The following is a 44,715-nucleotide window of genomic DNA, read 5'->3' as shown; positions in this document are numbered from 1 at the left end:
GCCCCCCCAGCTGCCCGCCGCCCGGCGCCGCACCGCGGTGATCGCCGCCGGCCTCGGCATCGCGGTGGCCGGCGCCGGCCTGGCGCTGGCCCTGTCGCCGTCCTCGGACAAGCCGAACCTCGACCAGGCGCTGCCCGCGCCGTCCGGCACCCTCGACTCGGCGCCCCCGGACGACGGGCTGCCCGAGCCGACGGCGACCGCGAGCGCCTCCACCACCAAGAAGTCCTCGGCCTCCCCGACCCACGCCGGCAGCGGCCGGGCCAGCGCCAGCCGGGCACCCGCGGCCGCGCTCAGCCCGGCCGGGTCGGCCCCGGCGAGCGCCAGCGCCGCACCGCCGGTGGCGCCCAGCCCCTCGGCGGCCGACCGGGTGCTCAAGCCGGGCGACTCGGGCCCCGACGTCCGGGCGATGCAGCAGATGCTGATCACCGTCTCCTGCGGCGACCTCAACGTCTGGTTCGCCACCGGCACCTTCGACTCCTGGACGCAGTGGATCCTGAGCGAGTTCCAGCGGGACGCCCGGATCAAGGGCGACGAGCGCAACAACACCCAGTACGGCCCCAAGACGCGCGCCGCGCTGGAGAAGGCCTCGGCCGACCCCAACTGCTGACCGGCGGCCCGTCCGCAGGTGTCAGGCGGGCACCAGGCCCCGGCCGACCAGTTCGAGCACCAGCACCACCGCGGCGGACTCCACGGCGAGCAGCGCCACCAGGACGAACAGCTGCACCGCGCCGGCCTGCACCGGCCCGGCACCGCCGAGCAGCATGCCGACGAAGGCCCCCGGCAGCGTGACCAGGCCCACCGTGCGGGTCTGGTCCAGCACCGGGACGAGCGCGGTGGCGGCGGCCGTCCGGCAGATCTCCAGCCGGGCGTCGCGGTCCTCGAAGCCGAGCGCCAGCGCCGCCTCGACCTCGCCGCGCCGGGTGCGCAGTTCGTCCAGCGCCCGCCGGCCGGCCAGCGAGGTGGCGGTGAGCCCGCCGCCGATCAGGATGCCGGCGACCGGGATCAGGGCGATGCCCTTGTGCGGCAGCAGCCCGGAGGCGAGCAGCAGCACCAGCACCGGCAGCACCCCGGCGCCGATCGGCAGGGCGGCCCATGCCCAGCCCGGGCCGGTGGTCATCCGCCGGCCCGCCGTGCGCACCGCCACCCCGAACATCAGCAGCACGAACAGCGCGGACGTCCCGAGCGAGCCGACCACCCAGGAGATCACCAGCGCGACCGCGCCGAGCTGCACCACGGCGCGCAGGCCCGCCCGCAGCACGGCGTGCCCGTGGCCGAGCCGCCCCCGGCCGGCCACCGCGACCGCCGCGGCGAGCAGCAGCGCGATCTCGACGCCCAGCAGCCAGGTGACCGGCAGCAGCTGTCCGGCCGGTGCGGCCACCGGTCAGATCCAGCTGGTGAACCACATCCGGTCCTGCCAGTCCGACATGGGGATCACCTCCGCCGTGTACAGCGGGTAGAAGTACGCGAAGCAGCCGACCACGGCGAAGACCACCAGCCCGGCGCCGGCCGCCCCCCAGATCCGGCGCCGCCGGCTGCAGCCCGCCGGGCCGAGCATCGCGCCGAGCATCTGGGCGACCGCCAGGCACAGGAACGGCACCAGGATCACCATGTAGAAGGAGAAGATCGTCCGCTCCTGGTAGCCGAACCAGGGCAGGTAGATCCCGGCGACGCCAGCCAGGATCGCGCCGGAGCGCCAGTCCCGCCGGAACGCCCAGCGCCACAGCGCGTACGCGAGGGCGAAGCAGGCGGCCCACCACAGCAGCGGGGTGCCGAGCGCGAGGATCTGCGAGGCGCAGCCGCCGTTCGCCGTGCAGCCGCCCTGCCCGTCGGTGAGCTGCTGCCAGTACATCGACACCGGGCGGCCCTGGACGAGCCAGCTCCACGGGTTGGACTGGTAGGTGTGCGGCGAGGTGAGGCCGGTGTTGAAGTCGTACATCTGGGCGTGGAAGTGCCACCAGCCGCGCAGTGCGGACGGCACCCAGGTCATCGGCACCCGGGGCAGCGGGACGTCCACCACCGGGGTGCGCGGCATCGACAGCCCGGCCCGGTGGTCGGCCCAGTGCCGGTCGAAGCCGCCGTCGCTCGCGAACCAGCCGGACCAGGAGGCGACGTAGACCAGTACCGCGGCGCCGACGGTGGAGAGCAGGCCGGGCAGCAGGTCGCGGCGGAGCAGGCTGCGGGTCGGTCGGCGGGCGCCGGCCCAGCGGCGGCCGGCGCGGTCCCAGAGCAGGGTCAGCACGGTGAACACCAGCAGGATCTGCAGGCCGTTCCACTTCACCGCGGTCGCGCAGCCGAGCAGGACGCCTGCGCCGATCCGCCAGGGCCGCAGGCCGAGGCGGACCTCGTCGGCGGCCCGGCCGCCCTCGGCGAGGGCCGCGGCGAGCACCTGCCGGGTGCGGTCGCGGTCGACGAGCAGGCAGCCGAAGGCGCCGAGCACGAAGAACATCGACACGCCGTCCAGCAGGCCGACCCGGCTCATCACGAAGTGCAGGCCGTCGACCGCCATCAGCAGGGCCGCGGTGCAGCCGAGCAGCGTGGAGGAGAAGAGCCGCCGGCCGATCCGGGCGAGCATCAGCACCGAGAGGGTGCCGAGCAGCGCGACCATCACCCGCCAGCCGAAGGGGTGCAGGCCGAACACCCACTCGCCGAGCGCGATGACCCACTTGCCGAGCGGCGGGTGGGCGATGAACGCGGGTTCGGCGGTCAGCGGGATCTTCTGCGGGGAGGAGATGATCTCCCGGTTGGCGAGGTCCGGCCAGACGCCCTCGTAGCCCTGGTGCAGCAGCGACCAGGCGTCCTTGGGGTAGTAGGTCTCGTCGAAGACGAAGGCGTCCGGCTTCGCGAGGTTCCAGAAGCGCAGCAGTCCGGCGAACAGCGCGACGGCGATCGGGCCGAGCCAGTCGGCGTGCCGCACGATCCACGGCAGCGGGCCGCGCCGGACGGCCGGCGGCCGGGCCGCGACGGGGAGGCCGGTGGCCGGTGCATGCTCGGTGACTGCCGGATGCGCCATGGTCTGCCGCCGCTCCTCGCTCGGTGTCGCGGCGGCCGCGGCGGTCGCGGGCTGACGGGTCGCAGGCCCGGACTGGCGCTATGTCGCCTTTGTCGGAGAGATCCTAGCCCGGCCGCGCGGCACCTCCGTCCACCGCACCCCGCGGTTTGACCCTCGACCTGGTCGAGGGGGCAGAGTCGGCGGTGTGGACAGCGGACTTCACAGCATCGGCGAGACCGCCCGGCTGAGCGGACTCAGCATCAGCGCCCTGCGCTTCTACGACGGCGCGGGCGTGTTCGGCCCGGCCCGGGTCGACCCGCAGACCGGCTACCGCTGGTACGCGCCGGAGCAGCTCGCCGACGCCCGGCTGATCGCCCGGCTGCGGCGGGTCGGCATGCCGCTCGCGGACGTCTCGCGGGTGCTGGCCGGCCGTCCCGGCGAGGCCCGGGCCGCCCTGGACGCGCACCTGCGCCGTCTGGAGGAGGGCCTGGCGGACGCCCGCCGCGAGCTGTCCACCGTCCGACACCTGCTGGAACTGAGGGAGAACCCCGTGCAGAGCACCCGTCTGACCCTGCCCGCCGCCGAGCTCGCGGCCGCCCTGGACGCCGTCCGCTTCGCGGTCGGCCCCGACGGCTCGCTCCCGCAGGTCGCGGGGGTGCTGTTCGAGACCGACGGGGCGGTGCTGCGGCTGGTGGCCACCGACCGCTACCGGCTGGCGGTCTCGGAGGCCGCCCCGGGCACCGTCGAGGGGCCGTCCGTCGCGGTGCTCGCGCCGACCGCGTTCGTGGACGCGCTGCGCGGACTGCTCGCCGGGGCGGGCGACGGCACGGCCGAGCTGACGGTGGCCGGGGGCGTGCTGGCCGCCGCGGCCGGCGGCCGCGAGGTGACCGGCAGCCCGGTGCCCGCCGACTTCCCCGACTACCGCCCGATGCTGCGCCCGGAGCCGGTCCGGCGGGTGGAGATCGCCGCGGCCGCCCTGATCGAAGGGCTCGGCGCCGGGCCCGTCCGCACCGTGCGCCGGGACCAGGACGGCGTGGACTTCCCGGTCTCGGAGCTCACCGTCTCCGCGGACGGCGCCCTCACGGTCGGCGGCGCCGAGGAGGGGGACGGGCTGTGCGTCCGGGTCAACCGGGACTTCCTGCTGGAGGCGGTCGGTGCGGGTGCCCGCGGCCAGCTCGTGCTGGAGCTCGGCGGCCCGGTCGCCCCGCTCGCCGTCCGCTTCCCGGACCGCGCGGGCACCTTCTCGCTGCTGATGCCCACCGCGCCCTGACGGTCCGCGGCCGGTCGGGGCGTCCGACAGGTTCCGGTACGCGGCCGTTGGGCCGAATCGCACGTGGTGCGCCGAATCTGTGGAGACCACGGCAATGTGATCGGGCATATGCCGATCGCTCTCTACGGTGGTTGCGCCGCCCGCGGCACCCGGTCCACCGTCCGGGCCCGCGCGGGGGACCACGACGACCAGGAGTCCTGCATGGCCGCTCACCATCCGTCAGCCGCTCCCCCGTCCGGCGTGCCGTCCGGGGGCGGCCTCCGGCCGACGGGCCGGCGGTGACCCCTGCCGCCGGCCCCACGGCGGGTCACCCGCCCCGCCGCGTCCGCCCGCCGTGCCGGGACCGCGGCCGCTGGGAGGGGTGTCGGGTGATCAGCTGGCGCGCGAGCTGGTCGAGGCAGATCGCCGCCGCCACGGGGGGAAGCCCGGCGACGATGACGTCCGGCACGGTCTGCGCGACCCCGCAGACGCAGAGCCCGGTGGCGACCGCCGAGAAGGCGAGGACGACGCTCCAGGCGTGCAGCGCGCGCCGGCCGTCGAGGGCGGCCCGGAGCACCGACAGGCAGCCGGCGAGCCAGGGCCCGTAGACCACCACAGGCCACAGCGCGGACAGCCCGCCGGGCACCCGGGCGAGGGCGAGGTCCTGCAGCGGCGGGTACGACAGGACCCAGCCCAGCACGCACACGACCGTCACCGCGACGGCGAGCAGGGTGCGGAACAACTCGCCCAGCGCCTCCTCGCGCCGCGCCTCGGCGGCCCGCACCCGGCGCCGCTTCCGCGGGGTCCGCGGCGGCGGGGCGGGCTGCGGCACGGAATCGGCGACCGGCCCCGCCTGGCTCGGCACGAAAACGCCGGAACTCCAGGCACCGGACATTTCGACGGTCGGCGCCGCATACCATCCGGCGTCCGCGGCGAGCGACCCCACCACCCCGTCACAATGCTCTCCGGGACCGGAAAACAGCGGGTCATTTCCGTACGGACGAAAGAATTCCAGCAGTGGGTCATGCACGGGGCAGCTCATTCCCCTGCGCAGCCGCGGAATGGTCCGTCGGCGGCGGTTGCGGGGCACCGGCAGGCACGGCGCCGGAGGGCTGCGCGGCGGCGCCGGGAACGGCGAACCGGCATTCCAGGCGGCGCAGCGTCCGGAGGAAGTCGGCGAGGATCCGGGAACAGTGCCACAGGACGACGCGCCGGCCGTTGCGCACCAGGTAGCCGGTCTCCACGTCGCCCGCGACGTTCTGCCGGTCCGGGACGAAGAGCCAGGCCCCGAGGCTGCAGATCGGGTCGCGCTCGGAGCTGTGCGGGGTCACTGGGTCAGGCATGGGAATCACACCATGGTCAACGAAGCGATCTTCCACCCGGGTGTGCGGAATTCGGGCGACATTCCGTATGAACGCTTGCGGGCGCTCTGCGGATCTCCTCGCGGGTGGTGCGCGCCCGCATATGCTCAAGGCCGCTCGCCGAATTTTCCCATCCGTGCGGCGCGCACCGCGGTTGTGCCGCGCCGCGCTCTCCGAAATTACCCGGACACCACGCACCGGAGGAACGTTTCCTCTGATTCCGATCTTCAAAGCGGTGCTGTATGGTCACTCTCTTGCAACGTTCCATTGCGAATTATCAGCCGATGTGGCCGGCAAGACTGTACGCAGGGGGTTTGGGTTGCTCAGCACGAACGAATACCTGGATGTCCGGCGGCTCCACGGCCAGGGATGGTCGATCTCGGCGATCGCCCGGCATCTCGGACGGGACCGCAAGACCGTCCGGAGGTACCTGTCCGGGAACCGCAAGCCCGGGGTGCGCACCCCGGCCGAGGACGTCTTCCTCTCCTTCCTCCCTTACTGCCGCCTGCGCCTGGCGGACGACCCGCACCTGCCGGCGACCGCGCTCTTCGACGAGATCACCGACCTCGGCTACCGCGGCGGCTACTCGACCTTCACCCGTGCCCTGCGCAGACACCGGCTGCGCCCGCCGTGCAGGCACTGCCACCCCGGCGCCCCCGGCGGCGGGGCGGGCGGCGGGCACACCGACCAGGAGGAGATCCGGTTCGGCTGGACGGACCTCGCCGACCCCCGGCCCGGCTGGGACGGCGGCGCGAAGGCCCACCTGCTGACCGGCTCGTTGCGCCACGGCCGCCGCTGGCGCGGCGTCCTCCTCGACAGCGACGACTTCCCGCAGGTGCTGGAGGCCGTCGACCACCTGCTGCGGCGACTCGGCGGCACGGCACCGCGCTGGCGCTTCGACCGCGACGCGCCCGTCCGGTGCCCGGCGACCGGCCGGCTGGCCAAGGAGTTCGCACCGGTCGGGCGGTACTACGGGGTCGAGATCGAACTGGAGACCACCGGCCCGACCGCCGAGGAACAGCGGCGCGCCGCAGCCGCCGGGCAGCACTGGCGCAGCGTCGTCGACGACCTCGGCCCGCGCGCGGCCCAGCAGATCCTCGACCGCCTGGCGGCGTGGTCGGACGACCGGATCCCGGCCGGCGACGGCACGCCGTCCGCCGCCCCGGCGCTGGAGGCGCTGCCGCCGGCGCCGTTCCCGGCCTGCGTGCGCACCCTGCGCACGGTCGACCAGCGGGGGCTCGTCCACTTCCGCGGCAACCGCTACGCCGTGCCGCCGGACCTCGCCGGGGCGCTGGTGGAGGTCCGCCACCGGCTGGACGAGTCCGACCTGTCGATCACCGCGTCGAGCGGGGCGGTCATCGCGCGCCACTCCCTGGCGCCGCGCGGTGCGGGCCGGACGGTGGCCGACGGCGACACGGCCTTCGTCCTGGAGCGCCCGCCCCGGCTGGTGCTGTCCGGTTCGGCGGGCTGCCCGGAGACCGCCGTCCGCCGTCCGCTGTCCGCGGAGGCGTCCGCCGAGGCCGAGGCCCTGCGCAGGCAGTACCCCCACCCCGCCCCGGCCGTACCGGTGCGCCGCCCCGCGGGCCCGCGCCACGGCTGACCGCGGCCGGCCCGCCCCGGAACCGCCGCCAGAGGCGCGAGGGTGGACACGTCAGGGGCGCCGGGGGCACCTGTGTGGCATCCGTGCGCCCTTGAAGACCGGCCTCAGGCCGCCGGCCTGATGTTGTGGTTGAAGTGGAAGACGTTCGCCGGGTCGTACTCGGCCTTGACGGCGGCGAGCCGGGCGAGGTTCTCGGCGCCGCGGCCCGCGGCGGCGCGGTCCTCGCCCTCGTCTCCGATGAAGTTGAGGTAGACGGCGCCGATCGACCAGGGCGCCATGTCGGCGCAGACGGCCTTCGTCCAGGCGCGGCCGCGCTCGTCGTCCGCCGGGTCCTCCCAGACCGCGAACGGGTGGACGGCCCAGGGCGCGGCCCGCCACGGGACGGGCCACTCGTGGTCGCCGGCCGCGACCGCACCGCCGAGGGCGAAGACGATGTGCTGGCTCGGCGAGGGAAGGATCATGTCCTTGGCCCGGGCGGTGAAGGCGTCCACGGTCTCGTCCGGGAAGCCGGAGAGGTACTCCGCCGACCAGTAGTTCCGGAAGCCGGGCGGGTCGTCGAGCATGCACTGCAGGTCGGCGTACGGGATGTCGGTGACCACCTCGGCCGCGTGCCCGAGTCCGAGCATCGGTGCGAAGGCCGGGCGGGCGCTCTCCAGGTCGCCTGCGTAGGTGAGCAGGACGCCGACGGCCTGCTGTCCGACCAGCTCCGGGGGCACGAACTCCTCGGGCGGCGCGGTGAGGTAGATGAAGGCGCCGCCGACCTCGTCGGGTGCGGCCTCCATGGTGTCGCGGTAGGCGCGCAGCACCTCCGGTCCCCGGTCGGCCTCGAAGAGCAGCAGGGCGATGGAGAAGCCGGGCAGCGGGTGCAGACCGAGGGTGAACTCGGTGACCACGCCGAAGTTGCCGCCGCCGCCGTGCAGTGCCCAGAAGAGCTCGGGGTTCTCCTGCGCGCTGGCGTGCACCCGGCGGCCGTCGGCGGTGACCAGGTCGGCGGCGAGCAGGTTGTCGCACATCAGGCCGAAGCGGCGCTCCAGCCAGCCGGAGCCGCCGCCGAGGGCGAAGCCGCCGATGCCGGTGGTGGAGGCGCGGCCGCCGGTGGTGGCGAGGCCGTGCGGCTGGGTGGCCCGGTCGAGGTCGCGCATCAGGGCGCCGCCGCCGACCCGGGCGACCCGGGCGTCCGGGTCGACCCGCACCCCGTTCATCCGGCGCAGGTCGAGCACGAGGCCGCCGTCGACCAGGGCCTGTCCGCTCACCGCGTGGCCGCCGCAGCGGACGGCGATCTCCAGTCCGCGGCTGCGGCCGAAGGCCAGCGCCGCGGCGACGTCGGCGGGCCCCTCGCACTGGGCGATCACCGCGGGCCGGCGGTCGATCATGGCGTTGTGGATGGCCCTCGCCTCGCCGTAGGCCTCGTCGCCGGGCAGCAGCACCCGGCCGGTGAAGCCCTCGGCCAGTTCCTCCGGACGCAGGTCGCCGTTCGCAGGGGATGCCATGGTGAGCCGTCCTTCCGGCCGGTGCGGGGCCGCCGCGGCCGGCGGCCCCGCTTTCGACAGTAGGCCGGACGGGTGAAGGCCGCATCCGAGCCGGATGCGGCCTGACGGCGGCTCAGGCCGCGGTCTGCAGTTCCCGCACCACCGGCCGGACCTGCGCCACGGTGACGACGGCGTTGTCCTGCGCCGGCGTCAGGTGGCCGCGCAGCCGGACGGCCAGTACGACGATCAGCACGGTGCAGGCCGTCATCGCCAGCAGGTACAGCGGCCAGGTGCCGGCGCCGACCAGCAGCACGCCGACGGCCGGGCCGACCGCGATGGCCGTCTGCTTCACCAGGGCGTGCGCGGCGTTGTACGTGCCGAGCAGCCGGGCCGGGGCCAGGTCCGCCACGATCGGGCCGAGGGTCGGTGCGAGCAGCGACTCGCCGACGCCGAACAGCGCGTACACGGCCACCACGGCGACGGTCGCGGCGAGCGCGTCCGAGCGGACCAGGCCGGCCACCAGGGCGGCCGTCCAGGCGCCCAGCCAGACCACGCCGGCGGCGGCCATCGCGGTGGTGCGGCGGCGGCGCTCGGTGAGCCGGACGACGACCATCTGCAGCAGCACGATGGTCAGCGCGTTGGCGCCGATCGCGATGCCGAGCACGGACGGCGCGGTGCCGACCGTGTCGGTGGCGAAGGCGGCGACACCGGACTCGAACTGCCCGTAGCAGGTGAAGAAGATCAGACCGGCGAGCAGGCAGAGCCGCAGCATGGCCTTGTCCTTCAGCACCGTGCGCAGGCCCCGGCCCTGCCCCTGGCCCGCGCCGTGCCCGGCGGCCGGGACGGGCTCCGCCTGCGGGACGCGGGCGGTGCCGGCCACCAGGGCCAGGCCCAGCAGGGTCAGCGCCTCGATGGTGAACAGCCGGGTGAGGCTGGCCGGGTCAGCGGGGTCGACGATCTGGCCGCCGACCAGGGCGCCGATGCCCATGCCCAGGTTGACCAGGGTGAACTGCAGGGCGAAGGCCCGCGAGCGGCCGGCCCGGCCGGTGCTGCGGACGATCATCGTGGCGAGCGCCGGCTGGCAGGCGGTGATGCCGGCGCCGAACAGGAACGAGGAGACCAGCAGGGTCGGCGCGGTGGCGGCCTGCCCGAAGGCGAAGGCGCCGACCGCGGCGAGCGCGGCGCCGGCGAGCAGCACCGGGCGCGGCCCGTACCGGTCGATGCCGCGGCCGGTGAACGGCAGGACGGCGAGCGCCGCGAGCGCGAAGACGGTGAACACCATCCCGGCCGCGAGCGAGCCCAGCCCCCGCACCTGGTCCACGTACACGAACATGTACGGCATCGTGAACCCGCTGCCGAACGCGCTGAGCGCGTTGCCCATCTGGACGCGGCGCAGCGGGCCGCCCGCCGCGTCCGCCCGCCGTACCCACTGCTTCACCGTGCCGGTCACCGTGCACACCCCTTTGTCGTCGAGGAAGGTTGAAGCCTTCCTGCTTTAACCCTGCAAGATTTCAGAGCTAAAATCTAAGTCTTCGAAGACTCAGGTGTCAAAGGCTTAACAGCTGCACGATGCGTGGGAGAATGACGGCCATGAGCACACGCAAGCCGGACGAGCCGGCCGCCTCCGAGCTCGGCATCGCCGAGCAGGTGGCCCTCTACCAGCGGGAATTCCCCACCGTGGACCCGCAGGTCGAGACGATCGTGTCCACGCTCTCCCGGCTGTCCCGCCGGATGAACGTGGCCTACAGCCGACAGCTGGCTGTGCTGGGAATCACGTCCGCCGAGTGGGAGGTGCTGAAGGCCCTGGTCTTCGCCGGCAGCCCCTACCGGCTCGGCCCGGGCGACCTCGCCAAGCGGCTGGGTCTCACCCCGGCGGCGATGACCCACCGGATCGACCGGATGGTCGCCGACGGCCTGGTCACCCGTGAGCGCGACGAGGCCAACCGGGTCCGGGTGATCATCGAGCTGACCGAGACCGGCCGCGACAAGTGGCTGGAGCTGATGCGGATGGCCGCCGTCTTCGAGGCCGACCTGCTGCAGGACATCACCGGCGACGACCGCGGCGCGCTCTCCGCGATGCTCGGCCGGATGCTGCGCCGGATCGAGCGGAGCCAGCCGGACGCCCTCGGCCGCACCGAGGACCTGGACTGACCGGCGCCCGCACGCACGCGAAGGGGACTGCCCCGGACGGAGGTTCCGTCCGGGGCAGTCCCCTTCAGCGGGGGGTGGTGCGGGTCGTCCGACGTCGTGCTGGTCAGCAGGCGCCGTTGTCGGTCCAGACGCCCCACTGGCCGCTGAGGGTCGGGTCCTCGCCCTGGGTCCACCACTTGTTGGTGTAGTTGTGACCCTTCCAGGAGACCTTGGCACCGGCGGTCGCGTAGACCGTGGCGGCGTTCCAGCTCGGGGCGGTGCAGGTGCCACCGGTCGGGCTGGCCGAGGTCGAGGGGGAGGTCGACGGCGAGGTCGACGGGGAGGAGCTCGGCGAGGCCGAGGTGCTGGGCGAGGAGCTCGGCGAGGCGGAGGCGGTCGGCGAGGTGGTCGGCGCCGGGCAGGAAGCGGCGGAGCCGTTGGTCGCGGTCACCATCGTGTCGAAGAGCGAGGTCTGGGTGCCCAGGTCGTACAGCGAGAAGGCGAAGGAGCCGCCGAGGCCGTTGCAGTGCGCGTAGTCCATCTTGGCCTGGATCGACTTGGCGTTCTCACCCGTCCAGAAGGTGGTGCCGTCGTAGAAGTACGAGGTCTTTGCCGCGTCGTCCCAGTAGGTGTTGGCCGCGTTGCCGACGAAGCTGCTGAGCTCCTTGTACATCTGGATGCCGGCGACGTTGCCCGACATCGCCGCGCCCGGGGCGGGACCGGTCGCGCTCTGGAACAGGCCGTGGTTGGCACCGGCGGGGACGCCCGTCCAGCCGCGGTAGTAGAACGGCACACCCATGTTGATCTTCTTGGCGGGGAAGCCGCCGGGGATGCCGTACTGCGGGTCGCCGACCGTCCACGCCTTGATGGCGTTGTCGATCGAGTACTTGCCGGTGCCGCCCGGGACGGGGGTCATCGGGTCGCTCGGGTTGTTGTAGATCGGCGCCTGGTGGTTGGTCGGGCCGGTCTTGTCCCACGCGCCGTGCATGTCGTAGGTCATGACGTCGAGGAAGGTCAGGTACTGGCCGAGCTTGTCGGTCTCGACGTTCTTGATCTTGTCCTGGCCGGCGCCGACCGCGGCGGAGAGTGCGTAGCTCTTGCCGTCGGTCCTGCCCTGCGCGTCGAGCTGGGAGCGCAGCTCGGCCATCAGCGCGGTGAAGTTCTGCTTGTCGTTCGGCGAGGCGTGGTTGCCGGTGTGGCCGCCGCCGCCCGGGTACTCCCAGTCGATGTCGAAGCCGTCGAAGACGCCGGCCGCGGAGCCGGCACCGCCGAAGCCGCCCTGCACGGGCAGGTTGCCCTTGATGAACATGTCGACGCAGGAGGAGACGAACTTCTTGCGCGCCGCGTCGGTGGCCGACACGTCGGAGAAGTACTTGGAGTAGGTCCAACCGCCGATCGACAGCAGCACCTTGAGGTTCGGGTTCTTCGCCTTCAGCTTCTTCAGCTGGTTGAAGTTGCCGACCAGCGGCTGGTTCCAGGTGTCGGCGACGCCGTCCACGCTGGTCGCCGTGTCGAAGGTCTTCTGGTAGTCGGCGTAGGCGTCACCCGCGCCGTCGCCCGCGTTCGGGTTGTCCTCGTTCTGCGAGGCGGCCTTGGTCGCCTCGAAACAGGTGAGGTTGGTCGGGTCGATGTTGGCGAAGTCGTAGATCAGGTAGTCCAGCTTGGAGGCCACGCCGGTGTCCTGAACGGTCTTCAGGTAGTACGCGTTGGAGTAGATCGACCACTGGTCGAAGTACGCGACCTTGATGCCGCCCGAAGTGGCGGGCGCGCCGGTCGAGTTGGTGGGGGCGGCCTGGGCGCTGGTGCCGGTCAGCGCGAGCGCGCCGCCGAGCAGCAGGGAGGCCGCGGTGCCGGCGGCGAGGAGGCCCGCGCCGCGGCGGCGGCGGTGCCCGCTCGGCCGGGGCCGGGACGGAAGGGAACGAAGCATGGCTGCGTGACTCCTGGTTGTGGGGGCGGTCCCGCCGCACCCCGGGGGAAGTCGCGGCGGGTGGGACCACCACGTCAGGGGCATGACAGGGAAATCGAACGTTGGCCTGCACACACAAGAAGAACCAGGCGCGGGGAGGTGCGCCGAACCGGTGCCGACGGCCCGAACCGCCGACACCGGTCCAGGGGCTCCCTGCACCTGGCCACAAAAATGGACTAGACCAAACGTCCCGTCAAGAGTCGTCTCCCGGGCTTGAGGCGCCCTTAAGGTTCCGTTGGGATACGGCTCAGTACCGCACCGCCCGGCTCACGACGGCCTTGACCTGACCGCTCAGCGAGCGGTTGCTCGTGGCCGTGGCCTGCGCCGTTCCGCCCGCGGGGACCTCCGGAACGGTCACCACCACGGTGTCCAGCCGGTTGCCGCTCGCGTCCTGGAAGTCGACCTGCACCAGGTACTTCTGCGGATCGCCCTGCCCATTGGCAACGGTGATGGGTACCTCGACCTTGCCGTCCGAGGACGTCACCGGAGTGCCCAGCTTCACGTCCCCGGCGGCGTCCAGCCCACCCGTGACGTCGGCGACCGCCGAGGAGGCCGCCGCCTCCGCGGAGGCCACCGCGGACGCCGCCGAGGAGGCGAGTGCGCCCGCGGACGAGGCCAGCTCGGAGGCCTTCGACCCGATCGCGGCGGCCGCCGAGGAGGCGACCGAGGACGGCGAGGAGTCCGACGAGCAGCCGGCCAGTGCGGCCCCGCCCAGCAGAGCGGCGGCGCCCAGCAGGGCTGCGGAACGGATCTGGAGGTTCATGGATTTCTGCTCCTGTGGGAACGACGGCTGCCGCGGGCGGGGCCCGCGCGGCCAGGTCCGGTGGGACGCCGCTGGTCAGGACAGGCCCGCGCCCTCCTGCATGGCGGCCTGCTCGATCTCCCTGATCTCCCGTCGCCGCACGGTGTCCTGACGGCGGGTCACCACGGCGGCCGCCCCGATCGCGCTCGCGCCGAAGGCCAGCAGCCCGACCCACGGCCGGTCGAGCACGTGGCCCAGTGCGTGGTCCAGCGAGTAGCGGCCCGCCCCGGAGATGCCCAGCGCCAGACCGCAGGTACCGAGCAGCCCCGGGTACTCGAAGCCGCCGCCCATCGCGAAGAAGCCGGCCGGGGCGTGCACGGCGATGGCCCCGGCCATCGTCCCGGCCACCACCGAGCCGGCCACCGGCGTGGCCAGGCCGAGGACGAGCAGCGCCCCGCCGCCGGCCTCGCCGAGGCCGGAGGCGATGGCGTTGGGCCGGCCCGGCTCGTAGCCCATGTGCTCCATGGCCTGGGCGGTCCCCTCGATCCCTCCCCCGCCGAACCAGCCGAAGAGCTTCTGCGCGCCGTGCGCGAACATCACCCCGCCCACAGCGGCGCGCAGGGCGAACAGGCCGAGGTCCTTGCGGTGCAGACTGGTCATGATGGGGCCCCTGGGTCGATGGCGGCACGTCCTCTCCATCCCAGCCCACGGGCCGAGGCCGCTCGACCCGGGACCGCCATCCGGGCGAACCACCGAGGAGCGCCATGTCCGCGCCGGCCACACCCGTGTTCCACCTCGACGGGACGGAGGTCACCGACGAACGGTCGCTGTTCACCGCGCTCGGAGCGGCCCTCCGCCCGCCGGACGGCTACTACGGCAGCAACCTGGACGCGCTCGCCGACTGCCTGCGCGGCGGCTACGGCCCCGAGCCCCCGTTCGTGCTGGTCTGGCACGCCTCCGCACTCGCCTCCTGCCGGCTGGACCGGCGGATGCTGCTGGCCGGCCGGGAGTGCAGCTACTTCGAGGCGGTGCTGGACGTCCTGAAGCAGGGCGGCGTCACCGTGCAGCTGCACTGACGGTCCGTGACGGCGTCCGGGCCCCGTTACCGAGCCGGGACACCCCGTGCAGAACCGGGCCGCCGACTCCCGGCGTGGTCACGCCCGACACCCCGTGACCGGCGACCCGCAGGAGCACCCGTGAACCACCGCACGACCGCCACGACCCGGGCGGCGGCCACCGCCGCGGCCGTCCTCGCCCTCGCGCTCGGCGCGGTCGCCTGCGACGACGACACCACCGCGGCCGGCACCGGCACCGCGGCGCCCACCACCGTGGTCTCCACCGCCACCGCCGGCACCGGCTCCACCGCGAGTGCGGCGCGCGCCGGGGCGTCCGGGCCGGGCTCGGCGGCCGGCACCGGCGGCAGCACCGCGCAGGCCGGTACCGACCGCTGCCGCACCGCCGACCTCAAGGCCGACGTGCAGATCCAGGAGGCCGGCAAGGCCATGGTGATGCTCACCAACAAGGGCGGCCGTGCCTGCACCGTCAAGGGCTACCTCGGCTACGGCGGGCTGCTCGCCGACAACTCCCGCGCCGACACCGCCACCCACCGGGTAGCCAAGCCGGGCCCGCCGGTCGCCGTCACCCTGAAGCCCGGCACCACGGCCTTCTCCGGGCTCTCCTGGAGCAGCTGCGACAAGGCGGACGCCACCTGCAGCGTGCTCGCCGGCCTGGTGGTCACCCCGCCGGACGAGACCACCCAGCTGACCGCCACCGTGCTCGGCACCGACGGCAAGCCGGTCGTGCAGTTCCCCGTCGCGAAGGCCGGCTTCACCGTCGGCACCCTCCAGCCCTCCAACCAGGGCGTCCTGCTCGGCTGACGCCGGAAGGAGGCCCCGGGCGCGACCCCGGCCGGAGGGCGGCGCCGGTCAGAAGAACGTCCGGACCAGGTCGACGACGCGCGGACGGTCCGCGTCCGCGTCGTCGAGCACCGGGATCAGCGTCCAGCGGTCGAAGGCCGTGCACGGGTGGGAGATCCCGAGCCGGACGACATCACCGACGGCGACCTCGGCGTCCCGCAGGTAGGCGTGCTGGTCGTTGAGGCCGCTCACCGTCGCACCGGTGAGCGGCTTGCCGCCGCGGACCTTCTGCGGGGCGGGCAGGCCGAGGTCGACCGGGAGGTCGCGCTTGCCGGCGTCCAGCAGCGCGAGGCCGGGCTCCGGTGCGGACACCACCCGGGCCCAGCCGTGCAGCGCGGCCCGCAGCGGCTCGCCCGCGCCACGGCGACCGAAGGGTGAGATGCCGCGGTAGAAGCCGTCGTCGTGGGCGAGGTAGGCGCCGGCCCGGACGACCACCCGGGTCCGGTCGTCGGCGAGCGGCGCGAGCTCCTCGGCGACGGTGTCGAAGAAGGCGCTGCCGCCGGCCGTCACCCAGACCTCGTCCACCTCGTCGAACAGGCCCTCGCCGGCGAGCTGCCGGTGCAGCTCGGCCATGCCCCGCAGGTAGCCGGTCACGGCGGAGAGCGAGGCCGGGGAGGCGTCCGGGCCGAGCGGGCCCTCGTAGCCGCTGACGCCGGCCAGCCGCAGGCCCGGTGCGGCGTGCACCGCGCGGGCCACCTCGACCGCCTCGGACAGCGTGCGGCAGCCGGTGCGGCCGCCCGGCGCGCCGAGCTCCACGCAGACGTCGACCGGGGCGGGCGCGCCGCGCAGCGCCCCGGACATCAGGGCGACGGCGCGGGTGGAGTCCACCCAGCTCGCGAAGCGGAACTCCGGGTCGGCGGCGAGCTCGGCGGAGAGCCAGCGCAGGCCCGCCGGGTCGAGCAGGGTGTTGGCCAGGTGGACGCGGCGCAGGCCGAAGGCGCGGCCGACCCGCAGCTGCGGCAGGTTGGCCAGGGTGACGGCGCAGGCGCCCGCGTCCAGGTGGCGCTGCCACAGGGCGGGGGCCATCGAGGTCTTGCCGTGCGGGGCGAGGCCGACGCCGGCCTGCTCGCACCAGGCGGCCATGGTGCGCAGGTTGTGGTCGAGGGCGGCGGCGTCCAGGGTCAGCAGCGGGGTGCCGAGGCCGTCGAGCCGGGGGGCGGTGGCGAGGTACTCGGCGACGGTCAGGCCCCACGCCTCGGCGGGGATCGCCTTGAAGCGGAAGTCGAGCCGCTCCCCGGCCAGTTCGGCCACCTTCGCCCGGTCGATCAGCTCCATCGCGCCCAGCCGTCCTCTCGCCCGCGCCCGCGGCGTTCCGGGCGTCCGACGGGCAGCCTATGCCGTCCGCGCGGGCCCGCGGGCCTACGGCGCCACCACGGGGTGCCAGGGGACGGGGCTGGAGAGGATCATCGAGCTGGCGGGCTGGCCGTACGCGGCGAGGCGGTCGATCAACTGTTCGAAGGCGATCATGCCGGGCACCCCGACCAGCAGGGTGCAGCAGGCGCCGCCGGTGACCCGGTGCAGCTGGAAGACCTCGGGCCAGCGGGTCACCTCGGGGTCGCGCAGCACGCAGTGCGGGCCGTAGCACTGCATGGTGACCAGGGCCATCACGGCCAGGCCGGCCCGGGCGGGGTCGACGTGCGCGTGGTAGCCGGTGATCACCCCGTCGGCCTCCAGCCGGCGGACGCGTTCGGCGACGGCCGGGGCGGAGAGTTTCACCCGCCGGGAGAGCTCGTTGTACGAGAGCCGGGCGTCGGCCTGGAGTTCGGCGAGCAGCAGCCGGTCGACGGCGTCCATGGCGACTCCCGGGGTCGGGTTTGCGTTCGGAAAGCGGATCGGCCCCAAGACCTTGCAGTCATGAACCCTGGGCGCGTTTTCGCTGCCCACCGCCCATTCAAGACGGAACGGATGCCGCCGCACAATGGTGGCCCCCACGATGGGAGTGGGACGAAACAGGACACACCAGGAGGAGTGCCATGGGCGGGGACACCGTCGACCGGCCGAATCTCGCCTTCGCGCCGCAGGGGGAGCCCGGCAACGGCACCCCGTACGCGCGCTACGCCATGCTGGACGTGCTGCACAGCCTGCAGCAGCCGCGCAGCAAGGTGCCGGCCGAGTACACGTTCATCGTCGCCACCCAGGTGATGGAGCTGCTCTTCGACCTGCTGCACCGCGAGTGGGTCTCCGCCCAGCACGCGCTGCGCGAGAACGACCCCGCCGGCGCCGTCGCCGCACTGCGCCGCGGCACCCACATACAGGACGTGCTGGTCAGCTCCTGGGACCTGCTCGCCACCATGACGCCCGCCGAGTTCAACTCCTTCCGCGAAGTGCTGGGCGAGGCCTCCGGCTTCCAGTCCTCGGCCTTCCTGCGGCTGGAGTTCCTGCTCGGCAACAAGGCCGGCTCGCTGCTGCGGATGTACGAGGACTCCCCCGCCGTGCACGCCGAGCTCACCGCGGCCCTGCACGGCGCGAGCCTGTACGACGACGCGCTCGCCCTGCTCGCCCGCCGCGGCGTGGCGGTGCCGCACGAGCCGACCGCCGGCCGGCACCGGCACGACGCCGAGGTGGAGCAGGGCTGGCGCCGGGTCTACACCGACCCGGAGCTGGCCGAGCTCGCCCGGCTCGGCGAGGCCCTGCTCGACACCGCGGAGCGGGTCACCCGCTGGCGCCAGCGCCACCTCTCCTCGGTCAAGCGCACCATGGGCGCCAAGCCCGGCACCGGCGGCTCCAGCGGCCTCAGCTGGCTCAAGCAGTCCGCCGACCAGGACATCTTCCCCGAGCTGTGGACAGTGAGGAACGACCTGTGACTACCCGTGAGGAGTGCGCGGCCCTCGACGCCGCAGACCCGCTGGCCGCACTGCACGGCGAATTCGCCCTGCCCGAAGGCGTGCTGTACCTGGACGGCAACTCGCTCGGCGCACTGCCCAAGGGCACCGCGGCCCGGGTCGCCGGGATGGTCGAGCGCGAGTGGGGCGAGGGCCTGATCCGCAGCTGGAACGACGCCGGCTGGTTCGCCATGCCGCACCGGCTCGGCGAGCGGCTCTCGCCCATGCTGGGCGCGGCCCTCGGCCAGGTGGTGGTCTGCGACTCCACCTCCGTGAACCTCTTCAAGGTGCTCGGCGCGGCGATGCGGCTGCGGCCCGGCCGGAGCACCCTGCTCGCCGAGCACGCCGCGTTCCCGACCGACCTGTACATCACCGAGGGCGTCACCGGCCTCTTCGACGGCGCCCGCACCGTGCTGCTGCCGCGCGCCGCCGACCTCGGCGAGCACCTCGGCGAGGACACCGCCGTGGTGGTGCTCTCGCACGTCGACTACCGCACCGGCGAACTGCTGGACATGGCCGCGATCACCGAGCAGGTGCACGCCGCGGGCGCCCTGATGGTCTGGGACCTCTGCCACACCGCCGGCGCCCTGCCGATCGAACTCGACGCCTGCGACGTGGACTTCGCCGTCGGCTGCGGCTACAAGTACCTCAACGGCGGCCCCGGCGCGCCCGCCTTCCTGTACGCGGCGCAGCGCCACCAGGGCGCCGCCGCACAGCCGTTGAGCGGCTGGTTCGGCCACGCCCGGCCGTTCGCCTTCGAGCCCTCGTACGCGCCGACCGAGGGCATCGGCCGCTTCCTGACCGGCACCCCGCCGCTGCTCGGCATGGCCGGCCTGGACGCCGCCCTGGACGTCTGGGAGAAGGCCGACCTGGCGCAGGTGCGGGCCACCTCGCTGGCGCTCACCGACCTGTTCCTGGAGCTCGTCGAGCCGCTCGGCCTGGAGTCGGTCACCCCGCGGGAGCACGCCCTGCGCGGCAGCCACGTCTCGCTGCGGCACCCCGGGGGCTACGCGGTGATGCAGGCGCTGATCGCCCGCGGGGTGATCGGCGACTTCCGCGCCCCCGACCTGATGCGCTTCGGCTTCACCCCGCTCTACCTCTCCCGCACCGACGTCTTCGACGCGGTGCGGCACCTCGCCGAGGTGCTGGAGAGCGGCGAGTGGCGCGAGGAGCGGTTCAGCCGCCGGGGCGCGGTGACCTGAGGAAGGCGTTCTCCAGCCCGTCCCAGTTCAGCGGGCGGCCGGGCGGGATGCGGGTCTCGTGCGCGACCTGCACGATCCGGGTCGCCAGCCGGTGCACCGCGAGCTCGTACAGCTCGCGCCGGCCGGCGGCCCGGGCCAGCGCGTACAGGCCCTCGCTCTGGTACTCCGGGCCCAGGCTGCGGTGGTTGAAACGCAGTTGGCGGGCAGCCGCGGGCTGCTCGGCCGAGGCCACCGGCAGCCAGATCACCGGGACGATGCCGCTCGCCTGCACCGCCGAGCGGTCCGCCGCCCGGGCCGCCCGCCGGGCGAAGCCGTACCACTCCCGGCCGCAGCGCTCGCTGGCGAAGTAGCGCGGCGAGTACAGCGGCACGAAGACCCGGCAGGTGGCGAGCGCCTCGGTGATCTGCCAGCGCGACCAGCTGTCCAGCTCGGGGCTGCGGTCGACGAAACCGGGCGGCACCGCGGACGGCAGGTCGGTCAGCTGGAGCACCTCCTCGCAGAGGTCCTGGAAGAGCCGGTCCACCGTGCGGCCGCCCGGGCCGCCGGGGTGGCTGAGGAAGAAGTAGGGTCTGGGCGCCTCCGGGCCGGCCGGCTCCTTGCGGTGCGTGCCCGAGTGCGAGGGGGTGCGCGACTCGACCGGACCGCCGTGCAGTTGGGCGTTGCGGGCGAGCACCAGCGGACGGCCGTCCCGGGGCGGCCAGATCCTGGTCACCGGCGGCGCCGGCGGGGTGGACTGCAGGGCGATCTCCAGCAGGTGGTGGACGGTCAGCTGCGGCGCGCCGTCCGGGTCGCCGGTGCGGATCGCCGCCGCCAGCCGGCCCGCCACCGAACGGTCCACCGGGTGGCGGAGGTTGACCACCTGGAAGCTGCCCGGGTCGACCGCCACCGGACCGCCCGCGGCCGGCTCCGGCGGCACGCTGCGCGAGCCGTCCAGGATCAGCAGCCGCCGCGCCGCCCGGCCGGCCGCGACCGTCTCCACCACCGCCTGCCAGTCCAGGCCCGGCCGGTGCACCCCGCCCCAGCGGCCGGCACCGACCGCCACGCCGAGCTCGTCGCCCGGGCCGAGCGGGCCGCCGACGTGCACCACCAGGGTGTCCTCCGCCTCCTGCACGGCCCGCTGCAAGGCCCGCTGGAAGCCGTCCGGGTCGTCCTCGCCGAGCCAGATGTGCCGCCGGTCCAGGCCCACCAGCGCCGGGTCGACCAGGGCCTCGGCGAGCGCGGCGAGATCGCGCAGCGCGGTGTACTCCTGCTCCTCCAGCACCTCGCCCGGGGCGCCGCGCGAGGTGGTCAGCAGCAGCACCGCCCGGGAGCGCTCCGGGTCGGGCAGCGCCGCGGGCTCCGGCGGCAGCGGGACGGGCGGCGCGTCCTCCTCGACCGGCCGGGCCGCCGCCTGCTCCTGCTGCGCCCCGGACGCGGTGTCCGCGGGGTGCGTCCCGGCGACCGGGCCGGCCAGGGTGAACACCGGGGCTCCGGTGACCCCGAGCAGCCGCGCGGCCTCCGGGCTGACCAGGGCGAAGGGCCGGGTGTCCAGCAGGGTCAGGGTGCCGCCGCCGGCCGTCTCCACCCACGCCGGGAAGGTGCCCGCGCCCGTCCGGCCGGCGTCGCCGATCCGCCCGCCGACCCGGATCAGCAGCTCCAGCGCATGGTGCGCGGTGGACCGCGGCAGGGTGTGCAGCAGCAGCTCGCGCACCCCCGGACGGAACGCGAAGTAGCCCGGCCGGCCCTGCTGTTCGCGCAGCAGACCGCTCACCACCACCTCCGCCAGGTGCTGCGGCTGCGGGCGGGCCAGCCCGACCTGCTGGAGCAGCCGCATCACCGGAAGGGCGGGCGTGGTCAGCGCGGTCATCCCGGCGAGGGTGAACGCCTCCCGGGAGGCCGTCGCCCGGAACCGGACGACCAGTTCCTCGGCGGTCAGCTCCTCCGGGTCCGGCCCGGCCTCGACCGCCCGGCCCGCGGAGTTCGTCGCCGCGCCGACCATCAGCGCCGCGCCGACCACCTGCCCGCCGGTCGGACTGCCCACCAGCTGCGCCCAGTTGGCCAGCCACTCGGGGCCCGGCTCCAGCACCGGGACGGCCGGTGCGCCGCGCCCGGGCGGGGCGTCGGTGAACGGGGCGAAGGTGTAGGCGGCGTCGGGCGCGCCGGCCTCGGTGGCGGTGAACACCCCGGGCACGGCGGGCACCGCGGTGAGCGGCCAGAGCCGTTCGGGCAGCGGTTGGACGACCGCCACCGGCAGCCGCCGGGCCAGCGCGTGCAGGGTGCGGTGCCAGCGGTCCCCGGCCGGTCCCGAGCGCCACTGCGGGCCCATGCAGTCGCTGATCACCAGAACGGCGGAGCGGCCCTCGGCGATCCGGCGGTGGGCGAGCCGTCCGTCCGGCAGCAGCCGGCCGGAGCAGACCTGGCGGAAGGCCCCGGTCTGTTGGAAGAGCGTGCGCAGTTCCCGGGCGAGCGGCCGCCACAGGGTCATCGTCGGGCCGAGGTCGAGCACCAGGTGCAGGTCGAGCCAGCGTTCGGTGCTGGGCCGCAGCACCGGCAGCCACTGGACGGGACCGGGCTCGCGCAGCGCCTCGGCGATCCGGTCGGCGGTGGCCTGCTCGTCGAGCAGGCGGCGGCGCTCGTCCGGGACGAGCCGCTTGAGCGGGCGCAGGGCGCGCTGCAGCGGCAGCGGGCGGGCCAGCATCGGGGCGTCGGGGGTGGGTGCGGGGACGGCGGGGGCGGGCCGGCCGCCGCGGTCGGGGGCGGGCAGGTGCAGGGCGGTGCGCGGACCGGTGCCGTCCGGGCCCGGGGTGTGCTCGGTGCGGTGGCGGGGGCGGTGGCCGCCGGGGGTGCCGGCGGCCGGGCGGTCGGTACGCGGGGCGGCCCGGCCGGCGGTGTCCTGGCCGGTGCCGCCCTCGGTGCCGCGGGCGGCCAGCCAGAGCAGTTCGGCCAGTTCGACGGGCGCCCGGGGGGAGAGGCCGAGTTCGGCGAGCAGGTCGGTGAGGCGGTCCAGGGCCGCCGGGTCAGAAGACATCGTCGTCCTGGCCGCGGCTGAGGTAGGGCATCACCTGGGCGGCGAGCGCGGCCCGGTCGGCGGCGTCGCCGAGTTCGGGGCGGGAGGTGAGGTAGATGGCGTTGAGCAGCTGGTCGGTGGCGAGTTCGCCCTCCTCGCGGCGGGCGAGGAAGACGTCGAGGATCTCGGTGACCAACTGCCGGTCGGAGTCCGGGAGGTGGGAGTGGACGATGGACTCCAGCTCGGCGCCCTCGGGGCGGCGCAGCTCCAGCACCACGCAGCGGCGCAGGAAGGCGGCGGGGAACTCGCGTTCGGCGTTGGAGGTGAGCACGGTGAACGGGAAGGCCCGGCAGCGGACCCGGCCGGAGCGGACGGGCGCCCGGCCGGTGCCGTCGGCGGTGAGCACGTGCGCCTCGGGCTGCTGGGGGGCGGCGCGGACGAGTTCGTCGATCTCGTACTGGCCCTCCTCCAGGATGTGCAGCAGGTCGTTGGGCAGGTCGAGGTCGCCCTTGTCGATCTCGTCGATGAGCAGCACCCGGGGCCGCCGGTAGGGCAGCAGGGCCGTGCCGAGCGGGCCGAGCCGCAGGTGTTCGTCGAGCGAGGCGTCGGGGGTCTGCGGGCCGGAGCGGTTGGCGGCGTAGAGGCGGGAGAGCGGGTCGTACTGGTAGAGGCCGTCGCGCAGGGTGGTGCGGCTGGTGATGTTCCAGCGGAGCACCGGGCCGAGGCCGAGTTCGCGGGCGACCGCGTACGGCAGGCTGGACTTGCCGCCGCCGGGCGGGCCGGTGACCAGCAGCGGCCTTCTGAGGTAGAGCGCGGCGTTGACGAGTTCGACGGTCTCGGGGGTGGGGCGGAAGGTCGCGGCGCGGTGCCGGGCCGGGTCGGGCACGGGGTCGGCGGGGCCCTCGGGCTGCGCCAGCAGCGGCCCCCCGTCGAAGTCGCGCCAGGGCGGCGGGGCGGGCAGCTCGGCGATGCCGTCGTGCGGCTCGTTGACGCCCTGGTAGATGCGCTTCAGCGGCATTGCTCTCCTGCTCCTGCTCACTCGTCGGGGCCTTCGGCGGTCTCGGTCTCACTCGGGGCCCGCGGCGTGGGGCGGCGGTGCGGTCGGGACGACGCGGTAGGGGCGGTGGGGGCCGGGCAGTACCGCCGGGTCCTCCCACAGCAGCACCAGGCCCGCCGCCCAGTGCTGCGAAGGGTCTGCCGCCTCCTCCGCCTCGTGCCGCAACTCCCTGACCCGGCGCGGCAGGTCGGCAGGTGCGACGTCGGCCAGTTCCTCCGCCAGTCTGGCAAGGAATCGCTCGTTGCGGCAGGTCCGGGTGTGCGTGTGGTCGGCGGTGCAGGCCTGGCCCGGCCACAGCACGGCGGGAACGCCGGCCCGCAGGGCGGCCGCCAGCAGCGGTTCGTACGGGGCGCCCCTGGGCGGGCCGGGGAGGGCGGGCAGCTCGACCCGCTCGGGCGGCCTCAGCCGGTGGTAGAGCCTTTTGCCGTCCGGGAGTTCGGTGCAGCGCAGCTGGTGCAGCAGGGTGCCGGCGGCGGCCCGCAGCGGGGCCCACTTGAGTTCGAGCTGGCGGCGGGCGGCCGGGTCGGCGCGGCGCTGCGCGTCGACCACGACGACGGCGTGGTCGGCCCCGAGCGGGCCGTAGTCGGTGCGCCGGCGCGCCCAGCCGTGCACCGGCTCGGTGAGCCACTTGCGCGGCAGCGAGAAGATGACGAGTTCCGCGCCGTCCGGTTCCAGGCGGCCGAGTTCGTGGTCGATGCGGTCGCGGACGGCGTGCTTGAGGCGCAGCCGCGGGACGGTGCGGGTGTCGGCGGCGCCGATCCGGCCGTCGCGGACGGCGGCGACCGCGACGTGGAACATCGCGGGGCCTGCGCCGCTCGGGGTGATCTCGACCAGGATGGGCCGCCACCGCTCGCGTCTGCGGCCGGCGGTGGGGGCGGTGTCGCGGTGCCGGTCGAGCCAGTCCAGCAGGCCGTCGCGCAGGGCCGGGTCGGTGTGCGCCTCGGCGACGTGGTGGGCGAAGTGGACGACGGGGTGCGGGCCGTGCGGCGGCCGGGGGACCTCGGCGAGCAGGTACCAGCCGGCGTCCCAGAGGGTGGCGGGGCGGCTGGGCGGGTCGGGGCAGCCGAGCGGTCCGACGGCGGCGCGGTAGAGCTCCAGCGGGTCGGCGGGCGGCGGTCCGGCGCCGAGCAGCAGCCGCAGTCCGCGCACCGCGTGGGCGGGCAGCGCGGCGCCGGTGAGCCGGTCGGCGAGCTGCGGGACGTACCGGGCGGCGGCCTCGGCGGGCAGCATCTGGCCGAGCCGGGCGGCGGGCCGGCTGCGGTCGTCGGGGCCGCGCGGGACGCCGAGGGTGTCGAGGGCGGCGGTGACCAGCCCGGCCACCTCGCCGGTGGCGGCGATGACGACCGGCCCGCCGCTGAAGCCCGGGGAGAGCGGCATGCCGGTGCCCTCGTGCTCCAGCTGCACCAGCTCGCCGGCGATCCGGAAGCCGCCGCGGGTCAGCCGGATCTCGCTGCTGAGGCCGGTGTCGTGGCCGGCCGGGAAGCCGTAGGCGACCAGGGCGGGTGCGGGCGGGCCGGCCCAGCGGTGCAGCGGGGCGAACGGGGCCGGCGCGGCGGTCTGCGCGGGGACGGGTTCGCGGAGCCGGAGGACGGCCACGTCCCCGGCGCCGCCGGGGAGTTCGGGCCAGGGGCCGCGCAGCGCGACGGTGCCGGTGAGCGGCGGCAGGTCAGGGTGGGCGACCAGCCGGACCTCCGCCTCGTGGACGCCGTGCACCACGTGGGCGCAGGTGAGCACCTCGCGGTCGGAGATGAGGATGCCGGCGCCGGTCAGCGGCCCGGCGGGCCCGGCGGTGTCGATCCGGGCGAGCCAGCGGACGTCCTGCATCGGCACGTCCGGTCAGTGCCCCGCCCGTTCCCCGGTGGTGCCGGGTGACCAGGAGAGCTTGACCGTCAGGTGCGCGTCGGCCGCCGTCCGGGCGATCAGCGCGCCCGCCTCGGCGGAGAGCTTGACGCCGAACTCGATCTCCACCGCGTCCGGGCGCAGGCTGCCGTCACGCAGGACGGCGAGCGCGGCCTCGGCCGCGGCGCGGACGCCGCCCAACGCGTGCTCGAAGGTCTCCGAGGCACGGACGACGGCGTCGCCGCTGCCCCGGCCGACCGGCTGCATGCCGTACGCCGCCGGGGTCTGGGAGGTGCTCTCCACCCGGACCACCGCGCCGTCGGCCGTCAGGAACTCCACGTAGTGCGACATGGGCACTCCCCACCGTGTCAAGCCGTACTGTCAGCCGAATTCCTTGGCGATGGTCGCACAGCACAGGCCGTGGCGCAGCGGTTCCGACGGGGTTGACATCAGTAATCTTCAAGGAACATGACAATATGTCAGGTTGATCCGCCCGTACCGGGCCCGGCCGGATCCCGCCGGACGCGGGAGGGCCCCGGGGACGGCGGCCTAGGGTGGTCCGGACGGAGCCGAGGAGGGCGAGCGGATGGACGGAACGGCCGGCGGGGGGCTGGTGGCGGTCGCGGGGAGCGCCGAGGTGTTGGCGCTGCCCGGCCTCGGCGAGGAGTTGCTGACCCCGGCCGAACGCGAGCGCGCGGCACGCTTCCACCGCGAGCGGAACCGGCTGGACTTCGTCGCCGCGCACCTGCTCGTCCGGCTCTGCGCGGCCCGGCTGCTGGGCGTCCCGGTCGCCGGGCTGGTGCTGGAGCAGTACTGCCCCGACTGCGGGCTGTCCGGACACGGCGCGCCCTCGTTGGCCGGGCGGCCGGAGGTGGGGCTGAGCCTGTCGCACACCGAGGGCGTGGTGGCCGCGGCCGCCGGGCCCGCGCCGGTCGGCGTGGACGTCGAACTGCCGGGCGGCCGGGACGGCACCGCCGACCTGTACGACCGGGTGCTCGGCCCCGCCGAGTCCGCCCTGGTGGCCGCCCGTCCGGACCCGGACGGGGCCTTCCTGCGGCAGTGGGTCCGCAAGGAGGCGATGATCAAGATCGGCCGGGCGAGCCTGGACACCCTCGCCTCCGTCGACCTGTCCGCGCTGCCGCTGGACCTTCCCGGCCCCGGACCGGCCCTGCACCGCCACGGCGACCTGCACCTGCTGGACTGGGCGGCCCCCGGCAGCGGGGCCCTGCTCGCCGCGGTCAGCACCCGGCCGGTCCGGCTCCTGCCGCCGGACGGCCTGCGCGCGGGAGGAGTCCAGGGGCGTCCGGGGGCGTCCGCGTAAGGGGTGTTAGCGTCGGCGACGGCCGCGTCGGACCGCATCCGCGCAGGTCCGCCCATCCTCCCCCGCCGCACGAAGGACGACTTCCCCATGGCCAAGTTCCTGCTGAGCCTGCACGTGCTGGCCTCGGTGCTGTTCATCGGCCCGGTGGCGGTCGCCGTCAGCATGTTCCCGCGGCGCGCGGCCGCGGCCCTGGGCTCCGGCGCGGACCAGCCGGTCGCGGCCGCCTCGGTGCGGCTGCTGCACCGGATCACCCAGGTCTACGCGCTGCTCGGGATCGCCGTCCCGCTGCTGGGCATCGGCGTGGCCCAGGTGATGGACGTCCTCGGCCAGAGCTGGCTGATCGCCTCGATCGTGATCACCGCGCTGTCGGCCGGCTCGCTGCTGCTGTTCGTGGTGCCCGCCCAGCAGTCCGTGATCGACACCCTGGACGCGGAGGCGGGCACCCCCGCCGCCCACTCCCGCGGCGACGACCGGGAGCGGGCGGAGCGCGGCCTCAAGCTGCTGCCGATGACCGCCGGCGTCTTCAACCTGCTGTGGGCGGTGGTCGTGGTGCTGATGGTCATCCGACCGGGGTCGACGACGGGGGCCTGACCTCCACCCGTCCGGCACCCCGGATCTCCAGGCCTTCGAGCAGCTCCAGGGTCGCGGCGGCCACCGCCGCGACCGCCTGCTCGAAGGCCTCCCTGTTGTGGGCGGCCGGCGCCCGGAAGCCGGACACCTTGCGGACGTACTGCAGGGCCGCGGCGTGGACGTCGTCGGTGGTGACCTCCGGCGTCTCCGGCGGCCGGAGCGTCTTGATCGATCGGCACATACCCCCCAGTCTGCCCGGCGCGCCCGCCCCGCGGGCCGTCATCGGCGGACCGGGTCGACGAGGCGTACGCCGGCGCGCTTCACCGCCCGGGCGACGATCGCGGTCTCCGCGCGGGCGACGCCGAGCGGACCGAGCACCTCGGTGGAGAACCGGAACAGGGCGGCGTGGTCCTCGCAGAAGACGGTGGCCATCAGGCCGGTCGGGCCGCTGGTGGCGAGCACGCCGTGCACCTGCGGGTGGCCGGCCAGTGCCGTGCCGACCTCGACCAGCCGGCCGGGCGGCACGTCCAGCCAGAGGTTGGCGTCGACCGCCATGCCGAGCAGCCGGGGGTCGACGGTGGCGTGGGTGCGCAACAGGCCGCCCGCGGCGAGCCGGTGCAGCCGTCGGCGCACGGTGGACTCGGGCGCGCCCGAGGCGGCGGCGAGGGAGGCGTGCGACCGGCGCGCGTCCCGGCCGAGCAGGTCGAGCAGCGACCGGTCCAGCGCGTCGGTGGCGGGGGCCACGGTGGTCGGGGCGGGCGGGGCGAGGGCGGCGACCTGTTCGGGCGCGAGGTGGCCGGAGTGCCAGTGGCCGGCGTCCGCGAAGGCGTGCAGCACCGCGTGCACATCGGTCTCCAGGACGGCGCCGGTGGCGGGAAGTTGGCCGTAGAGCAGGCGGTCGCGGGAGCCGGCGTCGGTGAGCACGACGGCGCTCACCTCGCTGCCGCCGAGCATGATGTCGACGAACGGCACGTCCGGGCGGGCCGCCAGCGCGTGCGCGACGGTCTCCACCTTGCCGCGCAGGACGCGGACCCTCAGCAGCAGGGCGCCCACCGCGCGGTCCCGGACGTCCGGCATGAGGACGACGGTGACGGTGCCGCTGCCGAGCAGCCGGGCCAGGCGCCGGGTCACCGTCCGGGCGGAGACGCCGAGCACCTCGGCGATCCGGCCGGTCTCGGCCCGGCCGTCGATCTGCAGGGCGCAGACCAGCCGCCGGTCCAGCTCGTCCAGCCGGTCGTCCGGATCCACCGCATCGAGGTCCACTGCTGTCCGTTCTCCGCCGCATCCGGCCGATTCAGAGTCCTGGTCCGCCGCGATCACGGTACTCCTTCTCCATGGCCGGACCGGCCACGACCGAGAGGAGCCCCCCGTGGAGAAGACGCTGTCCGGAACGATCGACGCGGTGCACGCCGTCGGCGAGCGGCTGGCCGCCCTGCAGAGCCCGGCCCCGGTGCCCGCGACCGGCCTCGCCGAGGCCGTGGCCGCCTTCCGCGCCGTGGACGGACCCGCCGCCGCCCTGCTGCGCGAGCGCCTCACCGCGCTGCGGCCGTCCGCCGGATGGCACGGGGAGGAACTGGACGGCGACGTACCCGCCGAGGGCGAGTGGTGGGTCTGCGACGCCACCGACGGCGCCGTCCAGTACCTGGGCGGGCTGCCGCACTGGGCGGTCACCGCCACCCTCGTCCGGGACGGCGCCGCCGTGCTCTCGGTGGTGCACGCGCCGCTCCATGGCGCCACCTACACCGCGCTGCGCGGCGGCGGCGCCCATTTCGACGGCCGGCCGATCGCCCCGACCCCCCGCACCCTGCAGGTCGCGGTCGCGGCCACCGCGCAGCCGCCGACGGTGGCCGGCGACCCGGTCGCCCGGCGGCGGGCCGGCGAATCGCTGACGGCGATGCTCGGCGGGGCCCTGGCCGTCCGCAACCTCGGCCCGACCGCCCTGCAGGTGGCCCAGGTCGGCGCCGGGAACCTCGGCCTCTTCTGGGAGTACGGCCAGGACGGCCCCAACCTGCTGCCGGGTGCCCTGATCGCCGCCGAGGCCGGGGCCGTGGTCACCGACGCGACGGGCCGACCGTGGACGCCGGCCGCGGACAGCTTCCTGGCGGCCGCCCCCGGGGTGCACGCCGAAGCGCTGACGGTGCTGGCGCAGGTGCGGTGAGCGCAGGTGCGGTGGGTGCCGGGGCCGCGCGGTGTCAGTCCTTGGGGCTCATCAGGGTGCTGGTCAGCGGGGTGCGGGCCAGCGCCAGCACGCCCACCACGATCAGCGCGACACCGGCGGCCTCGGGCACCAGCCAGAGGCCGGTGCGCAGCGTCTCCTCGTACAGCAGGACACCCAGCAGCAGGCTGACCCCCGCGTCGCCGAGGGTCAGCGCGGGCTGCGAGGCCACCAGCGGACCCGACTGCAGGGCGTTCTCCAGCAGGTAGAGCGCCCCGACCCCGGCCACGGCGAAGCCGTAGGTCTGCCAGGCCGTGAGGAAGGCCTCCAGCCCGTGCTTGTCGAGCAGATGGGTGGAGGACTTGATGAGCGCCGCGGTCAGCGCGTTGCCGACGGCCGCCGCGCCCGCCAGGCAGGCGGCGCGGACCCCGCCGGGCGGACGGCGCAACGCCACCGCGCAGAGCACCGCGATCGCGGCGCCGCAGCCCGCGAGGGCCGGGATCCAGCGGGACATCGGGACGTGCATCGTGCCGGGGGTCGGCGCGGCGGCCCCCAGCGCGAGACCGAGGCCGACCACCATGCAGGCGACGGCGGCCCAGGCCCGGCGGGAGAGGTTCCGGTGGGACATCGCCGAGGCGATGACCAGGGCGAACGGCAGCTCCAGGACGAAGATCGGCTGGACGACCGAGAGCGCGCCGCGGGCCAGCGCCACCGCCTGGAAGAGCGCGGCGGCGGTCACCGCGGCGATGCCCGCCAGCCAGACCGGGCGGCGGGCCAGGTCGCGCAGCAGGCCGAACCGGAAGCCGGAGGAGCGCGGCACGGTCTGCGCGGCGCGGTGCTGCAGCACGGTGGCCAGGGCGTTGCTGATCGCGCCGCACAGGGCGAACAGGACGGGGAGCAAGGCGGGCGGTTCCCTTCACCGGATCCGCCCAGTCTCACCCACCCGCCCCGCACCCCCGCCGCACCGCGCCGCACCCCGACCCCGGCGCCAGCCGTTCAGGGGCGCCGCCTGGCAGAACACCGCGCGAGCCGGAGAACACGCCACTACCCCGTCACCCCGCCCCGCGCAGCGGCTCACCCCCCGGCCACCCCGAACAACCGCGCCGCGTTCCCCCAGCACACCGCCCACAGCAGGCCCTTCAGGCCCGAGCCGCTCCAAGGCGGCCGACGCGTGCCCGTACCCTCCACCGGCCGCACCCCGCCCCGCGCAGCGGCTCACCCCCCGGCCACCCCGAACAACCGCGCCGCGTTCCCCCAGCACACCGCCCGCAGCCACTCCTCCCCCAGGCCCAGCCGCTCCAGGGCGGTCAGCGCGTGCCCGTACCCGTACGGGATGTTGGGGAAGTCGGTGCCGTGCAGGATGCGGTCCTGCAGGTCGGTGAGGCGGGGCCGCAGGCCCGGCGGGAAGGGGGCCAGGCGTTCGGTGAAGTCGGTGAACGCCATGGTGGTGTCGAGGTGGACGTTCGGGTGGCGGTCGGCGAGGTCGAGGAAGTCGGCGTACTCGGGCAGGCCCATGTGCGCGACCACCAGGTGGAGCCGGGGGTGGCGGGCGAGGACGGCGCCGATCGGCCCGGGCCCGGTGTGCTTGCCGGGGGCGGGGCCGGAGCCGCAGTGCGTGACGACCGGGGTGCCGCTCTCGGCGAGCAGGCCCCAGACGGCGTCGAGCCTCGGGTCGGCCGGGTCGTACGCACCCACCTGCACATGGGCCTTGAAGACCCGGGCGCCGCGGTCGAGCGCCGCTTCGACGTACCCGGCGGCGCCGTCCTCGGGGTAGAAGGTGGCGGTGTGCAGGCAGTCGGGGGTGCGGGCGGCGAAGTCGGCGGCCCAGGCGTTGAGCCAGGCGGCCATCGCCGGTTTGTGCGGGTAGAGCATGGCGGTGAAGGCGCGGACGCCGAACTCCCTCAGGGTGTCGACGCGTTGCTGTTCGGCGTGCCGGTAGGCGATCGGCCAGGGCTGCCCGGTGAGCGGCCCGACCGCGTCGAAGTACGCCCACACCTTGTCGAGCACCTGCTCGGGCATGAAGTGGGTGTGCACGTCGATGAGGCCGGGCAGCCCCAACTGCTGCCAGAAGGCGCGGACTTCGTCGGTCCCGGTCACCGCCGGACGGCCCTGTCCAGGATCGCGGCGGTGTCGGTGCCGGCGGGCAGGGTGCCGAAGGCGAGTCCGTGGTCGCCGCCGAGCCGGGAGGCGCAGAAGGCGTCGGCGACGGCCGGGTCGCCGTACCGGACGAGCAGCGAGCCCTGGAGGGTGAGTGCCATCGACTCGACCAGCCGGCGGGTGCGGTACTCGAGGTCGGTGAGGTCGCCGAGTTGCTTGCGCAGGGCGGCGGTGGCGGCGTCGAGGCGGCGGTCGGCGCCCGCGGCGGCGTCGAGTTCGGCGAGGAAGGCGTCGACGCTGGCGGGGCGGCGGGCCATGGCGCGCAGCGCGTCCAGGGCGGCGACGTTGCCGGAGCCCTCCCAGATGGAGACCAGCGGGGCCTCCCGGTAGAGCCGGGGCATGCCGGACTCCTCGACGTAGCCGTTGCCGCCGAGGCATTCGAGCGCCTCGGCGGCGTGCGCCGGGCCGCGCTTGCAGACCCAGTACTTGGAGACGGCGAGGCCGAGGCGACGCAGCAGGGTCTCCTGTTCGTCGCCGGCGAGGGCGGCGTCGGTGGCGGCGGCGAGCCGCATCGCGACGACGGTCGCGGCCTCGGACTCGACGACGAGGTCGGCGAGGACGTTGCGCATCAGCGGCTGGTCGACCAGGGCGGCGCCGAACGCCCGCCGGTGGGTGGCGTGGTGGAGGGCGCGGACGGTGCCGTACCGCATGCCGGAGGCGGCGCCGATCGTGCAGTCGAGGCGGGTCATGTTGACCATCTCGATGATGGTGGGGACGCCGCGGCCCTCCTCGCCGACGAGCCAGCCGGTGGCGCCCTCGTACTCGATCTCGGCGGAGGCGTTGGACTTGTTGCCGAGCTTGTCCTTGAGCCGCTGGAGGCGGATCGGGTTGCGGCTGCCGTCGGGCAGCACCCGGGGCAGCAGGAAGCAGCTGAGTCCGCCGGGGGCCTGGGCGAGGGTGAGGAAGACGTCCGACATGGGCGCGGAGGTGAACCACTTGTGGCCGGTGAGCCGGTAGCTGCCGTCGGTGTGCGGGACGGCGGTGGTGGTGTTGGCGCGGACGTCGGAGCCGCCCTGCTTCTCGGTCATCGACATGCCGGCGATCAGGCCGCGCTTGGTACCGGGCTCGCGCAGCCCGAAGTCGTACTCCCGGGCGGAGAGCAGCGGTTCGTAGCGCTCGGCGAGGTCGGGGGTGGCGCGCAGGGCGGGCACCGCGGCGTAGGTCATGGAGATCGGGCAGGTGTGGCCGGCCTCGACCTGGCCCCAGACGTAGAACTTGGCGGCGCGGGCGGTGTGCGCGCCGGGGCGGTCGTCGGCCCAGGGGGCGGCGTGCAGGCCGTACCGGACGGCGGTGTCCATCAGCCGGTGCCAGTACGGGTGGAACTCGACCTCGTCGACGCGGTGGCCGTAGCGGTCGTGGGTGCGCAGGACGGGCGGGTTCTCGTTGGCGAGGCGGCCCCAGGTGTCGGCCTCCTCGGAGCCGGCGAGGCGCCCGAGTTCGTGGAGTTCGTCCTCGGCCCAGCCGGCGCCGGCCCGGTGCAGGGCGGCGAGCAGCGCCGGGTCGGCGGCGACGTCGTGGCCGTACGGGTCGGGGACCTGGTTGGTGACCTCGTGCGTCGGCATGCCGTCCTCCTGGGCGGGGGTCTGGGGGGTCTGCGGGGTTTCGGTGCTCGAACGGTTCTGCGGGGCTTCGGGTTCAGCGGGTGGTGCGGGGCGGCGGCGCGGCCTCGGGGGTGCCGAGGGCGCGCAGCGCGAAGGCGGTGAGTGCGGGGATGGTGTCGCCCGGGTCGCCGCCGGCGGAGAGCGGGCCGACGAGGGCCTCGCCGATCGCGCCCACCAGCGCGGCGGCGGTCAGTTCGGCGTCCTGGTGCGGGAGTTCGCCGCTCTCGACGGCGTCGGCGATCTGCGCGGCGATGAGGTCGCGGAAGGCCCGGCGGAAGACCAGGCGTTCGGCGTCGACGACCGGGTCGGCGGGTTCGGCGAGCAGGGCGTAGGCGCGGCGGGGGGCCTTGAGCGCGCGGGCGGCGAAGGTCTCGACGACGGCGGCGACCCGGCGCTGCGGGGTGGACTCGCGTTCGACGGCCGCGGTGACGGCGGCGACCTCCCTGCCGACGACCGTGCGGAAGAGTTCGACGGCGAGGTCGGACTTGCCGGCGAAGTGGCGGTACATGGAGCCGGTGGCGATCCCGGCGCGTTCGGCGACGGCGGCGACCGAGCAGCCCGCGTAGCCGCGCTCGGCGAGCAGGGCGACGGCCGCCTGGAGCACGGCGGCGCGCTGGGCGTCGAGCCGGGCCTGGACGGCGGGGGTGCGTCGGTATGCCATGCCAAGCATTGAAGCACTGATTCACTGCTTCGAGAAGGGCGGCGCCACCGGTCACGCCGGCCCGCCCGGGAACGCCGCGAGGGCCGCCCGCCGGTCGGCGGACGGCCCTCGGGGAGGGGGCGGCAGTTGGCTGTCGGGCCCTTGCGGGCGCGGACCGGCCCGCTACGGCTTGGGCAGCGCGCAGCCGGACCGGTTCAGGTCGAGCTTGTTGCCCGCGGCGAAGCAGGCGGGGATGAGGTAGGTCTCCTCGGCGTAGTTGATGCCCTTGCGGACGGTCACCGTGCCGTTCTGGTCGACCTCGCACGGGTTGTTCTCGGTGCACCGCTCGCCGTCCTCGTTGCCGGTGTTGTTCACGGCGACGACCTGGCCGGTGGCGGTGTCGACGACCGGGGAGCCGGACGTGCCGCCGATGGTGTTGCAGCTGGAGGTGTAGCGGACGGAGTCCTTCCAGGTCCAGCCGCCCTCCTTGAGCCGGTAGACGAAGCCGTCCACGCTGCAGGAGTAGATCTTCTTCCAGTACCCGGAGACCACCTTGATCGAGGCGCCGGCCGCGGGGTGGCTCGCCGAGAGGGTGAGCGGGGCGATGCCGTAGCGGGACTGGATGGCGGCGTAGGTGCTGGTCAACTGGTAGAGCGTCACGTCGGTGTCGGTCATCGTGCTGTAGACGACCTTGTTCGCGCGCAGGGTGCCGAGGCTGCCGCCGGAGGAGTTGAGCAGGGTGAAGCTGCGGCTGGACGAGCGGTTGGTGATCACCTGACCGGGCGAGGGCATGCCGGTCTCCAGGCAGTGGCCGTTGGTGAGCACCAGCGCGGGGTCGGTGGCGGCCGAGCCGGGCAGCCGGACGACCGAGCCGGAACAGTTGCTGAGCGCCACGGTGCCGGCGAAGTCGACGGCGACGGCTGCGGCGCCCTTGGTGGCGGCCGCGGCGGGGGCGGCACCGGCCAGCGCGGTGGCGCCGCCGAGCAGCAGGGCCAGGGACGCGCCGATGAGCGGCTTCTTCATGGGAGGGCCTCTCGGAGTGGGGGTCCTCCAAACCTGGCGTGTTCATGACGTCCAGTCAATATGCTTGTATGAATTACCGGTTACAACAACTGCCCCCTCAGGAGCCTCCGGAGCCGGGCCCACACGGCATCCTGCTGCGATGAACGAGATCGAGGACGACCGGCCGCTGCCCGCCCGCGACGCCCCGCTCCGGGCGCTCTGGCACGGCGCCGTCGACGGCTGGGCCACCCCGGGCGCCCTGGAACGGCTGCCGGCGGCCCGCCGCCTGCTGGACGCCGGGGCCGACCGCGACGACCTGACGCTGCTCGCCCGGGCCGTCGCCTACGAGGCCGTCTTCACGACGCTGGAGGAACTCGACCGCGCGCCCCGCGGCGGGGCTGCACGAGGACCTGCTGACGGCCGATCCGAGCGGCCGCGACGGCCAGGGCCTCTGGCAGTAGCGACCTGCTGGCCGCCCCGGGGGCACAGGGAAGGCCGACCACGGACAGGGGCGCTGGGGGCACCTCCCGGCCGAAGGCTGGGGGTGGAACCGCGCAATGCGGACGTGGAGAACGCACCGATCGGGCACCCCGGAACCGCACGGCCTTCCGCGCCCCTGCGGGATCTCAGCCCCCGTCGAGCCAGTGGCGGCGGCCGGTGGTGATCAGCCGCAGCTGGGTGCGGGCGGTGCGGGCGATCCGCGCCTCCCCCGCCGGGCCGGCCTCCAGGAAGGCGGCGGCGGTCGCCACCATGTGCTCGACGTAGAGTTCGGCGAGCATCCGCACGTCCGCCCGGGACCAGCCCTCCGAGGCCGGCTGGGCGCCGAGACCGGCCGCCACCTCGTCGGCGAAGCGCTCGAACTCGGCGGCGATCGCCTCGCGGACGGCCCGCACCCCGCCGTGCCGCTCGCGCGCCAGGAAGCGGACGTGCGCCGGGTGCTCGCGCACATGGTCGGCGATCAACTCGACCGAGCGGTCGATGAGTTGGTCGGAGTCGCCGGACTCGGCCAGCACCCGGCGGATCATCCCGTGCAGACTGGCGAGCGACTCCTCGACCAGCACCACGGCGAGTTCGGACAGGTCGCGGAAGTGCCGGTAGAACCCGGCCGGCGAGAGCCCGGCCTCCCGGGTCACCTCGCGGACGCCGACGCCGCTGAGGTTCTGGTGCTCCAGCAGGCCGAGGGCGGCGTCGAGGAGGGCGCGGCGGCTCTGCTGCTTCTGGGCCTGGCGGACCCCGGGGGTGTGACTCACATCATTCAGTAAACAACCGTTTGCCGACTTTGGCGAGCCCCGAAGCGCGTACGATGGAGAAGTCGGCGAACAGTCGTACACCGAATCGGCCGCCGACCGGGGAGAGGACACCTGCCGTGAGCCTTCTGATCGTCATCGTCGCCATGGGCCTCCTCGCGGGGGCCGCGATCCACACCTCCATGCCGGTCTTCCTGGCCGCCTCCGCCGCGATCGCGCTCTGGCTGCTCGCCTTCGGCGCCCGCGAGCGGATCGCCCGCGCCCGGCACCGCTGACAACCCGGCACCCTTTCGACCTCCCACCGGAGTCCTGCCATGGAACAGCTCGCCACACCCCGCACCCGCACCGCCGCCGACGGCGACCAGATGGCCGTCGCCTCCTTCCTGCTGGCCCTGCCGGGGCTGCTGCTCTTCAACCTGGTGCTCGGCCCGGTCGCGATCGTGCTCGGCACGCTCGCCCTGGTCCGCGGCACCGGCCGGCGCGGCCGGGCCCTGCTCGGCATCGCGCTCGGCGTCGCCGACCTCGCCGTCCTGGCGGTGGCGACCCTGGCCGGGCACGGCACCGTCTGGCAGCTCGGCGCCTGACGCAACGGCGACGCGCCCGGTCCTGCCCCCTGCGGCAGGACCGGGCGCGTGCCCGTGGACGACCGGCCCGTCAGGAGGTCGGGGCCGTCCACTTCTGGTTGGCCGCTCCGGTGCAGGTCCAGATCTGGATCCGCGCACCGTTGGCCGAGCTGTTGTCCGTCACGTCCAGGCACTTGTTCGCCGCCGGATTGACGAGGTCGCGCGTGGACGGGTTGTACGCCCACTGCTGGGCGCCCGTCCCGTTGCAGTCGTACAGCTGGGTCTTGGCGCCGTCCGCGGTCGAACCGGAGGCCACGTCCAGGCACTTGCCGAGGGCGCGGACCGTCCCGTCGGTGCCGACCGTCCAGTTCTGGGCACCGGTGCCGTTGCAGTCGTAGAGCTGCACGGCGGTGCCGTTGGCGGAGTTGGCGCCCGCGACGTCCAGGCACTTGCCGCCCAGGCCGGTGATCCGGCCGGTCGCGCCGCCGCCCCCGCCCTGGGTGCCGGCCCAGGTGAAGGTGGCGGAGGTCTTCGCGGGCAGGCTGTAGCTGAAGTTCTGGCCGCCCCAGACCACCCGGACGGTCTGCGCGCTGCCGCTGTCGTTGTACGCGATGAGCGCCTTGGAGCCGTCCGGGTTCTGCCAGGCGACGTTCGGCACCGCGGAGTTGGCGGTGGAGGCGACCCGGTAGGCGCCCGGCTTCACGAACTTGGTGAGGTGGCCCATGGTGTAGTACTCGACCGTGTAGTCCACCTGGCCGCTGCGGGAGTCGCCGTTGTGCACCGTGACCAGGCCGGTACAGGTGCCGCAGCCGCCGTAGTGCGGGCCCATGTCCTGGTCGACGGCGAGGCTCCACTTGGTCACCGACCTACCCCAGTTGCGGGTGTAGTCGATGATGTTGCGCATGTCCTCCTGCTGCTGGTTGCCGATCCAGGTGCCGCCGGAGTGCTCGGTGTCGAAGGCGTCCACCGTCGGGTACTGGTTGTGCACGGTGGTCTGCGCCGAGACGTCGCCGCCGTAGCCGTGCCAGGCCATGCCGCCGAAGTTGGGGTGGGTGCGGATCGCCGCGTCGTCCATCACCGGCGCCGCGTAGCCGCTGTACTGGTCCCAGTTCCAGTCCAGGGCCAGGACCTTGGTCGGCAGGCCCGCACCGGCCAGCGCCGGCAGCAGGTTGGTCTTGGTGAAGTAGGCCAGGCCCGAGCCGTTCCAGCTCATCGACGGGTAGCCGGCGCAGCAGGTGGGCTCGTTCTGCACCGTCACGTAGTTCACCGGGGCGCCCTGCGCCTGGTACGCCTGCAGGTACTTCACGAAGTACTGGGCGTAGGCGCCGTAGTACTCGGCCTTCAGCCAGCCGCCGTTGAGGTTGCCGCTGTCCTTCATCCAGGCGGGCGCCGTCCACGGCGAGGCCATGGTGGTGAGGGCCGGGTTGAGCTGCTTGGCCTGCTTGGTGAGCGGCAGCACGTCGGCCAGGTCGTGGCCGATCGTGAAGCCGTTCAGCGCCGGGTCGACCGAGCCCGCGGGCTGGTCGTCGTAGGTGTAGCCGTAGCGGGCCAGGTCGGAGGAGCCCATCGGGTTGCGCAGGAACGACAGCCCGATGCCCTCGGTCGGCGAGAAGAGCTTGCGCATGGTGGCGTCGCGGGTGGCCGCGCTCAGGGCGCCGCTGCTGTTCATCAGCCAGGCGGCGGTGTCGGTGAACGAGGCGCCGCCGCCGGTGAACTGCTGGTAGCGGGTGGACTCGTCGACCGAGATCAGCTGACCTCCGCTGCCGGAGCCCGAGTTGAAGGTGAACGCCGCCTGCTGGGCGAGCCCGCGGGTGACGTGCCGGCCGCCGGCGTCGTCGGTGGTCGTGAGCCAGACGTTCACGGTTTCGCCTGCCGCGTGCGCGCCGGGAGCTCCGGCCAGCAGGCCGGTCGCGGCCAGGGCGCCGGAGAGCAGCGCGGCGGCCGTCCGGCGCGTGCGGGCGGCATGGTGGGGTGGGGGCCAGGCCATGATCGGATCCGCCTTCGGTGTGGGGGTGGGTGGGACGGATGGGCGATGTACGACTGCCGGCCGGCGGTCCAGATTCAACTCCTGATGACTCATCACCGTCAAGAAGCTGGTCTGAACCAAATTCCTGTCAACTCATGAACGCAGGAGAGCGATTGCCCGGTGATCATGTGCCACGAGTTGACGGAATGTCTGACAGGAAAGTTTCCAGTTGACTTGACGTGGCCATCGCCGGACTAGTTGACTCCAGCTCCCGTCGCCCCCACCGACCGGAGGACCCATGCACCGTCGCCACCGCCGCCGCCGGCCTCCCGCGACCGCCGCGCTGCTCGCGCTCGTCTGCGCGATACCCGTCGGCATCAGCGCGACCTCCCCCGCGCCGGCCGAGGCCGCGCCCACCGCGTTCGCCCACCCCGGCGTGCTGCTCTCCAAGTCCCAACTCGACTTCGTACGGGCCAAGGTGCAGGCCGGGGCACAGCCGTGGAAGAGCGCCTACGACCAGATGCACGCCAGCAAGTACGCCTCGCTGAGCCGGACCCCCAAGCCCCGCGCGGTGGTCGAGTGCGGCTCGTACTCCAATCCCGACTACGGCTGCACCGACGAGCGCGAGGACGCACTGGCCGCGTACACCCTCGCCCTGGAGTGGTCGATCACCCGGGACACCCGCTACGCCGCCAAGGCCGTCCAGATCATGGACGCCTGGTCCGGCACGGTCAAGGACCACACCAACAGCAACGCCCCGCTGCAGAGCGCCTGGTCGGCCTCCACCTGGCCGCGGGCCGCCGAGATCATCCGCTACACCTACGGCGGCTGGCCTGCCGACAAGGTCGACCGCTTCGGCGCGATGCTGCGCAACGTCTACCTGCCGAAGGTGGTCAACGGCTCACGCTCCAACGGCAACTGGGAGCTGAGCATGACGGAGGCCACCATCGGCATCGCCGTCTTCCTCAACGACCGCACGGTGTACGACAAGGCGGTCGCGACCTTCCGCAACCGGGTGCCCGCCTACATCTACCTCGCCTCCGACGGCGCCCTGCCGAAGACGGTGCCCGGCAGCGGCCTCGACACCCGGGACGAGATCGTGAAGTACTGGCAGGGCCAGTCCACCTTCGTCGACGGCCTCACCCAGGAGACCTGCCGCGACCTCACCCACACCGGCTACGGCCTGTCCGCGATCGCCCACGTCGCCGAGACCAGCCGCATCCAGGGCCAGGACCTCTACCCGGAGGTCGCCGACCGGCTGCGGCACGCCCTCGGCTTCCAGTCCAAGTACGAACTGGGCACCGCCGTCCCGTCCTGGCTCTGCGGCGGCAGCCTCTCCCAGCACATGGGCCCGGTCACCGAGGTCGGCTTCAACGCCCTGCACAACCGCCTGAGCTACGGCATGGACAACACCCAGAAGCTCACCGAGCAGCGCCGGCCCGCCGGCACGGACAACCTGTTCACCGCCTGGGAGACCCTCACCCACGCGAACAACCCGTCCTGAGGCCAACCCGTCCTGAGGCGCGCCCGGAACGAAGCCGCCCTCACCCCCGGCCGGCCGGACCGGCGTCCCGCAGCCGCCGGACGGACTCGGGGGTGAGGTACCGGCCGAGGACGTCGAGGGCGGCGAGCACCTCGGCCAGTGCGGCGGGGTCGTCGGTGCCGAGCGCGGCGGCGACGGCCGGGTCGACGGGTGCGGCGGCGGCCAGGGCCGAACGCTCGGAGACCTCGGCGGCCTTGCGGACGAGGGAGCGGCGCCGGTCGGCCGGGTCGGCCTCCGTGACGACCGACCCGGCCTCGCGGAGCCGGGCGACGCAGCCGGAGACCTGGCTCTGCGGCAGACCGGTACGGGCGGCGATCTCCCCGACGGCGCTGCCCGGGTGTTCGACGATGTCGCCGAGGACGACCAGCACGGCACGGGTGCCGGTGGACTGCGGGCCGATCCCCGCGGTCGGGATGGCCTGCTCGCCGATCTTCATCAGGGTGCGGCCGAGGGTGACGAGTTCCAGTCCGTTCACCGCCCCAGACTACATCCAGGCAGATGCATCGCAGATATATACATCTCTCTTGATGCATCTCTTCTGATGCTTTACGGTGACAGCCATGACCACCACCTCCCTGCTCCCCGTCCCCGGCGCCCTCCTCCACCACCAGGTCCGCGGCAACGGCCCGCTGCTCCTCGTCGCCCAGAGCGGCGAGGGGGACGCCGACCGCAGCCGCGACCTGGTCGACCGGCTCGTCGACGACTTCACCGTCGTCACCTACGACCGCCGCGGCCTCTCCCGCAGCACACCCGACGACCCGTCACGCCCCGTACCGATGGCCACCCACGCCGACGACGCCCACCGCCTGCTGACCGCACTGACCGACCGGCCCGCCCTGATGCTGGGCTGCAGCTTCGGCGCCGCGATCGGGCTCCACCTGGCCGCGCGCCACCCCGGGGCGCTGCACACGCTGATCGCCCACGAGCCCGCCGTCCCCGAACTGCTGCCCGCCGCGGAACGCGCCGCCACCGAAAGCGAGTTGCGCGCCGTCACCCGCACCTACCGGGACGAGGGCTGGCTCGCGGCCGTCCGCCGGGTCACCGCCGTCCTCGGCATCGACCCGCACCACCAGGACACCGAACCGGACGTCACCGCCGAACCGATCACCGAGGCCCGCGCGGCGAACTTCGCCGGCTTCCTCACCCGCGACATCGACACCATCCTCGCCGGCGGCCTCGCCCCCGCCGACCTCGACGCCCTGCGCGACGGCCCGACCCGGATCGTCCCGGCCGTCGGACGCACCACCCCGCACCAGGTCTTCGACCGCCGCTGCGCCGCCCTCCTCGCCGACCACCTGGGCACCACCCCGGCCGAATTCCCCGGCGGCCACAACGGCAACCTCACCCACCCCCGCGCCTTCGCCACCCGACTGACCTCGCTGCTCGGGTGACCACTTCAGGAACGCGCGGGCCCCCCGAACCGACCGTCCGAGCGCCTCTGAAGGCAGCTCCCGGCCCCCGCCCACGGCAGGACCGCCCGGGCGATCGGATCGCCCGGGCGGTCCCGGAGGGTGATGCGGGTGGATCGGGGGGTCCGGCCGGGTCAGACGGCGAGGGGGCGGACGGCGGTCGGGGCGTGGCCGGGCTCGGTGGCGAGTTCCTCGAACTCGACCACGCTGGCGATGTCGGTTCCGCTCATCGCGATGTTGGTGACCCGCTCCAGGATCGCCTCGACGACGACCGGGACGCGGAACTCGGCGGCGAGCTTCTTCGCCTCCTCGAAGGCGGGCAGCAGCTGGTCCGGCTCGGTGACCCGGATCGCCTTGCAGCCGAGGCCCTCGGCGACCTTGACGTGGTCGACGCCGTAGACGCCCAGCTCCGGGGAGTTGAGGTTCTCGAACTCCAGCTTGACCTGGAAGTCGATGTCGAAGTTCCGCTGCGCCTGGCGGATCAGGCCCAGGTACGAATTGTTCACCAGGACGTGGACGTAGGGGATCCGGTGCTGGGCGCCGACCGCCAGCTCCTCGATCATGAACTGGAAGTCGTAGTCGCCGGAGAGCGCGACGACGGGGGTCTCCGGGTCGGCGGTGGCGACGCCCAGCGCGGCCGGGATCGTCCAGCCGAGCGGACCGGCCTGGCCGCAGTTGATCCAGTGCCGCGGCTTGTAGACGTGCAGCATCTGCGCGCCGGCGATCTGCGAGAGGCCGATGGTGGTGACGTACCGGGTCTCCGGGCCGAAGGCGCGGTTCATCTCCTCGTAGACGCGCTGCGGCTTGAGCGGCACGTCGTCGAAGTGGGTGCGGCGCAGCAGGGTCGCCTTGCGCTCCTGCGCGGAGGCGGCCCAGGCGCTGCGGTCCTTGAGGGTGCCGTCGGCGCTGCGCTCCTTGGCGACCTCGACGAAGAGCTCCAGGGCGGCGCGGGCGTCGGAGGCGATGCCGTAGTCGGGGGCGAAGATCCGGCCGATCTGGGTGGGCTCGACGTCGACGTGCACGAAGGTGCGGCCCTTGGTGTAGACGTCGAGGTTGCCGGTGTGGCGGTTGGCCCAGCGGTTGCCGATGCCGAGGACGAAGTCGGACTCCAGGAAGGTCGCGTTGCCGTAGCGGTGCGAGGTCTGCAGGCCGACCATGCCGGCGTTCAGCGCGTGGTCGTCCGGGAGGGTGCCCCAGCCCATCAGGGTCGGAACCACCGGGACGCCGGTGAGTTCGGCGAACTCGACGAGCAGGTCGGAGGCGTCGGCGTTGATGATGCCGCCGCCGGCGACGATCAGCGGCCGCTCGGAGGCCTGCAGCAGGTCGATCGCCTTCTCGATCTGGGCCCGGGTGGCGGTGGGCTTGTAGACCGGCAGCGGCTGGTAGGTCTCCGGGTCGAACTCGATCTCGGTCATCTGGACGTCGATCGGCAGGTCGATGAGGACGGGGCCGGGGCGGCCGGAGCGCATCAGGTGGAAGGCCTGCTGGAAGACGCCGGGGACCTGCGCGGCCTCCAGGACGGTGGTGGCCGCCTTGGTGACCGGGCGGGCGATCGAGGCGATGTCGACGGCCTGGAAGTCCTCCTTGTGGATCCGGGCGACCGGCGCCTGCCCGGTGATGCACAGGATCGGGATCGAGTCGGCGATGGCGGAGTACAGGCCGGTGATCATGTCGGTGCCGGCCGGCCCGGAGGTGCCGATGCAGACGCCGATGTTGCCGGGGTTGGCACGGGTGTAGCCCTCGGCCATGTGGGACGCGCCCTCGACGTGGCGGGCCAGTGTGTGGTGGACGTCGCCGGCGGCCTTGAGGGCGGCGTAGAAGGGGTTGATCGCCGCGCCGGGCACGCCGAACGCATTGGTCACGCCCTCGCGCTTGAGGATCTCAACTGCCGCGCGGGCGGCTGTCATTCGAGGCATCGGCTTCTCCTGCCCGGCGGAAGTTCCGCGATGTGAAATACTGATTCTGGACTGCGGAATCAAAGTAAGCCGAGGCCGCGGGGAGCGTCAAGGTAGGTTTCAACAGATCGTTGAAGACTTCGGCGGGGGTGGCCCGGCGGGCACCACAATGGGGAGGGAGAGGGGGCGAGCCGCATGCCGTACATCGCCGTCAGTGCGCTCAGCCACGAGGGCCTGGTCCGCGACCACAACGAGGACAGCCTGGCCGTCGGACCGTGGACGCTCTGCGCCACCGTCACCGAGAGCCCGCAGACCCTGCTCTTCCCGCTCGGCGGCACGCCCGTCGTGGTGGCGGTCGCGGACGGACTCGGCGGCCACCCGGCCGGCGAGGTCGCCTCCTCGCTCACCGCCCGCCGGCTCGCCGCGTCCGGCACCGCCCTGCGCTCCGAGGACGACGTCCGCCGCGAACTCCGCTCCTGCAACAGCACCCTGTACGAGGCCGCGGAGGCCGACCCGGACCTCACCGGCATGGGCACCACCGTCGCCGGCCTGGTGCTGAGCGCCGAGCACGTCCTGGTGTTCAACATCGGCGACAGCCAGGTCTTCGAGATCGCCGGGACGGCCGCCGCCCCCGAACTGCGGCTGCTCAGCACCGACGACAGCCCGCCGCCCCCGCCCGGCCGGCGCACCACCAACATCGTCACCAGCACCCTGGGCGGCACCGTCGTCCGCCGCGAGGTCGAGCCGCACCTGCGCCGGCTGCCCGCCGCGGCCGGCGCCCGCTACCTGGTGTGCAGCGACGGCCTGACCGACCCGGTGCCGCCGGAGGAGCTGGCCGCCGTCCTCGCCGGCGAGGACGACCAGCGGGCCGCCTTCGAGCTCTGGCGGGCCGCGATCGAGGCGGGCGGACCGGACAACATCACCCTGGCGCTGGTGCGGATCGAGGAGTGAGCCGACGGCCGCCGCCGATCGGGTGAGCCATCGGGCTCCCGATGGCTCCCATCGGTCCGGCTATTGGCCCGACCGAGGGTCGGCGGCCTAGCGTCGGGGGAGAGCCCACCGAAGGAGTGACCGCCGACATGGCGAAGATCCTGTTTGTGATGACCGGCGCCGACCACTGGACCCTGGCCGACGGCAGCAAGCACCCCACCGGCTACTGGGCGGAGGAGTTCCTCACCCCGTACCGCGCCTTCACCGCCGCCGGGCACGAGGTCGTGGTGGCCACGCCGGGCGGCGTGCGGCCGACCGCGGACGCCGGCAGCCTGTCCGCCGGCGCCCGGGGGGGGGGGGGGGGGGCCGCCGGGGGGGGGGGGGGGGG

General features: G+C 74.2%; 42 protein-coding genes and 1 pseudogene. 17 read left to right on the top strand and 26 right to left on the bottom strand.

Annotated elements, in window-relative coordinates; genetic code table 11:
- Window positions 1-607, top strand: a 607-nt coding sequence (locus ABD353_RS07840; RefSeq protein WP_344622745.1) for a peptidoglycan-binding domain-containing protein, incomplete at its 5' end; no start/stop codon positions are given.
- A gap of 21 nt (window positions 608-628) precedes the next feature.
- On the opposite strand, the gene ABD353_RS07835 is transcribed toward ABD353_RS07840, so the two are convergent.
- Entirely contained in the window at window positions 629-1,378 is a 750-nt protein-coding gene (locus ABD353_RS07835) for an ABC transporter permease (protein WP_344622744.1), read from the bottom strand.
- 3 nt (window positions 1,379-1,381) lie between these two features.
- Window positions 1,382-3,010, bottom strand: a complete 1,629-nt coding sequence (locus ABD353_RS07830) for a dolichyl-phosphate-mannose--protein mannosyltransferase (RefSeq protein WP_344622743.1) — start codon at window positions 3,008-3,010, stop codon at window positions 1,382-1,384.
- A 184-nt stretch (window positions 3,011-3,194) separates the two neighbouring features.
- Here ABD353_RS07830 and ABD353_RS07825 point away from each other — a divergent pair, with 184 nt between their 5' ends.
- Window positions 3,195-4,259 (top strand): DNA polymerase III subunit beta family protein, encoded by a 1,065-nt coding sequence (locus tag ABD353_RS07825; RefSeq protein WP_344622742.1) that lies wholly within the window; start codon window positions 3,195-3,197, stop codon window positions 4,257-4,259.
- A 307-nt stretch (window positions 4,260-4,566) separates the two neighbouring features.
- Here the strand turns inward: ABD353_RS07825 and ABD353_RS07820 are convergent, their stop codons facing one another.
- Both ABD353_RS07820 and ABD353_RS07815 read right to left on the bottom strand, forming a co-directional pair.
- Window positions 4,567-5,103, bottom strand: a complete 537-nt coding sequence (locus ABD353_RS07820) for a DUF2637 domain-containing protein (RefSeq protein ID WP_344622741.1) — start codon at window positions 5,101-5,103, stop codon at window positions 4,567-4,569.
- A gap of 157 nt (window positions 5,104-5,260) precedes the next feature.
- On the bottom strand, window positions 5,261-5,581 hold the full coding sequence (locus tag ABD353_RS07815; RefSeq protein ID WP_344622740.1) for a hypothetical protein: 321 nt from the start codon (window positions 5,579-5,581) through the stop codon (window positions 5,261-5,263).
- 337 nt (window positions 5,582-5,918) lie between these two features.
- Here ABD353_RS07815 and ABD353_RS07810 point away from each other — a divergent pair, with 337 nt between their 5' ends.
- The gene (locus tag ABD353_RS07810) at window positions 5,919-7,199 is read left to right on the top strand and encodes a Mu transposase domain-containing protein (RefSeq protein WP_344622739.1); all 1,281 of its coding nucleotides are present in this window, start codon (window positions 5,919-5,921) and stop codon (window positions 7,197-7,199) included.
- A gap of 104 nt (window positions 7,200-7,303) precedes the next feature.
- On the opposite strand, the gene ABD353_RS07805 is transcribed toward ABD353_RS07810, so the two are convergent.
- Together ABD353_RS07805 and ABD353_RS07800 are read right to left on the bottom strand one after the other, a co-directional pair.
- Window positions 7,304-8,689, bottom strand: coding sequence for an FAD-binding oxidoreductase (locus tag ABD353_RS07805; protein ID WP_344622738.1), 1,386 nt, complete (start codon window positions 8,687-8,689; stop codon window positions 7,304-7,306).
- Between the two features lie 112 nt (window positions 8,690-8,801).
- The gene (locus ABD353_RS07800; RefSeq protein ID WP_344622737.1) at window positions 8,802-10,118 is read right to left on the bottom strand and encodes an MFS transporter; all 1,317 of its coding nucleotides are present in this window, start codon (window positions 10,116-10,118) and stop codon (window positions 8,802-8,804) included.
- A 131-nt stretch (window positions 10,119-10,249) separates the two neighbouring features.
- On the opposite strand from ABD353_RS07800, the gene ABD353_RS07795 reads away from it, so the two are divergent.
- Window positions 10,250-10,819, top strand: a complete 570-nt coding sequence (locus tag ABD353_RS07795) for a MarR family winged helix-turn-helix transcriptional regulator (RefSeq protein WP_425555095.1) — start codon at window positions 10,250-10,252, stop codon at window positions 10,817-10,819.
- A gap of 103 nt (window positions 10,820-10,922) precedes the next feature.
- Here the strand turns inward: ABD353_RS07795 and ABD353_RS07790 are convergent, their stop codons facing one another.
- From ABD353_RS07790 to ABD353_RS07780, 3 genes are all read right to left on the bottom strand, one after another.
- The gene (locus ABD353_RS07790) at window positions 10,923-12,725 is read right to left on the bottom strand and encodes a glycosyl hydrolase family 18 protein (protein ID WP_344622735.1); all 1,803 of its coding nucleotides are present in this window, start codon (window positions 12,723-12,725) and stop codon (window positions 10,923-10,925) included.
- A gap of 286 nt (window positions 12,726-13,011) precedes the next feature.
- Window positions 13,012-13,527, bottom strand: coding sequence for a hypothetical protein (locus ABD353_RS07785; protein WP_344622734.1), 516 nt, complete (start codon window positions 13,525-13,527; stop codon window positions 13,012-13,014).
- Window positions 13,528-13,602: 75 nt separating this feature from the next.
- Window positions 13,603-14,166, bottom strand: coding sequence for a DoxX family protein (locus tag ABD353_RS07780; protein ID WP_344622733.1), 564 nt, complete (start codon window positions 14,164-14,166; stop codon window positions 13,603-13,605).
- A gap of 104 nt (window positions 14,167-14,270) precedes the next feature.
- Here ABD353_RS07780 and ABD353_RS07775 point away from each other — a divergent pair, with 104 nt between their 5' ends.
- Window positions 14,271-14,582, top strand: coding sequence for a barstar family protein (locus ABD353_RS07775; protein WP_344622732.1), 312 nt, complete (start codon window positions 14,271-14,273; stop codon window positions 14,580-14,582).
- Window positions 14,583-14,702: 120 nt separating this feature from the next.
- Window positions 14,703-15,383, top strand: a complete 681-nt coding sequence (locus ABD353_RS07770; RefSeq protein WP_344622731.1) for a DUF4232 domain-containing protein — start codon at window positions 14,703-14,705, stop codon at window positions 15,381-15,383.
- A gap of 48 nt (window positions 15,384-15,431) precedes the next feature.
- Here the strand turns inward: ABD353_RS07770 and ABD353_RS07765 are convergent, their stop codons facing one another.
- Together ABD353_RS07765 and ABD353_RS07760 are read right to left on the bottom strand one after the other, a co-directional pair.
- The gene (locus ABD353_RS07765) at window positions 15,432-16,697 is read right to left on the bottom strand and encodes an alanine racemase (protein ID WP_344622730.1); all 1,266 of its coding nucleotides are present in this window, start codon (window positions 16,695-16,697) and stop codon (window positions 15,432-15,434) included.
- Window positions 16,698-16,781: 84 nt separating this feature from the next.
- Entirely contained in the window at window positions 16,782-17,216 is a 435-nt protein-coding gene (locus ABD353_RS07760) for an Lrp/AsnC family transcriptional regulator (RefSeq protein WP_344622729.1), read from the bottom strand.
- A 179-nt stretch (window positions 17,217-17,395) separates the two neighbouring features.
- On the opposite strand from ABD353_RS07760, the gene ABD353_RS07755 reads away from it, so the two are divergent.
- Together ABD353_RS07755 and kynU are read left to right on the top strand one after the other, a co-directional pair.
- The gene (locus ABD353_RS07755) at window positions 17,396-18,226 is read left to right on the top strand and encodes a tryptophan 2,3-dioxygenase (RefSeq protein WP_344622728.1); all 831 of its coding nucleotides are present in this window, start codon (window positions 17,396-17,398) and stop codon (window positions 18,224-18,226) included.
- Window positions 18,223-19,446, top strand: a complete 1,224-nt coding sequence (kynU, locus tag ABD353_RS07750) for a kynureninase (RefSeq protein ID WP_344622727.1) — start codon at window positions 18,223-18,225, stop codon at window positions 19,444-19,446. Before ABD353_RS07755 ends, kynU begins: the two co-directional genes overlap by 4 nt.
- Here kynU and ABD353_RS07745 read toward each other — a convergent pair.
- The 4 genes from ABD353_RS07745 to ABD353_RS07730 are packed head-to-tail and all read right to left on the bottom strand — an operon-like array spanning window position 19,421 to window position 25,679.
- Entirely contained in the window at window positions 19,421-22,453 is a 3,033-nt protein-coding gene (locus tag ABD353_RS07745; protein ID WP_344622726.1) for a TIR-like protein FxsC, read from the bottom strand. The genes kynU and ABD353_RS07745 overlap by 26 nt on opposite strands.
- A complete protein-coding gene (locus tag ABD353_RS07740) occupies window positions 22,443-23,450 on the bottom strand; it encodes an AAA family ATPase (protein WP_344622725.1) in 1,008 nt (335 codons plus the stop codon). The genes ABD353_RS07745 and ABD353_RS07740 overlap by 11 nt, the downstream gene beginning before the upstream one ends.
- A 48-nt stretch (window positions 23,451-23,498) precedes the next feature.
- Window positions 23,499-25,313: a VMAP-C domain-containing protein gene (locus ABD353_RS07735; protein ID WP_344622751.1), complete on the bottom strand. Its 1,815-nt coding sequence runs from the start codon at window positions 25,311-25,313 to the stop codon at window positions 23,499-23,501.
- 12 nt (window positions 25,314-25,325) lie between these two features.
- Window positions 25,326-25,679: a CU044_2847 family protein gene (locus tag ABD353_RS07730; protein ID WP_263105562.1), complete on the bottom strand. Its 354-nt coding sequence runs from the start codon at window positions 25,677-25,679 to the stop codon at window positions 25,326-25,328.
- A gap of 235 nt (window positions 25,680-25,914) precedes the next feature.
- On the opposite strand from ABD353_RS07730, the gene ABD353_RS07725 reads away from it, so the two are divergent.
- Window positions 25,915-26,649, top strand: coding sequence for a 4'-phosphopantetheinyl transferase family protein (locus ABD353_RS07725; RefSeq protein ID WP_344622724.1), 735 nt, complete (start codon window positions 25,915-25,917; stop codon window positions 26,647-26,649).
- A gap of 87 nt (window positions 26,650-26,736) precedes the next feature.
- Window positions 26,737-27,240 carry a DUF2269 family protein gene (locus ABD353_RS07720; RefSeq protein ID WP_344622723.1) on the top strand — a complete coding sequence of 168 codons (504 nt, stop codon included), beginning with the start codon at window positions 26,737-26,739 and terminating at the stop codon, window positions 27,238-27,240.
- Here ABD353_RS07720 and ABD353_RS07715 read toward each other — a convergent pair.
- Both ABD353_RS07715 and ABD353_RS07710 read right to left on the bottom strand, forming a co-directional pair.
- Window positions 27,209-27,460, bottom strand: a complete 252-nt coding sequence (locus tag ABD353_RS07715; protein ID WP_030267423.1) for a DUF2277 domain-containing protein — start codon at window positions 27,458-27,460, stop codon at window positions 27,209-27,211. The two genes, ABD353_RS07720 and ABD353_RS07715, sit on opposite strands and share 32 nt — an antisense overlap.
- 38 nt (window positions 27,461-27,498) lie before the next feature.
- Entirely contained in the window at window positions 27,499-28,482 is a 984-nt protein-coding gene (locus ABD353_RS07710) for an Lrp/AsnC family transcriptional regulator (protein ID WP_344622722.1), read from the bottom strand.
- Between the two features lie 106 nt (window positions 28,483-28,588).
- On the opposite strand from ABD353_RS07710, the gene ABD353_RS07705 reads away from it, so the two are divergent.
- Window positions 28,589-29,377 (top strand): inositol monophosphatase family protein, encoded by a 789-nt coding sequence (locus ABD353_RS07705; RefSeq protein ID WP_344622721.1) that lies wholly within the window; start codon window positions 28,589-28,591, stop codon window positions 29,375-29,377.
- Window positions 29,378-29,411: 34 nt separating this feature from the next.
- Here ABD353_RS07705 and ABD353_RS07700 read toward each other — a convergent pair whose 3' ends face one another.
- From ABD353_RS07700 to ABD353_RS07675, 6 genes are all read right to left on the bottom strand, one after another.
- Window positions 29,412-30,275, bottom strand: a complete 864-nt coding sequence (locus ABD353_RS07700; RefSeq protein ID WP_344622720.1) for a DMT family transporter — start codon at window positions 30,273-30,275, stop codon at window positions 29,412-29,414.
- Between the two features lie 314 nt (window positions 30,276-30,589).
- Window positions 30,590-31,471, bottom strand: a complete 882-nt coding sequence (locus ABD353_RS07695; RefSeq protein ID WP_344622719.1) for an amidohydrolase family protein — start codon at window positions 31,469-31,471, stop codon at window positions 30,590-30,592.
- A complete protein-coding gene (locus ABD353_RS07690) occupies window positions 31,468-33,093 on the bottom strand; it encodes an acyl-CoA dehydrogenase family protein (protein ID WP_344622718.1) in 1,626 nt (541 codons plus the stop codon). Before ABD353_RS07690 ends, ABD353_RS07695 begins: the two co-directional genes overlap by 4 nt.
- Before the next feature lie 73 nt (window positions 33,094-33,166).
- Complete coding sequence (locus ABD353_RS07685) at window positions 33,167-33,793, bottom strand: TetR/AcrR family transcriptional regulator (RefSeq protein WP_344622717.1); 627 nt, start codon at window positions 33,791-33,793, stop codon at window positions 33,167-33,169.
- Window positions 33,794-33,955: 162 nt separating this feature from the next.
- Window positions 33,956-34,795 (bottom strand): S1 family peptidase, encoded by an 840-nt coding sequence (locus ABD353_RS07680; RefSeq protein ID WP_344622716.1) that lies wholly within the window; start codon window positions 34,793-34,795, stop codon window positions 33,956-33,958.
- A gap of 605 nt (window positions 34,796-35,400) precedes the next feature.
- Complete coding sequence (locus ABD353_RS07675) at window positions 35,401-36,024, bottom strand: TetR family transcriptional regulator (protein WP_344622715.1); 624 nt, start codon at window positions 36,022-36,024, stop codon at window positions 35,401-35,403.
- Between the two features lie 116 nt (window positions 36,025-36,140).
- Between ABD353_RS07675 and ABD353_RS07670 the strand changes: the two genes are divergently transcribed.
- Together ABD353_RS07670 and ABD353_RS07665 are read left to right on the top strand one after the other, a co-directional pair.
- Window positions 36,141-36,296: a hypothetical protein gene (locus tag ABD353_RS07670; RefSeq protein ID WP_344622714.1), complete on the top strand. Its 156-nt coding sequence runs from the start codon at window positions 36,141-36,143 to the stop codon at window positions 36,294-36,296.
- A gap of 39 nt (window positions 36,297-36,335) precedes the next feature.
- Entirely contained in the window at window positions 36,336-36,605 is a 270-nt protein-coding gene (locus ABD353_RS07665) for a DUF4190 domain-containing protein (RefSeq protein WP_344622713.1), read from the top strand.
- Between the two features lie 70 nt (window positions 36,606-36,675).
- Here the strand turns inward: ABD353_RS07665 and ABD353_RS07660 are convergent, their stop codons facing one another.
- Window positions 36,676-38,571: a ricin-type beta-trefoil lectin domain protein gene (locus tag ABD353_RS07660; RefSeq protein WP_344622712.1), complete on the bottom strand. Its 1,896-nt coding sequence runs from the start codon at window positions 38,569-38,571 to the stop codon at window positions 36,676-36,678.
- A 277-nt stretch (window positions 38,572-38,848) separates the two neighbouring features.
- Here ABD353_RS07660 and ABD353_RS07655 point away from each other — a divergent pair, with 277 nt between their 5' ends.
- The gene (locus ABD353_RS07655) at window positions 38,849-40,054 is read left to right on the top strand and encodes an alginate lyase family protein (protein WP_344622711.1); all 1,206 of its coding nucleotides are present in this window, start codon (window positions 38,849-38,851) and stop codon (window positions 40,052-40,054) included.
- A 40-nt stretch (window positions 40,055-40,094) separates the two neighbouring features.
- On the opposite strand, the gene ABD353_RS07650 is transcribed toward ABD353_RS07655, so the two are convergent.
- Window positions 40,095-40,568 carry a MarR family transcriptional regulator gene (locus ABD353_RS07650; RefSeq protein ID WP_344622710.1) on the bottom strand — a complete coding sequence of 158 codons (474 nt, stop codon included), beginning with the start codon at window positions 40,566-40,568 and terminating at the stop codon, window positions 40,095-40,097.
- A gap of 85 nt (window positions 40,569-40,653) precedes the next feature.
- Between ABD353_RS07650 and ABD353_RS07645 the strand changes: the two genes are divergently transcribed.
- A complete protein-coding gene (locus tag ABD353_RS07645; protein WP_344622709.1) occupies window positions 40,654-41,484 on the top strand; it encodes an alpha/beta fold hydrolase in 831 nt (276 codons plus the stop codon).
- 152 nt (window positions 41,485-41,636) lie between these two features.
- Here ABD353_RS07645 and gcl read toward each other — a convergent pair whose 3' ends face one another.
- Window positions 41,637-43,418, bottom strand: a complete 1,782-nt coding sequence (gene gcl, locus ABD353_RS07640; protein WP_344622708.1) for a glyoxylate carboligase — start codon at window positions 43,416-43,418, stop codon at window positions 41,637-41,639.
- Between the two features lie 174 nt (window positions 43,419-43,592).
- Here gcl and ABD353_RS07635 point away from each other — a divergent pair, with 174 nt between their 5' ends.
- Together ABD353_RS07635 and ABD353_RS07630 are read left to right on the top strand one after the other, a co-directional pair.
- On the top strand, window positions 43,593-44,348 hold the full coding sequence (locus ABD353_RS07635; RefSeq protein WP_344622707.1) for a PP2C family protein-serine/threonine phosphatase: 756 nt from the start codon (window positions 43,593-43,595) through the stop codon (window positions 44,346-44,348).
- A gap of 128 nt (window positions 44,349-44,476) precedes the next feature.
- Window positions 44,477-44,715: pseudogene (locus ABD353_RS07630) on the top strand (type 1 glutamine amidotransferase domain-containing protein); the annotation flags it as partial.

The sequence above is a fragment of the Kitasatospora arboriphila genome (genome assembly GCF_039528095.1).
Taxonomy (GTDB): Bacteria; Actinomycetota; Actinomycetes; order Streptomycetales; family Streptomycetaceae; genus Kitasatospora; species Kitasatospora arboriphila.
Note: the sequence above shows the minus strand (reverse complement) of the source record. Positions and strands in the feature narration are given on the sequence as shown.

Bases quoted from the DNA above. Each gene is read 5' to 3' on its own strand.
- ABD353_RS07755 (WP_344622728.1), top strand. From the start codon at position 17,396: ATGGGCGGGGACACCGTCGACCGGCCGAATCTCGCCTTCGCGCCGCAG.
- ABD353_RS07720 (WP_344622723.1), top strand. From the start codon at position 26,737: ATGGCCAAGTTCCTGCTGAGCCTGCACGTGCTGGCCTCGGTGCTGTTC.
- ABD353_RS07765 (WP_344622730.1), bottom strand. From the start codon at position 16,697: ATGGAGCTGATCGACCGGGCGAAGGTGGCCGAACTGGCCGGGGAGCGG.
- ABD353_RS07665 (WP_344622713.1), top strand. From the start codon at position 36,336: ATGGAACAGCTCGCCACACCCCGCACCCGCACCGCCGCCGACGGCGAC.
- ABD353_RS07745 (WP_344622726.1), bottom strand. From the start codon at position 22,453: ATGTCTTCTGACCCGGCGGCCCTGGACCGCCTCACCGACCTGCTCGCC.
- ABD353_RS07790 (WP_344622735.1), bottom strand. From the start codon at position 12,725: ATGCTTCGTTCCCTTCCGTCCCGGCCCCGGCCGAGCGGGCACCGCCGC.
- ABD353_RS07830 (WP_344622743.1), bottom strand. From the start codon at position 3,010: ATGGCGCATCCGGCAGTCACCGAGCATGCACCGGCCACCGGCCTCCCC.
- ABD353_RS07645 (WP_344622709.1), top strand. From the start codon at position 40,654: ATGACCACCACCTCCCTGCTCCCCGTCCCCGGCGCCCTCCTCCACCAC.
- ABD353_RS07655 (WP_344622711.1), top strand. From the start codon at position 38,849: ATGCACCGTCGCCACCGCCGCCGCCGGCCTCCCGCGACCGCCGCGCTG.
- ABD353_RS07735 (WP_344622751.1), bottom strand. From the start codon at position 25,313: ATGCAGGACGTCCGCTGGCTCGCCCGGATCGACACCGCCGGGCCCGCC.
- gcl (WP_344622708.1), bottom strand. From the start codon at position 43,418: ATGCCTCGAATGACAGCCGCCCGCGCGGCAGTTGAGATCCTCAAGCGC.
- ABD353_RS07780 (WP_344622733.1), bottom strand. From the start codon at position 14,166: ATGACCAGTCTGCACCGCAAGGACCTCGGCCTGTTCGCCCTGCGCGCC.
- ABD353_RS07725 (WP_344622724.1), top strand. From the start codon at position 25,915: ATGGACGGAACGGCCGGCGGGGGGCTGGTGGCGGTCGCGGGGAGCGCC.
- ABD353_RS07680 (WP_344622716.1), bottom strand. From the start codon at position 34,795: ATGAAGAAGCCGCTCATCGGCGCGTCCCTGGCCCTGCTGCTCGGCGGC.
- ABD353_RS07785 (WP_344622734.1), bottom strand. From the start codon at position 13,527: ATGAACCTCCAGATCCGTTCCGCAGCCCTGCTGGGCGCCGCCGCTCTG.
- ABD353_RS07635 (WP_344622707.1), top strand. From the start codon at position 43,593: ATGCCGTACATCGCCGTCAGTGCGCTCAGCCACGAGGGCCTGGTCCGC.
- ABD353_RS07815 (WP_344622740.1), bottom strand. From the start codon at position 5,581: ATGCCTGACCCAGTGACCCCGCACAGCTCCGAGCGCGACCCGATCTGC.
- ABD353_RS07685 (WP_344622717.1), bottom strand. From the start codon at position 33,793: ATGGCATACCGACGCACCCCCGCCGTCCAGGCCCGGCTCGACGCCCAG.
- ABD353_RS07775 (WP_344622732.1), top strand. From the start codon at position 14,271: ATGTCCGCGCCGGCCACACCCGTGTTCCACCTCGACGGGACGGAGGTC.
- ABD353_RS07690 (WP_344622718.1), bottom strand. From the start codon at position 33,093: ATGCCGACGCACGAGGTCACCAACCAGGTCCCCGACCCGTACGGCCAC.
- ABD353_RS07730 (WP_263105562.1), bottom strand. From the start codon at position 25,679: ATGTCGCACTACGTGGAGTTCCTGACGGCCGACGGCGCGGTGGTCCGG.
- ABD353_RS07795 (WP_425555095.1), top strand. From the start codon at position 10,250: ATGACGGCCATGAGCACACGCAAGCCGGACGAGCCGGCCGCCTCCGAG.
- ABD353_RS07715 (WP_030267423.1), bottom strand. From the start codon at position 27,460: ATGTGCCGATCGATCAAGACGCTCCGGCCGCCGGAGACGCCGGAGGTC.
- ABD353_RS07660 (WP_344622712.1), bottom strand. From the start codon at position 38,571: ATGGCCTGGCCCCCACCCCACCATGCCGCCCGCACGCGCCGGACGGCC.
- ABD353_RS07740 (WP_344622725.1), bottom strand. From the start codon at position 23,450: ATGCCGCTGAAGCGCATCTACCAGGGCGTCAACGAGCCGCACGACGGC.
- ABD353_RS07760 (WP_344622729.1), bottom strand. From the start codon at position 17,216: ATGGACGCCGTCGACCGGCTGCTGCTCGCCGAACTCCAGGCCGACGCC.
- ABD353_RS07805 (WP_344622738.1), bottom strand. From the start codon at position 8,689: ATGGCATCCCCTGCGAACGGCGACCTGCGTCCGGAGGAACTGGCCGAG.